The sequence below is a fragment of the Pseudoalteromonas sp. J010 genome (assembly GCF_003934235.1).
Lineage (GTDB): Bacteria > Pseudomonadota > Gammaproteobacteria > Enterobacterales > Alteromonadaceae > Pseudoalteromonas > Pseudoalteromonas peptidolytica.
This window is the reverse complement of record NZ_RDBW01000036.1, coordinates 1-52,897: the sequence shown is the minus strand read 5'-3', so window position 1 is coordinate 52,897 and position 52,897 is coordinate 1. Positions and strand designations below refer to the sequence as shown.

At 42.1% G+C, this 52,897-nt stretch carries 54 protein-coding genes and 1 pseudogene; 20 read left to right on the top strand and 35 right to left on the bottom strand.

What is annotated here, in order from left to right; translation table 11 throughout:
• Both EAG18_RS18300 and EAG18_RS18295 read left to right on the top strand, forming a co-directional pair.
• On the top strand, positions 1 to 1,368 hold a 1,368-nt coding region (locus EAG18_RS18300; protein ID WP_148098525.1), incomplete at its 5' end, for a site-specific integrase.
• Entirely contained in the window at positions 1,369 to 1,959 is a 591-nt protein-coding gene (locus EAG18_RS18295; RefSeq protein WP_125253806.1) for a hypothetical protein, read from the top strand. It begins immediately after the preceding gene.
• Between the two features lie 190 nt (positions 1,960 to 2,149).
• Here the strand turns inward: EAG18_RS18295 and EAG18_RS18290 are convergent, their stop codons facing one another.
• From EAG18_RS18290 to EAG18_RS18280, 3 genes are all read right to left on the bottom strand, one after another.
• On the bottom strand, positions 2,150 to 2,707 hold the full coding sequence (locus tag EAG18_RS18290) for a hypothetical protein (RefSeq protein WP_125253805.1): 558 nt from the start codon (positions 2,705 to 2,707) through the stop codon (positions 2,150 to 2,152).
• Between the two features lie 279 nt (positions 2,708 to 2,986).
• Positions 2,987 to 3,259, bottom strand: coding sequence for a hypothetical protein (locus EAG18_RS18285; RefSeq protein WP_125253804.1), 273 nt, complete (start codon positions 3,257 to 3,259; stop codon positions 2,987 to 2,989).
• Between the two features lie 466 nt (positions 3,260 to 3,725).
• On the bottom strand, positions 3,726 to 4,049 hold the full coding sequence (locus EAG18_RS18280) for a helix-turn-helix domain-containing protein (RefSeq protein WP_125253803.1): 324 nt from the start codon (positions 4,047 to 4,049) through the stop codon (positions 3,726 to 3,728).
• Between the two features lie 96 nt (positions 4,050 to 4,145).
• On the opposite strand from EAG18_RS18280, the gene EAG18_RS18275 reads away from it, so the two are divergent.
• A complete protein-coding gene (locus EAG18_RS18275; protein WP_185745622.1) occupies positions 4,146 to 4,403 on the top strand; it encodes a transposase in 258 nt (85 codons plus the stop codon).
• A 169-nt stretch (positions 4,404 to 4,572) separates the two neighbouring features.
• Here the strand turns inward: EAG18_RS18275 and EAG18_RS18270 are convergent, their stop codons facing one another.
• From EAG18_RS18270 to EAG18_RS18235, 8 genes and pseudogenes are all read right to left on the bottom strand, one after another.
• Positions 4,573 to 5,091 carry a hypothetical protein gene (locus tag EAG18_RS18270; protein WP_125253801.1) on the bottom strand — a complete coding sequence of 173 codons (519 nt, stop codon included), beginning with the start codon at positions 5,089 to 5,091 and terminating at the stop codon, positions 4,573 to 4,575.
• 110 nt (positions 5,092 to 5,201) lie between these two features.
• The gene (locus EAG18_RS18265; protein ID WP_125253800.1) at positions 5,202 to 5,756 is read right to left on the bottom strand and encodes a hypothetical protein; all 555 of its coding nucleotides are present in this window, start codon (positions 5,754 to 5,756) and stop codon (positions 5,202 to 5,204) included.
• Between the two features lie 131 nt (positions 5,757 to 5,887).
• Positions 5,888 to 6,352, bottom strand: coding sequence for a hypothetical protein (locus EAG18_RS18260; RefSeq protein ID WP_125253799.1), 465 nt, complete (start codon positions 6,350 to 6,352; stop codon positions 5,888 to 5,890).
• Positions 6,353 to 7,282: 930 nt separating this feature from the next.
• Positions 7,283 to 7,741: a hypothetical protein gene (locus tag EAG18_RS18255; RefSeq protein WP_125253798.1), complete on the bottom strand. Its 459-nt coding sequence runs from the start codon at positions 7,739 to 7,741 to the stop codon at positions 7,283 to 7,285.
• A gap of 70 nt (positions 7,742 to 7,811) precedes the next feature.
• A complete protein-coding gene (locus tag EAG18_RS18250; protein ID WP_125253797.1) occupies positions 7,812 to 9,248 on the bottom strand; it encodes an SEFIR domain-containing protein in 1,437 nt (478 codons plus the stop codon).
• Positions 9,249 to 9,747: 499 nt separating this feature from the next.
• Positions 9,748 to 10,197, bottom strand: coding sequence for a hypothetical protein (locus tag EAG18_RS18245; RefSeq protein ID WP_125253796.1), 450 nt, complete (start codon positions 10,195 to 10,197; stop codon positions 9,748 to 9,750).
• Between the two features lie 422 nt (positions 10,198 to 10,619).
• On the bottom strand, positions 10,620 to 11,102 hold the full coding sequence (locus EAG18_RS18240) for a YajQ family cyclic di-GMP-binding protein (protein WP_125253795.1): 483 nt from the start codon (positions 11,100 to 11,102) through the stop codon (positions 10,620 to 10,622).
• A gap of 307 nt (positions 11,103 to 11,409) precedes the next feature.
• A pseudogene (locus EAG18_RS18235) lies at positions 11,410 to 11,790 on the bottom strand (DUF520 family protein); the annotation flags it as partial.
• 146 nt (positions 11,791 to 11,936) lie between these two features.
• Between EAG18_RS18235 and EAG18_RS18230 the strand changes: the two are divergent.
• Both EAG18_RS18230 and EAG18_RS18225 read left to right on the top strand, forming a co-directional pair.
• On the top strand, positions 11,937 to 12,287 hold the full coding sequence (locus tag EAG18_RS18230; RefSeq protein WP_185745621.1) for a VanZ family protein: 351 nt from the start codon (positions 11,937 to 11,939) through the stop codon (positions 12,285 to 12,287).
• Positions 12,280 to 13,182, top strand: a complete 903-nt coding sequence (locus tag EAG18_RS18225; protein WP_125253793.1) for a 2-dehydropantoate 2-reductase — start codon at positions 12,280 to 12,282, stop codon at positions 13,180 to 13,182. The genes EAG18_RS18230 and EAG18_RS18225 overlap by 8 nt, the downstream gene beginning before the upstream one ends.
• A 139-nt stretch (positions 13,183 to 13,321) precedes the next feature.
• On the opposite strand, the gene thiI is transcribed toward EAG18_RS18225, so the two are convergent.
• Entirely contained in the window at positions 13,322 to 14,779 is a 1,458-nt protein-coding gene (thiI, locus tag EAG18_RS18220) for a tRNA uracil 4-sulfurtransferase ThiI (protein ID WP_125253792.1), read from the bottom strand.
• Positions 14,780 to 14,984: 205 nt separating this feature from the next.
• Positions 14,985 to 15,641, bottom strand: coding sequence for a TetR/AcrR family transcriptional regulator (locus EAG18_RS18215; RefSeq protein ID WP_125253791.1), 657 nt, complete (start codon positions 15,639 to 15,641; stop codon positions 14,985 to 14,987).
• Positions 15,642 to 15,815: 174 nt separating this feature from the next.
• Between EAG18_RS18215 and coaD the strand changes: the two genes are divergently transcribed.
• Both coaD and EAG18_RS18205 read left to right on the top strand, forming a co-directional pair.
• Positions 15,816 to 16,298, top strand: coding sequence for a pantetheine-phosphate adenylyltransferase (gene coaD, locus EAG18_RS18210; protein ID WP_125253790.1), 483 nt, complete (start codon positions 15,816 to 15,818; stop codon positions 16,296 to 16,298).
• Positions 16,295 to 17,653: a capsule assembly Wzi family protein gene (locus EAG18_RS18205; protein ID WP_125253789.1), complete on the top strand. Its 1,359-nt coding sequence runs from the start codon at positions 16,295 to 16,297 to the stop codon at positions 17,651 to 17,653. The genes coaD and EAG18_RS18205 overlap by 4 nt, the downstream gene beginning before the upstream one ends.
• A 17-nt stretch (positions 17,654 to 17,670) precedes the next feature.
• Here the strand turns inward: EAG18_RS18205 and EAG18_RS18200 are convergent, their stop codons facing one another.
• The 7 genes from EAG18_RS18200 to argC form a co-directional block, all read right to left on the bottom strand.
• Positions 17,671 to 18,207, bottom strand: a complete 537-nt coding sequence (locus EAG18_RS18200) for a hypothetical protein (RefSeq protein WP_125253788.1) — start codon at positions 18,205 to 18,207, stop codon at positions 17,671 to 17,673.
• Positions 18,208 to 18,244: 37 nt separating this feature from the next.
• Positions 18,245 to 18,403 carry a hypothetical protein gene (locus tag EAG18_RS22220; protein WP_167508256.1) on the bottom strand — a complete coding sequence of 53 codons (159 nt, stop codon included), beginning with the start codon at positions 18,401 to 18,403 and terminating at the stop codon, positions 18,245 to 18,247.
• Between the two features lie 176 nt (positions 18,404 to 18,579).
• Positions 18,580 to 20,445: an argininosuccinate lyase gene (argH, locus tag EAG18_RS18195; protein ID WP_125253787.1), complete on the bottom strand. Its 1,866-nt coding sequence runs from the start codon at positions 20,443 to 20,445 to the stop codon at positions 18,580 to 18,582.
• 14 nt (positions 20,446 to 20,459) lie between these two features.
• Positions 20,460 to 21,671 carry an argininosuccinate synthase gene (locus tag EAG18_RS18190; RefSeq protein WP_125253786.1) on the bottom strand — a complete coding sequence of 404 codons (1,212 nt, stop codon included), beginning with the start codon at positions 21,669 to 21,671 and terminating at the stop codon, positions 20,460 to 20,462.
• A 10-nt stretch (positions 21,672 to 21,681) separates the two neighbouring features.
• A complete protein-coding gene (locus EAG18_RS18185; protein ID WP_125253785.1) occupies positions 21,682 to 22,602 on the bottom strand; it encodes an ornithine carbamoyltransferase in 921 nt (306 codons plus the stop codon).
• A gap of 10 nt (positions 22,603 to 22,612) precedes the next feature.
• Positions 22,613 to 23,392 carry an acetylglutamate kinase gene (gene argB / locus EAG18_RS18180; RefSeq protein ID WP_125253784.1) on the bottom strand — a complete coding sequence of 260 codons (780 nt, stop codon included), beginning with the start codon at positions 23,390 to 23,392 and terminating at the stop codon, positions 22,613 to 22,615.
• Positions 23,389 to 24,399, bottom strand: a complete 1,011-nt coding sequence (gene argC, locus EAG18_RS18175; RefSeq protein WP_185745623.1) for an N-acetyl-gamma-glutamyl-phosphate reductase — start codon at positions 24,397 to 24,399, stop codon at positions 23,389 to 23,391. The genes argB and argC overlap by 4 nt, the downstream gene beginning before the upstream one ends.
• A gap of 175 nt (positions 24,400 to 24,574) precedes the next feature.
• Between argC and argE the strand changes: the two genes are divergently transcribed.
• Positions 24,575 to 25,723, top strand: a complete 1,149-nt coding sequence (argE, locus tag EAG18_RS18170; RefSeq protein WP_125253782.1) for an acetylornithine deacetylase — start codon at positions 24,575 to 24,577, stop codon at positions 25,721 to 25,723.
• Positions 25,724 to 25,946: 223 nt separating this feature from the next.
• On the opposite strand, the gene EAG18_RS18165 is transcribed toward argE, so the two are convergent.
• Together EAG18_RS18165 and EAG18_RS18160 are read right to left on the bottom strand one after the other, a co-directional pair.
• Positions 25,947 to 26,132 carry a hypothetical protein gene (locus EAG18_RS18165; protein WP_125253781.1) on the bottom strand — a complete coding sequence of 62 codons (186 nt, stop codon included), beginning with the start codon at positions 26,130 to 26,132 and terminating at the stop codon, positions 25,947 to 25,949.
• Between the two features lie 329 nt (positions 26,133 to 26,461).
• The gene (locus tag EAG18_RS18160; protein ID WP_125253780.1) at positions 26,462 to 28,885 is read right to left on the bottom strand and encodes a zinc-dependent metalloprotease; all 2,424 of its coding nucleotides are present in this window, start codon (positions 28,883 to 28,885) and stop codon (positions 26,462 to 26,464) included.
• A 317-nt stretch (positions 28,886 to 29,202) separates the two neighbouring features.
• Here EAG18_RS18160 and EAG18_RS18155 point away from each other — a divergent pair, with 317 nt between their 5' ends.
• On the top strand, positions 29,203 to 30,171 hold the full coding sequence (locus EAG18_RS18155; RefSeq protein WP_125253779.1) for a class 1 fructose-bisphosphatase: 969 nt from the start codon (positions 29,203 to 29,205) through the stop codon (positions 30,169 to 30,171).
• Positions 30,172 to 30,446: 275 nt separating this feature from the next.
• Here the strand turns inward: EAG18_RS18155 and EAG18_RS18150 are convergent, their stop codons facing one another.
• From EAG18_RS18150 to EAG18_RS18120, 7 genes are all read right to left on the bottom strand, one after another.
• Positions 30,447 to 31,301 carry a sulfurtransferase gene (locus tag EAG18_RS18150; RefSeq protein ID WP_125253778.1) on the bottom strand — a complete coding sequence of 285 codons (855 nt, stop codon included), beginning with the start codon at positions 31,299 to 31,301 and terminating at the stop codon, positions 30,447 to 30,449.
• Between the two features lie 2 nt (positions 31,302 to 31,303).
• Positions 31,304 to 31,705 carry an adenylyltransferase/cytidyltransferase family protein gene (locus EAG18_RS18145; protein ID WP_125253777.1) on the bottom strand — a complete coding sequence of 134 codons (402 nt, stop codon included), beginning with the start codon at positions 31,703 to 31,705 and terminating at the stop codon, positions 31,304 to 31,306.
• Between the two features lie 263 nt (positions 31,706 to 31,968).
• On the bottom strand, positions 31,969 to 32,388 hold the full coding sequence (locus tag EAG18_RS18140) for a group 1 truncated hemoglobin (protein WP_125253776.1): 420 nt from the start codon (positions 32,386 to 32,388) through the stop codon (positions 31,969 to 31,971).
• Positions 32,389 to 33,216, bottom strand: coding sequence for a DUF3034 family protein (locus EAG18_RS18135; RefSeq protein ID WP_125253775.1), 828 nt, complete (start codon positions 33,214 to 33,216; stop codon positions 32,389 to 32,391).
• Positions 33,203 to 35,539: an EAL domain-containing protein gene (locus EAG18_RS18130; RefSeq protein ID WP_125253774.1), complete on the bottom strand. Its 2,337-nt coding sequence runs from the start codon at positions 35,537 to 35,539 to the stop codon at positions 33,203 to 33,205. Before EAG18_RS18130 ends, EAG18_RS18135 begins: the two co-directional genes overlap by 14 nt.
• Complete coding sequence (locus tag EAG18_RS18125; protein ID WP_125253773.1) at positions 35,536 to 36,165, bottom strand: methylamine utilization protein; 630 nt, start codon at positions 36,163 to 36,165, stop codon at positions 35,536 to 35,538. The genes EAG18_RS18130 and EAG18_RS18125 overlap by 4 nt, the downstream gene beginning before the upstream one ends.
• A gap of 123 nt (positions 36,166 to 36,288) precedes the next feature.
• Positions 36,289 to 37,389, bottom strand: coding sequence for a phosphoribosylaminoimidazolesuccinocarboxamide synthase (locus tag EAG18_RS18120; RefSeq protein ID WP_125253772.1), 1,101 nt, complete (start codon positions 37,387 to 37,389; stop codon positions 36,289 to 36,291).
• 188 nt (positions 37,390 to 37,577) lie between these two features.
• Between EAG18_RS18120 and EAG18_RS18115 the strand changes: the two genes are divergently transcribed.
• From EAG18_RS18115 to EAG18_RS18105, 3 genes are read left to right on the top strand one after another with little or no spacing between them, the layout of a single operon-like run.
• Positions 37,578 to 38,273, top strand: a complete 696-nt coding sequence (locus EAG18_RS18115) for an ABC transporter ATP-binding protein (RefSeq protein ID WP_125253771.1) — start codon at positions 37,578 to 37,580, stop codon at positions 38,271 to 38,273.
• Positions 38,263 to 39,618 carry an ABC transporter permease gene (locus EAG18_RS18110; RefSeq protein WP_125253770.1) on the top strand — a complete coding sequence of 452 codons (1,356 nt, stop codon included), beginning with the start codon at positions 38,263 to 38,265 and terminating at the stop codon, positions 39,616 to 39,618. The genes EAG18_RS18115 and EAG18_RS18110 overlap by 11 nt, the downstream gene beginning before the upstream one ends.
• 10 nt (positions 39,619 to 39,628) lie before the next feature.
• A complete protein-coding gene (locus tag EAG18_RS18105; protein ID WP_125253769.1) occupies positions 39,629 to 40,135 on the top strand; it encodes a DUF3299 domain-containing protein in 507 nt (168 codons plus the stop codon).
• 85 nt (positions 40,136 to 40,220) lie between these two features.
• Here EAG18_RS18105 and EAG18_RS18100 read toward each other — a convergent pair whose 3' ends face one another.
• Positions 40,221 to 40,454, bottom strand: coding sequence for a hypothetical protein (locus EAG18_RS18100; RefSeq protein ID WP_125253768.1), 234 nt, complete (start codon positions 40,452 to 40,454; stop codon positions 40,221 to 40,223).
• A 240-nt stretch (positions 40,455 to 40,694) separates the two neighbouring features.
• On the opposite strand from EAG18_RS18100, the gene EAG18_RS18095 reads away from it, so the two are divergent.
• The 5 genes from EAG18_RS18095 (at position 40,695) to EAG18_RS18080 (ending at position 42,755) form a co-directional block, all read left to right on the top strand.
• Positions 40,695 to 40,991: a helix-turn-helix transcriptional regulator gene (locus EAG18_RS18095; RefSeq protein ID WP_241651613.1), complete on the top strand. Its 297-nt coding sequence runs from the start codon at positions 40,695 to 40,697 to the stop codon at positions 40,989 to 40,991.
• A gap of 46 nt (positions 40,992 to 41,037) precedes the next feature.
• Positions 41,038 to 41,292 (top strand): hypothetical protein, encoded by a 255-nt coding sequence (locus EAG18_RS18090; RefSeq protein WP_125253766.1) that lies wholly within the window; start codon positions 41,038 to 41,040, stop codon positions 41,290 to 41,292.
• Between the two features lie 355 nt (positions 41,293 to 41,647).
• Positions 41,648 to 41,773 (top strand): hypothetical protein, encoded by a 126-nt coding sequence (locus tag EAG18_RS22450; RefSeq protein ID WP_275557336.1) that lies wholly within the window; start codon positions 41,648 to 41,650, stop codon positions 41,771 to 41,773.
• 404 nt (positions 41,774 to 42,177) lie between these two features.
• Positions 42,178 to 42,486: a hypothetical protein gene (locus EAG18_RS22445; RefSeq protein WP_275557335.1), complete on the top strand. Its 309-nt coding sequence runs from the start codon at positions 42,178 to 42,180 to the stop codon at positions 42,484 to 42,486.
• Positions 42,487 to 42,530: 44 nt separating this feature from the next.
• The gene (locus tag EAG18_RS18080; protein ID WP_125253764.1) at positions 42,531 to 42,755 is read left to right on the top strand and encodes a hypothetical protein; all 225 of its coding nucleotides are present in this window, start codon (positions 42,531 to 42,533) and stop codon (positions 42,753 to 42,755) included.
• A 155-nt stretch (positions 42,756 to 42,910) separates the two neighbouring features.
• Here the strand turns inward: EAG18_RS18080 and EAG18_RS18075 are convergent, their stop codons facing one another.
• The 5 genes from EAG18_RS18075 to asnA form a co-directional block, all read right to left on the bottom strand.
• Positions 42,911 to 43,303 (bottom strand): RidA family protein, encoded by a 393-nt coding sequence (locus EAG18_RS18075; protein WP_125253763.1) that lies wholly within the window; start codon positions 43,301 to 43,303, stop codon positions 42,911 to 42,913.
• Positions 43,304 to 43,313: 10 nt separating this feature from the next.
• Positions 43,314 to 45,416 carry a bifunctional GTP diphosphokinase/guanosine-3',5'-bis pyrophosphate 3'-pyrophosphohydrolase gene (gene spoT, locus EAG18_RS18070; RefSeq protein ID WP_125253762.1) on the bottom strand — a complete coding sequence of 701 codons (2,103 nt, stop codon included), beginning with the start codon at positions 45,414 to 45,416 and terminating at the stop codon, positions 43,314 to 43,316.
• Positions 45,417 to 45,630: 214 nt separating this feature from the next.
• Positions 45,631 to 45,906: a DNA-directed RNA polymerase subunit omega gene (rpoZ, locus tag EAG18_RS18065; RefSeq protein WP_125253761.1), complete on the bottom strand. Its 276-nt coding sequence runs from the start codon at positions 45,904 to 45,906 to the stop codon at positions 45,631 to 45,633.
• A 333-nt stretch (positions 45,907 to 46,239) separates the two neighbouring features.
• Complete coding sequence (gene gmk, locus EAG18_RS18060) at positions 46,240 to 46,863, bottom strand: guanylate kinase (RefSeq protein ID WP_125253760.1); 624 nt, start codon at positions 46,861 to 46,863, stop codon at positions 46,240 to 46,242.
• 1,193 nt (positions 46,864 to 48,056) lie between these two features.
• A complete protein-coding gene (asnA, locus tag EAG18_RS18055; protein ID WP_010374293.1) occupies positions 48,057 to 49,052 on the bottom strand; it encodes an aspartate--ammonia ligase in 996 nt (331 codons plus the stop codon).
• Between the two features lie 161 nt (positions 49,053 to 49,213).
• On the opposite strand from asnA, the gene asnC reads away from it, so the two are divergent.
• Genes asnC through recG form a run of 3 tightly spaced genes read left to right on the top strand, consistent with a single transcriptional unit; the run spans position 49,214 to position 52,538 of the window.
• Positions 49,214 to 49,672: a transcriptional regulator AsnC gene (asnC, locus tag EAG18_RS18050; RefSeq protein WP_125253759.1), complete on the top strand. Its 459-nt coding sequence runs from the start codon at positions 49,214 to 49,216 to the stop codon at positions 49,670 to 49,672.
• Positions 49,673 to 49,723: 51 nt separating this feature from the next.
• Positions 49,724 to 50,422, top strand: a complete 699-nt coding sequence (trmH, locus tag EAG18_RS18045) for a tRNA (guanosine(18)-2'-O)-methyltransferase TrmH (RefSeq protein ID WP_125253758.1) — start codon at positions 49,724 to 49,726, stop codon at positions 50,420 to 50,422.
• Between the two features lie 28 nt (positions 50,423 to 50,450).
• On the top strand, positions 50,451 to 52,538 hold the full coding sequence (gene recG / locus EAG18_RS18040) for an ATP-dependent DNA helicase RecG (protein WP_125253757.1): 2,088 nt from the start codon (positions 50,451 to 50,453) through the stop codon (positions 52,536 to 52,538).
• Positions 52,539 to 52,897 lie beyond the last annotated feature (359 nt).

The following is a 52,897-nucleotide window of genomic DNA, read 5'->3' as shown; positions in this document are numbered from 1 at the left end:
CAATTTAAACAAACAAAGTCACGAGATCTTTATAAATTTCACTTCACTCCCCCAGATAAGCCTGTTTCTAAGTTAAGGGAATACTATTACGCTTGCAAAAAGTCTGGGAAAAACTGTAAAGCTGAAGATTTTTATTATGAAAATAAATTACATCAAAGCATTACCGCTGTGCAGAGGTCTTTAGACGCAAATGTGGAAAAGTGGGATTTATATTGGGATCTGGGCAACGACTTTATAAGCATTGCGGAGCAATATTTAACAAATGAAGAGACAACAAAAGACGTGATAGAACACGTTAGGTCAAATTTAAGATATGCCGCATTAACGGTAATGCTCTGCTTAACAGGCTCTCGCTCTTGGAGTGAAATATGCAACATGAGAAATAAGGATGTAGTTGCAGACGCAGATGATCCCAAGAGTATTTTTTATACGACGCCGATAAAAAAGACTAACCATGGCATAGAAGAGGCTCGAGTGACGCACAACTTACTTAAAGAAGCGGCTGATAACCTCAAATTATGCAGGTTAAATTTGGATGATAATATCTATTTGTTTAGCAATGATTTTTTAGGAGTAAAAGCTAAAGGGAACCTAAATGATTTATCAAGGCTTACTAGTCATAGAATGTCTCAAGCTTTAAAAAAATACTATCTTTGTTTTACTGAAGCACATCCTGAGATGGGCAAGGAACACAAAGAGATAAAAGCGCACCAATTCCGCCATACGTGGGCTGAGTTTGCGTTAAGAATGTTTGAAGGCAATGTAGTTGAAGAGATTCGCCGTCACTTTATGCATAGCTATGGTTCATACATGACCGATCATTATACGTTTAATAAATTAACCAAGGAAGTTGCAGATGACTTGGTTAAGAAATATCTCAAGGAAGTTTTACACAGAATAGTTGATGAGGAACTCCAAGCGACTGTTAATAGAAAATTTGTTAAAGACTTACAGGGAATTGCAGTTGATATTTTATCCAAGAGCGTTGAATATCAAGTCGTTACGTCTGATCGCATCGATGACTTCCTAGATGATTTGGCTGATGAATATGTTCATGTAAAAGCCCATGAATATGGGTATTGCCTTTCTCGAGCCTCATTGATAAAGCACGCTAATTGTTTTGACAAAGAAACAGGGGCACCAGACTATGACGGGGCCAGCTATTCAACTTGCGTAGGCTGTGTAAACTTTTGTGCATCTAAGATCAATAATGAAGCTGCTCTTATACGTCAGTCAATTGCTCATCAGGAGTTTGTGAATAATAGAATAAGCATCTTAAATGTAGATGAGAGCGACCCGCTAGTGAAGGAGTCATTAAAAGCTGTGAAGGAAGGAAAAGATATGTTGAAGAAATGGAAGGCAGCGTAAATGAGCATTGATGATATAACAAATTTTGAGATTGATAATTGGCTTGAAGCGAGCGACGATACAATTAAAGCTCCTGAATGGTTAAAGCCTGGTGCGGAGAGTGCATTTTATAGGGCTTTTGAGGCTTTAGTTGAAGTGTGCAAAGCAAATATTATGGAAGCTCACTCACCTGCCGAATTAACAATTAGCAAGTACCAAGTCAGTAATACTGATGTCTGCAACAGCTTAAATAAACAACGGAGCGCATTGCGCCCTAAAAGGTATCCAAAACTGGTGAGTCATATGTATGACACCAACGCTATGCTCAGAGCCCTCCGGAAGAGGGAAATAGATAAACACTTGCAGACACAAGGTAGTAAGAGTAAGCCTGAACTTGTTATCGAAAACCAACAATTAAAAAATGAAGTAAACAAGCTAAGAGGCTTACTGCACAGAGAGTTCGTGGAAATGATTATAAAGGAAAGCGACAGCTTAAGAATTCAGGACAAAGTAAAAAAGATATCTGACCTAGAAGCACGAAATGAAGAGTTAGAGCGCCAAGTGGCAAGAATGTCTCTGCAGTTAAGAAAAAGCTTTGGGATGATTGAATAGTGACTGCCCCTAAAAATTTAACGGTCATGAAAATACTGTATTTAGAAAAACGTCATGATCCATATTAACAGAGGTTAAATCAGATAAATGACAGGGGGGTCGTTGGAAGAGCATTTGGTCGAAATTAAATTGTTCGACCAATCATAACCTTATTGGGGTTCTTCCACAGGACCCCTTATTGATTGATCTCTTAGGTTAAATTTGGATACATGCTGTTAGATAGTAACTCTGAATCACTAATCGGGTACTTACTTATAACTTCTTCGTAAGAGAAAGGCATACCGCTAAAGTGCTCCTCTATTGCTCGAGATGCCATTAGACCAGTGTAAAGTGCTGCCTTTGCCATTTCTAAAGTAGTAAGCGCAGATTCACTATGAACTGTAGCATTTCTTCGCTGTGCAAGTATCAGAGCTGCGGTAAAAGGTTGAACTTTTTTGGGGAATGCTTTACCCAAAATTAACTTTGGCCATTTATTAAATGCTTCGTTGAAATTAAGTTTCAATAGCACAGTTTCCATTACATCATTCCATTTCCCAGTGTCTTTTAAATTTTGCTTTATACATTTAAACAACATAATTTCAACAAGCTGATGAGACGAAACAAGCACCATTTGCGATAATGGTCCATCAACAACTTCAGCTTGATACTGTTTCTCGGGTAATTTGTCTTCAACTATCCAGCGAGCAGCGATGTATGTTTCTGACCATACATCAAGGTTTTGCCAACCAATTTTAGAGGATGTATCCATATTTTCCCTAGTAATCTAACAATTTAATTTTTACATTTTAAAAGCTAAGCAGCCGCTTCTAGCTCTTTGCCAGAGTTCGGTTGAGCATCATGTCCAGAAGGTTAACGCCACACTACAGTACCAGCTGCGCTACTACGAATTTAACCATCCCCTTTTATAGCTTAACCTGAATTCAAAGTGCTAAGCGCCACTTGAAATGCTTCGTTATGTATAAGCTCGATACTCAGTGAAATAGAAAAGAGCTAAGGATAGCGGATTCCTAGTCATGAAAAGGACTTATTACTTAATTAGATCCCAGTCATTATTGTTGCAATAAGGGCAGTCAAACCTCTCTGAAACCCATTTCGTAATCTCATCAGAAAAGGCTAGCATAGCAACACCACCACTTACGATTGCTACACATATAACAAAAGCGAATCCAGTTCCAGCGAAAAGGTATACAACCCAAGCATAACCTCCAAAACCTACCATGCCGCCACCTAATAATTTGAAAAAGAATTCTTTATTAGCTTCTTCTTCGTAACCACAACATTTACATTTTATCCTTGGCACTAACAACCCCTAAAAACAATCACAACATATTAGTTACAATACATGTAAACTGTAGAAAGTAATTGACTTCAATCAATATTAACGAAAAACCACATAAAGATTTGATAGTCAATAGACCATTCATAGGTAATAAAACGTAGATAGCTCATACCTATGAACATCCAGCGACAACTGAGCAAGATAAAAATGTATTGGCGCAGCTACAGGCAGTAAAAGCAGCTAATGGTGACAACCACCTTGAAAAACGCCGATATGGGAAAAGCTAATAACCTAAATCTCAAAAAGTTTGGGTTTTAAGATTTGGGTGGCTATTCCTAGCTCTTAACAACCAGTGACGTATTAAATTCAGTGGATTACACTAATCGCCAGATGAGTACATCAAGGCACAACTTGTTCCGGTCTTGATTCGTCGGGGACAATGTCAGAAAGTAGTAAAAGTGAAAATGGGCTAATTTAGCTGAACTTACTAATCAGGTAAGGTCTTCTGTTTGCGATTCAGCTCACTTAGTAACTTGATTTTTTCGTCTTCAGGTAGCAGTTCGAATAACAAAACAAATTTGGCCATTTCATCGCTTTCGCAAAAAAAATAGTTTAGTGGAACGCCCAACTCTTCAGCTATTCGCTTTAATGTTTGCAGATCAGGTGTATGCCTACCTTTTTCGTAATGGTTCATTCGCCCACTCGCAGAGTCGGGTTCCAGACCAATTCTAACTCCCAATGCTCTTTGAGATATATTTGATCTTGTCCTAGCTTCTTTAAGCCGAATTGGGAGGGGGTTAATAAAATCCAAAAGTAAATCATAATAAAAAGCTGGTGCTTAGATTCTCTAAGCTTTAATCTACCATGTATACTTAGGAATCCTAAGCTTAAATCGAGGAATAAGAAAGTGAGTAAACCTTACTCAAATGAAATTAAGTTATTAGCTACAAAAAGAGTACTTTCTGGTGGAGAGCGAGTCGCTGAAGTAGCTAAAGACTTGAAAATTGGACAAAGTACATTATATTCATGGCTCAATGCCGCTAAAAAAGATCGCAGCTTAAAGGGTAGCTTAATTATTAAAACACTGGAACGGCGGCTCGAGGAGGTGTCAGAAGAACGTAATATCCTTATTAAGGCTGCATCAATTTTTGCCAAAGAGTTGTAAACAAATGAAATTCAACTGTAGCTATAAGTAATGTTTAGTAGCCCATATCTGATCCTATTGTCTCGGTGAGTAGATTTGGACTTCTCCTGTCAGACAGATACGAGGGAGGAGCATTTTATGAGTGTTCTAACTGCCGAATTCTATGAGTAAGCTCTTTGTTAGCCAACTTTTATGCAAATTCTATAAACATTTCAGTCTTTAAAGAATCGGGATGCCTTGGTATATGATACTTATCAAATATTTCTTCCCAGTTTGAAAATGAATAAAATAAAAACATCATCAACAATTCACTTTCACCATTGGATTTTTCGATGATAAAAGAGTCTCGGCTATGTGTTGTCGAGCTATATTGACCATCAGGGGTAATAGTAACCAACTCATCTTTAATATCATTTACCTTTGATACGGTACTTGTTTTGTCCAGCCTCAGACCAAAGTGTTTGGAAGAATTAGCTATGTCTCGACACCACTCTAATCGTTCATAGGTATTACAAACTTCATGAAATTCTTTTTTAGAAATAGAAAGATGTTTAATACACCAATCTCTTAATGAATGCGCTGTTATACAGTAATTGAAAAGGTGATCAGCAGTATCTACTTTGGAGTCTGAAGTCCAAGTCCTTCTTCCCTCTCTAGCAAGTTTTAAAAAAAGGTCTTTCGGTTCTTGATAAATGCTTATGACTGACATACTAACTCTTGTTGGCTAACGCGTCGTTTAACTGGCGCAAAATAGTAGGCTAAAATAAGCGACGAAGGAGCGCAAGCCCGCTGTTTTGCGTCCCTTGGTTAAAGCGTTTGCTAGGCATTATTGAGCCCAACATTTTTCCGTAAGCTACAATAAAAATCTTTTCTAAGATTGCTCAGATTTTCTCTATACCTTGAAATTTCGTGCTGCGTTGGAATATTAAGGCCTGCACTACTCCTAAACACAGACTTCCTTAAAGACGATACTTCCTCTTGGTATTCCCATATTTTTTTCGATGCTTCGGAATTGTCTCCAACCAAAATCAATAAAAGTGCGTAACAACGCTCAAGGTCACCTGTAGCGTCAACATAACTCTCGTCTTTTACTTTTAAAAATTTTTTGTAATCACTATAAGGCTGTCCATTAGATTCAATATCCTTGCTAACCCCATCTAACGCAGCCAACAATTTTGATGCTGAAGAGAAATACTGTTGCGCTGAGTTTGTTGCTTCTAATAATATGTATTTTCTACTCTCCCACTTTGTTTTCTCTACATCGTGCTGTCTATTTTTTTCACTAATAAGATAACTGACAACACCTGTAACTAGCGCTCCCAAGCCAACTTTAATGACCGTATCTAATATTTGCATACTTGTTGGTTCTGGCACGTTTCTCCCCTTGATGCCTACTGCTTTGCTAAGGGACAATTAATAGTTGGCTATACTTGCGCGAAGCGCCAAGCCAACTGTTAATTGCCCTAACGAACGAAGTGAGTGCACTTGAGCAACTTGTATGCAATTTACTCAATTGCTTTCTCTACTGAATATGCAGCCATATTCCATGAACCATATCTACTCAGCGCACGTCCAACTATTTTATTAACTTGTTCTTCACCATATTGTTTACGGTAGTACATTACGTCCTTTATACCTTCTACTTCTTTTTCTAGGCAATGGGCAAGCATACGAGTATCTACAACACCTCGTTTCGTCCAATTCTTTATACAATATGGATATGCTGTTTTGGAGTAAAAGTCTTGATCAGCGTATAAGTGTAACTCTTTAACTTTTTCGTATCCTTCCATTTGACCCTCCATGCAGTGATTATACATACGTCGATCTAATTCGTTCCGCTTAGTCCACTTTTTAACACAAATCTGATGTGAGTCATTTCTATAATCATCTTTTGATTTCAATTTAGGTGTTTCAGCTAAAACTACTCCTGAAAAGCTAAAAACACTAATGAGTAAGAAAAACTTCGTCATTTTTAATATCCTTCTAGTTTGAACTGATGCAGTAGATAGATTGCATATAGCATTTTAGTATTTATGTGACACACAGTTGGTGTTGTTTATACTGTATGAATTTGCTTTTTGAAGGCTCTCACTTTCCTAGCTAGTGTTATGTGCTTTCCCTGCATTGCTCAGCACTTATTATGTCTTCATTACATCTCAATTAATCTTTATAAGCAATTATATTTTTTACGTGTACAAAGGCCGCTAGCCTGAGCTATCTAGCTGCTTACTCGTTAGCTCTACTTTTGTCGTTGTTACATCTAACTTGAATACGCCAATTAGCCGCAAGATATCTACCTTATAATGCTGACAAGGCCAAGGCGGTATCAGTGTCACGTTTTCTGTCTTTGGCCTTTTCGCTCTGCATGTGCATGATGTCTCCGCCCTTATCAGCGCTAAATTTCGCTTGCGACATGCATTGGCTAAAAAACCGTAATGCCGAATACGCAGAATCCTTTAGACAATGTATCTATACTAATGTTTTACGGCAAGGCGCAATCGGTGTTGTTAGCCCTTTGAGCAAGATTTTCTAGCTTGCTTTGGGGCAAAGGTGAGTTATATTAATAACCCGCCATGGGCAAAAAAATTTAGCGCCGAAAATACATAGTTAATTGACGTGTTAACTGATTCTTGGCAACGACTAGGCTCGAAGACCTGCTTACTTGGCTGTTTTAGTTTGCTTCGCGCTATTTGAAATTGCCCATTTTTTGGAATGTTTTGCCTAAAAACTTTGCCCAAGCTAGATTTTCTGGGCAATTGTAAATTTCTTCAAAAGTGCCGTTAGGCAATATTGTGATAATGATAGTGTGTTCCGGCTCGCTACGAAAGGAAACAATTTTTGACTGTGTAGCCTTTATTTAAACTTGCTTGCTATCATGCGTTTTTGCATCGAAACCCTTGTTATATGCTCTCCACACGATGTGCTACTAATTGATACAAGTCAGCGTAAATATCGATTGATGGTTCGCCTTCATCATAGGCAAAGTCTGCTTTAGCTTCTTGAGCATAGCGGTACAACCAACCCGATGAATGTTTATCCTGAATAGAAATGCGAGAGTCAGATATTTGAGGAAACTGATGACCAGTGATGTCTACGTACTTTCTATTAACTTCAACCCAAGCGTGTGAATTTACACCCGGGAATATCTCACTCTGTGTATTCGCACGAATAACTTTAACACCAGAAAATCCTTGCTCTGTTAGGTATGTACCCAATAAATCAGATACGACTCCACAGCTGCCACTTGGAAAGCTATTCAAACAAGCCCATCCATTACAGTCGAGCAACTTATACGACTCAAACTCAATTAAGTACGCCAGAGCGTTTCTAAACTTATGTGTATGGTAAATAAAAGACATATTGTTTCCTTGACTTACACACATAACGTATTGCTCACCGGAAAATTGAGGCGCCGCGTGTAGCAACTTGTTATGCCTTTGTTGCTAGTTGTTCATAGCCCAGTAATACCGATGGACTAAATGAATCAAACTGCCATCTTGGCAACTTATTTCGGTCGGTTTTATAAGCCTCCATCAACTCATTCAAGTCTGATGGTTTATCTATTCCAAGAATACATTTTGATTTTTCAAAATATGACTTTGATGAAGACCTAGCGAACACCTCGAGCGCGCTGTGAAATCGACCAAGATAAACTAAGGTATCTGGAAACCAGCGGGGATAATAATCAGATTGTTGTATTTCGGTTCTCATGAACAATATAAAGTCAGCTTGCATAAGATGTTTAAATTCAATCCCAGAATGTTTGCTACGTTGCTTTAGCAGATAAGCATGGAGTGATAATTGATTTAATTTTAACCGAGTATTCCTATGCTCTAGTGAGCGTAAAAATGGTCGAAAAGCATGGTAACCCACCATCACATCTTTACCGTAATCGGACTGGCCTGACACGTAATATTCTTGATTTAATAGAAGGTTCACTTCTGAGAATTTTTCATGCTTTATAAGAATGGCTACTAAGTAGAGAAATAGTTCGTGTGCAATAAACTTGAAGTTGTCAAAGTCCCATTCACTCCAACTACTCATGTTTTCAGGCCTATTCATATAAGGTATTAATGCCTCGAAAAAACGATGTAACTTTGAAATATTTTCTTCGGTTGGTGCATATTGCGCTAACGCTACAAACAGAGAAATAGCTTCATTACGATACGGGATAAATTTCTCAAGGCTATCTATTACTTGCTCATCAAACTCACCAACTTTATCTGTAATTCTAAATTTCTCTAGATTGCTCGCAAATGTCGTCAAATATTCATCTAGAGCCCCCGATAAAAATGGCTTATTTTCTTTAATTGCGGATATCGCTCTTTTGTGGGTTGCAGTAGTTCCTAATGAAATACCTTCTGATTCTTCTAAAAATGAAGGTCGCTTTCCTATTTCTGGCCTTTTATAAAGAGGCTTATCGTATACCCACCTCAGCAACTTTTCGAAGTTATCTACGTAATTATCTGGTTCACTCAGATCGATATATATTCTAGATTTATAGTATGTTGGCAAAAATGCTTTACCTTGATCATCTTTTTCAGGAATGATTGCAACAAACTTTCCTTGCTCCTGATTTTCATATACCTCACGTGAGATAATCTGCGTTTCAGTTCCGACACCTCCCGATCGACCATCTGCTTTTGATGCATAAACTTCATCGCACACAATTGCTACTTTTGATATTTCAGGGTCAGTGACCATCTTTTCCATGAAAGCCACAGAATCATGGCCTTCCTTAAGATCCCACTTATCTAGAATGACATGAATGCCAGATTCGGTTAACTCGTTTGCGAGCTCAATGACCCACTGCTCATGTGTTGGGCTAGACCAACTATAAGATATAAATAATTTTGGGGTTTCCATCAGAGTCTAATTCCTTGGTAGGCATAACAGCCTATTCTTTCCGATTTTGGTAGCTTATCACATACCAAAACGGCTCATATTACATAACTTTATAATTCCACCAACAACTGCCAATGTAAACAAGTATACAACACAGTATTAAATTAAAGTTTATCACTTTACTCCAAAACGACGAGTAATACTGTTATGGGACGAAATCAGGCACTTTGCATAAAAACAGTGTAACTTTGATCTCTAGAGGTCTGCTTCTCGCTCAAAACAGACCTTTAGAGCATTTAAACTAACTCACAATGGGGCAAACCCGTGCTRACTAAATCATTGTTAGCACGACGATGGAAAAAACGAGCAGGGAGTGTCTGTATTAGGTGAATTTCGCATAAAAATTMTATAGGCTAATGCCGCGTTAAATTGTGTAATAAGCGTGGGTGGAGTTTTGGAGTAAAGTGGTGCAGCCCCCCAAAACGGAGCGGAGCTTATTGCGTCAGCTTTGAAGGCTTTGTTATGTTTGGGCTCTCAATTCACTTAAGAAGTTTGTTTGAATAAGCCAAAATATAAAGCATGTAACTAAACCTAAAATGACAACACCTGTTGGCCTACTCCAAAAGTTGACCTTTTGAGGAGGTGCAATATTCTCAAGCTCTTCTATTTCATTAGATAAATCTGATAGATTATTGGCTTTCTCAGCACCTTTCTCTGTAAATTTAAATTTCAGATTATTACTTTCTAAGTATCCATCTTTTTTTAAATGCTCAACCACTTGTGCTAACAATGAACCAGTATCAACCGCAACGGTATCCACAAAGAGCATTGGTAGGTTTCTTACAAACGAAAGGTCTGTCATTAAAAACTCATACTCTAAGATATGTGTATTCTTACTCTGATTTTTATATTTTGACAGCATCTCTAATAAAAAGTGGTTTTTCATTTTTTCTGTGATTGTGCCTTTCATATCTATCCAACTAGGTAAACATAACATTTTAGTATTTATTCGACACGCAGTTGTGTTGCATAATCGCCTGTAGGACTGAGCAGCTACCCACTCGATGTGTCAGAGTTGGTGTTGTTGATGCTATGGGAGTTTGCTTTTTAGAGACATTAGCCAAATCAATTGGTTTGAACAGCTAATCTATTAATGAAGCTTTCCCTGCATTGCTCAGCGCTTGTTATGTATTCATTACACCTAAATTAGCCTTAATAAGCAATTATATTTTTTACGCGTACAAAGGCCGCTAGCCTGAGCAATTAAGCAAGGTTAAAGTTAATACTCTTTTAAGTATAGTGTCCAAATAATGTGAAATTTAGGCGTCAGAATCTGTCGCAGAACTATCAACGCCCAAAGATGTTTAGTAACTAAAAGTGGATTAGCTTTCACTAGTCCTTAAAGTTTTTAAATTGAAACGGTTGCCCAAGATCACTCTCACGAATCAATTGCATTACAGACTGTAAGTCATCACGCTTTTTACCCGTCACCCTTAATTCTTCGCCTTGTATTGCTATTTGAACTTTAATTTTTGTGTCTTTTACCATCTTAACGATCTTTTTAGCCACATCTTTTTCGATACCCTCTTTAATCGTGACTTTTTGATAGCAGAGCTTTCCCGAAAACTCAGGAGAAGATATATCCATAGCATTAGGGTCTATTTTTCTATTAACTAATTGCTTACGTAAGATATCAACCATTTGTTTAACTTGGAAATCACTCTCTGCTTTTACCGTAACAGCTGGTGATTTCCACTCAAAACTTGCATCCACACCTCGAAAGTCAAAACGTGTACTAAGCTCTCTGTTAGCGTTTTCTGTTGCATTGCGCATTTCATCTAAGTTAACTTCTGAGACTACATCAAATGAGGGCATATCGTTATCCTTTAAATTCAATATTAGCGTCGTATTATAACGTATTTAATGCCTTCTTCGAGGCGCAATTAAGGATAGTCTATATTCTATTAAGACTGAATCGAAATCATGCTATAAAAGACGAGGGGTACTTACTATTAATTCGTCAACACTGTGAATTTTTTATTTGTTTCTATGTGACAAATAAAGATTTATGTTATGGTTGTCTACGATAAAAAATGTAGACATGGCTGAGTTTAAGGTAAGAAGTTTCAAAAATACCAGTAAAGATAAGTCATAACACTCACTGACTAATTATATCAACTTATGTCAACATCATTTTTTGGGCAGATATTACGTTAACTTTTGAGTCTTTGATCAACTTGACAAGCTTTTTCGCCATGTCTTTATCGATCCCTTGTTTAAGGGCAACTTTACGTGACACATATTTGCCCGAACGCTCAATGTCTTTTAACTCAAAACTTGCTACATCTAAACCACGTTTGGCTGCTTTGCCAACAAGCATATCAAACAACTGCATTACTTGTTGTTCTGCTTCAGCTTTTAGGTTGATCACCTCTCCTGTTAACTCAATAGAGGCATCAACACCACGAAAGTCAAATCGAGTATCAAGTTCACGAACCGCGTTATCTACGGTATTTTTTGCTTCTGTCATTTCTATTTCAGATACAATATCAAATGAAGGCATGCTTCTCTCCTAAAGTCGTTTTGGCTGGATTATAACAGTTTATACTCTGTTTGAGTTATTTTAAGTTTTTACCCTATGTATGTTCACCCAATGGCCAGTTTTCAATGTTATACTGCCGACTTAGTCATGTAGAAGTGGAATGAATTGTGACACGGCGCGTTTATAAAACCTTGTTAATTATTTCTTTAATCATATGTACTGTGCTATTTGCTAAGGAAGTGAGCTTGTCTCCAAGGCTATTTCCACATGTCGATAAAGTAGCGCATTTTGGTGTCTTTTTTATACTCGCTTTTATCTCGCACCACGCATTTAAATTTAAGGTTTGGTTTCACTTACTCCTGCTTTCTTTATACGGTGCGGGAATAGAGTGGATGCAAGACTCACTGCCCTACCGTCAAGCATCAACAGCAGATTTTATTGCTGATGTTGCCGGTGCGGTCAGCTACTTTGTGTTATTTTATTTTTGGGCGCGCTGGCGTAAAAAGCAACATGGCTAGTATCCACATTGTTGGTGATGGTGCGATAGGCTTGCTACTGGCTCAACATCTGAGTCAGTCTCATCACGTAACCTTGATCACACGAACAAAACGTGCTGTAACCTACCACTACCAGCAACAAAGTGACACTCAAGTAATAGCATGCCAACATACACTATCAACTGAGATCCCAGCAAAAAGCATAGACACCCTGATTATTCCTGTTAAGGCTTACCAAGTCGTTGACGCTATCAATGAGCTCTACCCAAAGCTATCTGCACATGGCAGCTTGATCTTAAGCCACAATGGCATGATTGATTGCTCAAAAGAACTAGCCAAATTAGGTAGCAATCAGTCAGCTTACTTTTTAAGTACCTCTATTGCAGGATACAAGGTTAAAGATACGGTATACCATACAGGCCAAGGAGCGACTTGGTTTGGCCCTCTAAATTTGTCAGCTCAATGTCATTATCAAAAGCTATTTTCACAGCTGTTTGGCACATTCAAAAATGCTCAAACCACTTCTGACATCATGCCAATCCTTTGGCGAAAGCTCGCTGTAAATATTGCTATTAACCCATTAAGCGCACTTGAACAAATCAAAAATGGTCAGCTCAGGCAGCCCAAATATGCGGCCCGAATACTCAATTTAATGAATGAAGTACAGTTTATAGCTGCAAAGGCTGGGGTTAACTTAGCACTGAACGAGTTACTGACGCTTGCCTACACCGTGATGATGCAAACAGCAGAAAATCGCTCTTCGATGAATCAGGATATCGCGAATAATAGACGCAGTGAAATTGATGCCATGTGTGGATATATCTGCAAGTTAGCTGCGAAGCAACATATTACCGTTCCTTATAATCAGCAACTGCTCGACGAAGTAAAGAAATGTGAGTTGAATACCTCAGTGTAAAAACCTATCCACGCTCTGCTGGCAACTTAACGTTTATGTCGTTCACCAACAATAATTACGCTATTCATCTATTGGGTGAGAAGCATGCTCACCCAACACGATAATACCAGTTAAGCTAACCGGTATAAGGTTCTTTATTTTAAGGACGATACACCTTTACATTGGTGTAGCCATTTTCATGCAAAATAAGCGCTTGTAGTTGGCTCATTACGCCTTTGGCGCAATATAAATAGTATTCTTTATCTTGTGGTAAATCGCCAAATTTGGTGGCTAACCTAAAGAAAGGTAAATGAATGACCTCAGCGCCTTCGAGTTCTAGCGGGTTTGCATCTTCTTCATCTGGAGAGCGAATATCCAGCACTACCGCGTTGTCGGGTAATTCGCTTACCGACTCAGCCTCTTTGACCTCTTCTTTTGCTTCAACTTCAATGTCACGAATATCTTTCACCGTGGCATTTGAAACCACGGTGTTTAACACATCAAAATCAAACTTTTCTTCTTCCGCTAAAATTTTATCAAGCTGTGCTTTGACCGTCGGTTTTTTAGAGATCACACCGCAGTATTCCGGCATCGCTTCAGCCATTTCATTGGTACCAATAGCACGCGCGATACGAATGATTTCTTCTTTATCATGCTGGATGAGCGGTCGTAGGATAAGCATTTCGGTAACACGGTCAATGACATTGAGGTTAGCCAGTGTTTGACTTGATACCTGGCCGATACTCTCACCGGTCACAATTGCAGGGATCCCCAAACGTTCTGCAACCACGGTACCAGCGCGCATCATCATGCGCTTCAGAACCACGCCCATCTGCCCACTTTCGACGTTTTCAAGAATTTCAGCAACAACAGGTTCAAAGTCAACCGTGATAAACTTCACTTTATGCGTTGAGCTAAACTGTTTCCATAAATAATGGCTCACTTGCTTAACCCCAATCTCATGCGCCGCACCGCCCAAGTTGAAGAATAAGAAATGAGTACGCGCCCCTTTTCTCATCATTTGATAGGTCGCAACACCTGAGTCAAAACCACCGGAAATCAAAGAAAGCACATCTTCTTGCGTTGGCAATGGGAAACCACCCAAACCAAAATGCTGATGGCGGACGATATAAGCTTTATCGTCTTTAATTTCAATTTTTACCGTCACATCTGGTTTTTTCAACCTAACACTTGCGCCCTCAATGTTTTGGTTTAACCCCCCCCCGACATAACGCTCGACATCGCTTGATGTAAATTCATGCTGACCTTGGCGTTTTACGCGAACGCAGAAAGTTTTACCTACAATTAGTGGTGCAACTAGTGCAAGCGTTTGCTGATAGATATCATCAAGCGTTTCAAACTGGGTCTCTTGCACCTCAATAAATTGCACGATCCCAGGTGTGCGCTTGAGATTATCAATTAACGCCAAGCGCGTTTTTTCATCATCGAGCTGACTGGTCACTGAGATGTTGTCCCAGTTATTTTTAACTTTTACGTTTTCGTCAACACGCACCAACAGCATTTTGATGTTTTTCTCTAATACTTTGGTGAAGCGCTTACGGACAGATTTGCTCTTAATAGCAATTTCAGGGTGTAATTTGACGATAAATTTAAGCATAAAAGTCACTCTACTACAGGTCGATTATCGGTTGCGATGCTGCTTCGATTTGACCAAAGAGGACGATATCGTGGCGCACACCGGCCGAGGGACGGTTCGGGCGCGCGAGTATATCAAATTCAGAAGCGATTAGGAAATAATCAACGTATTTACTATCAATCTTCACGTGCAATAGCGAAACCTAGCTCTGTCACTTTAATAATAATTAAGCAATACTTGGTAAGCTTGCCTCAGCCAATGCCTGATAATGTTGTTGTAATTGCGTTATTTTGGGCATACTCATTTGCGTAGCATAAGGTTTAAATAACATGAGCACCTTGACGATGCCATTGTATATATCTTGCTGTTCTAACACGCCCGTCATTCGCCTTGCTTTCACATAAGGCGTCCAAAAGCTCACGGTCATTTTTAGCATATGGGCGAGCTCTTTTGCATCAGCGTCATTAATCGTGATAACCCCCGACTCTCTCAGCCCAATCACCACCGCTTTTACTTGCTCTAGTAGGCGAGCTTGAAACGCAATATAGTTTTTCTTTAGCTCGTCATCTTTGGCTAAAATATCTGTCAAATTGTCATAGAAGAAATGATAGCGCCACATTAAGTCAAACAATGAGTCTAGGTAGAGCGTTAGTTGCTCAAGCGGCTCGCTATGTTGCTCTAAAGGCTTAAAGTGTGTATTTAAATGCTCGCTATACAGTGCGAATATCTGCCTGATAATGTCTTCTTTATTTTTAAAATGATAATACAAATTGCCTGGGCTAATACCTAAACTAGAAGCAATATGGTTAGTCGTAATCGCGCGCTCTCCATGCAAGTTAAATAAAGCAATGCTGGTACGGATTATTTTTTCCTTGGTATTCATTACAATTCTCTATGATTGTTGAAACTTACTGAGCCCTATCATTTTCGTGTTGAGCGCCCTTGATAAAAGTAGCACTAATTTTACCCTGAGATAAGCACCATGCCGACAGAGCTGACCAGTGTTTTTTGAAAAAAACCTTGCTACCATACAAAAAAATTCAACACAGTTATGCTCATGAAAGTCACAGCACTCTACCCAGGTACATTTGATCCATTAACCAATGGACATGAAGATTTGATTAAACGAGCCGCAAAGATGTTTGATACTGTCATCTTAGCCATTGCCCACAATCCAAATAAAAAGCCATGCTTCTCTTTGGAACAACGTGTTGCTTTAGCTCAAGAAATTTTAAAATCGCACGAAAATGTAAAAGTCATTGGATTTTCTGGTTTATTGGTAGATTTAGCTAAAGAACAACAAGCCAACGTTTTGATCCGTGGCATTAGAGCGGTATCTGACTTCGACTATGAATTTCAATTGGCAAATATGAACCGTCGATTGCACCCTGATTTAGAAAGCGTGTTTTTAACGCCATCTGAAAAGAATTCATTTATCTCATCAACTTTGGTAAAAGAAGTTGCCCTTCACAAAGGTAATGTCAGTGAGTTTGTTCACCCACTGGTCGCCAACGCGTTAGAGGAAAAATTACACGGATGAAAAAAAGCCTATTATCCCTTGCTGTATTGATGGGTACCTGTGCTCATGCCTCACCATGGATAGAAGTATCCCAGAGTGAGCTTAAGCATAGTATAGACCTGCTCGTTGCGCAGGGAGTGATCAATCGCCCAGTGAATCAATACCCGCTGCTGTGGAGCGGAATTGTCAATGATCTTGCAAGTGTTGATGATCGTAACTTATCGCAAACTGCAAGCTTCGCGTTAGCACACCTGCGCCATGCACTAAAGCAAGCAAAAAGAGAACGCTATAGCAGTGTAACTGCTCACTTCAATGGTGCTGACGTACGCTCGACCGGCTTTGGACAACGTCATGATGCTCGTTCTGGGGTACGCAGCTTTGGGATCATCACCGGCAAGTCTGTCAGTGCCAAGGTAGCGGTTAACTACACAGATGAAAGCCAAGATGGTAAATATGTGAATCATCATGGTAGCCATATGGCAGTGCTATTTGGTAATTGGTCACTCAGTGCTGAGCGCTTAAGTTACTGGTGGGGGCCAAGCAATGAAAATGCTCTGATGCTTTCTAATAATGCAGCACCGATGAAAGCAATCCGCTTAAGTCGAGCAAATAATAACTATAGTGGCCCAAGTTTTCTGTCTTTTGTAGGGCCTTGGCAAGTAACCGCTATCATGGCAAAACAACGCCCAACCATCAGCAACAAAAAAGAAGGTGATTTCTGGGGATTTCGAGCCGCTGCTTTTCCTATTCAAGGATTGGAGCTGGGCTTTAGTACCACCTACAGTGATTTTGTGTATCAACAACAAAACCTTGAAAGTGAAAAGCAATCACAACGACTCACCAGTGTTGATATAAAGTATTCAACTCGCTTAGGCGACAGACCATTTGCATTTTATGGTGAATTTGCGGGAGGAAACGACAGTGGCGCTTTGCCAGATGAGCCAATGTTTACCTTAGGAGTAGAGAGCTACTGGGGCAACACAACTCACCGCCTAAAAGGCTTTGTTGAGTATTCAGATACCAATATTGAGTGCAAAGATGCCCTCACTCTGTCACTTTGCCCAAGAGATAACAGCCTCGACTTAGCGAATTACCAAGAGCGAGGCTTATGGCTTGGCGCCAGCACAGGACTAGGCGCAAAAAGTATCACGGTTGCGCTAGACTATTTTAGTACCAATGGCGTAGGTGCCTATGCAAAATTAAAGCGCATTGATTATGAAACTCAAGACCTCGAACGAAACCAGTTGGAGCTTGGGTATCAACAAGGTGTATTTGGTACACTTGCTAAAGTTGGTGTAACTGCTTGGCAAGATAAATCTTTAGCAGAAGATGATAGTCATGCTGCTTTGAAATTAAGCGTCGAGTATCAATTTTAATGAGCGGCTAATGCCGCTCATTTACTTTCATTCGCGTAATCAGGCATACCAAGTCGGTTTATTCTGGCCATTAGCTTTTTCAGCCCAAGCCAATCTTTATCAATAATCAAAGTAATGACAATCGCGCAATCACAAACCAACACAGCAACGGAATACACACTCCAAAACCACCACTGCTCGCGGGTCTCAAATACCCCTAAATCTATATATAACCCCAAATAAAGTAGCGAGTTAATCGCTAGAAACAAAAATACATAGTGCAGCGCAGTACACCATGGTACTTTCAGCTTATAATTTATCCCGATTAATAGAATAATGGTAAGCAGGTCATAAAAAAACCACAGTAGATAGAGAGTGTGATCAGCTTGGGTTAAATCAAGGAAAACGTTACTACCCAAGTAAGACAGCGCAACGATGCCACTGGTAACAATTAAAGAAAGGTTATCTTTTATCTTCAGTAAAAAAAACAGTAAGTTTAACAGGAAGCCGGTCACAAGACCGACCACCACTATCGAGTCAAAGAAGATACCAATTTTTGTAAGATCAAAATACATAGATTATTTTGATCAGGACTCGACTTCTTTCTATACATTAGCAGAATCTTGGATCCTTAATAAGGATACCGCCACCGCCGCGAGCACCTGATACTTTACCTAAAACAGACTCAGTTAAAATTACCTTATCAGAAAGTAACTTTACTTGACTAGTTGTTTTTGCTTGGTTTTTTCTAGCTAAGATGGCTTTTTTCATGATTTCCCTCAAAAATACAAAATATCAATTCAACTCCTAAACAGAGTCGTCAACAAAATTATCAGGAAATATCAAGCACACAACATGCCAACATTCACACAAAATTAACATAAAACAAGTCAACTTATAAAAAACGCGCCAAATAATGCGCGCCCTTACCCAATACCTGATGACTATTAAGCCACAAATTTACATGGAATACTTAAGCTAGATGATTGTTTTATAATGAAATCCATAGCAATTTCATCACAATTATCTTTTCGCAAGCACAGCTCGCAGTCCTTCATAACTTTTTCAGGCAAACTGTCTTTAGTACAGTTATTAAAACCTTGCTTTGTGAAAAAACCTGGCACTCTAGTGAGTACGATTATCCGATTAAGCGCCAACTTTTTGGCTTTCTCTAATAAGTGCTCAACCAACCTTTGACCTTGCCCCTTCACATTGCAATTGGGATTCACCCCCAAAGAGCGGATCTCAGCAAGCCCAGTGTCATAGATATATAACGATGCACATCCTGTCACTTTGCCGTCAACTTCAGTCACTGCAAACTCATTAATACTATGGATCATGTCACTCTTGGCTCGAGGTAGGTTTTCTCCCACCTTTGCCCAGTACTGTATAAGCTCCGCTATCGCTTCGACATCATCTAAATTGGCATCACGAACTTGAATTTTTCGCTTTTTTTTTGCCGCTTTAATCGCTTTTGTCACTTGCGGCAAAGAAGTGCCGCCTAATGCTTGGCGGGCGGCAATACATGCGTCAATTTCAAGTACAGGATATACATCTTTTTCGATCACTGAACATACCTGCTGAAACTCTTCGATACTCAAGTTCTCAAGATTTTGTCCTTTGCTAATTGCTAACTGCACTAACTCCCCAACAATATGATGACCTTCTCTAAAGGGGATCCCTTTAGCAACAAGATAGTCAGCCAGCTCAGTTGCGTTAGCATGTCCTCCTTTGGCTGCTGCAAGCGTTTTGTCACCATTGACTTTAATGCCTTTTACACACGCTTCAGCCATATGAATACAGGCAAGCCAAGTCGGCATGGCATCAAATAAACCTTCTTTGTCTTCCTGCATATCTTTATTGTATGCAAGTGGTAGTGCTTTTAATGTCATCATCATGGCACTGAATGCACCAAAAACTCGCCCTGTTTTGCCACGGATTAACTCCAATGCGTCAGGGTTCTTTTTTTGAGGCATAAGAGATGAGCCTGAAGTTACACTGTCCGCCAGCTCTATAAACCCTGACTCACCAGAATTGTAAAAAATCAAATCTTCAGAAAAACGGGATAAATGTATCATTGAGATAGAAGCACAGCTTAGCAACTCAACGACAAAGTCCCGGTCAGATACCGCATCTAAACTATTGCGAGCAGCTTCTCTAAACCCAAGGTTGACCGCCAGTGCTTGACGGTCAATGGGATACGCAGTGCCAGCTAGTGCGCCTGAGCCTAAAGGGCACACGTTCAAGCGATCTAAAGCATCATGCAGCCGTGACTCATCTCGCTCAATCATTTCTACATACGCCATACACCAATGACTAAATAAAACTGGCTGTGCACGCTGCAAATGAGTATAACCTGGCAAAATGGTACCTAACTCTTGCTCAGCGAGCGTGACTAGTGCCTGTTTAAGCCCGCTCAACGCATTTAGTAGCTGCTGCGCCGTTTTTCGACTCCACAATCTAAAATCAGTCGCTACCTGATCATTACGGCTTCGCCCTGTGTGCAGCTTTTTACCTAAATCGCCAACTTTGTCGATTAGTTTAGCTTCAACATACGAATGAATATCTTCATATCCAGCCTTTGCAACGCTATGAGGATCAGCAAGCACCTCATCCAACAGTAGCTTAAGTGCTGAAACAATCTGCTGGTGCTCACCTTCACTTAATATGTCAACCTGCTTCAGTGCTCCAGCCCAAGCGATAGAACCAACAATATCTTGTTCTGCCAACTGATAGTCAAAAGGCAAAGAATCATTAAACTGCTTAAATGCTTCATCAGGACCTGATGAAAAACGGCCGCCCCATAATGCCATTTTATGCTCCTAATTTATTGCTGTTTTAGTTTGTTTAATGCCGAAATACGGCTAGACAGAGAGAAAAGACGAATAAAGCCTTCAGCATGTGATTGGTCATACACGTCATCCTCACCAAAGGTCGCGAAGTCCTCGCTGTACAAGCTATTTATTGACTGCTTTTGAACAGCCTGCACATGGCCTTTATAAAGCTTAAGTACCACTTCCCCTGTTGCTTGCTGTGCGAATGATTCAGCTGCTGCCAAAATAGAGTCTTTGAGAGGCGTAAACCAACGACCGTCATAAACGAGATGTGCAAACTCCTCACTCAAGCTGGCTTTCCATTTGCGGCATGATTTATCTAGAATTAGCTCATCTATGGCTTGTAAAGCAGCCATCATCACTGTGCCTCCCGGTGTTTCATAGCAACCACGAGATTTCATACCAACTAACCGGTTTTCAACAATATCAACCCGACCGACACCATGCGGCGCTGCAATCTCATTGAGTTTCACTAAGCATTGATATGGAGAGTAACGCTCACCGTTAACCGCTGTGATCTCCCCTTTTTCGACTAATAAAGACACATATTCAGGCTTATCTGGTGCCGCTTCAGGGGAGTTTGTCATGGTCCACACTTGTGAACTTGGTTCATTCCATGGATCTTCTAATTCTCCCCCTTCATGGGAAATGTGCCACGCATTGGCATCACGGCTATAAATTTTAGTGGCAGAGGCAGCACAAGGAATATTTCGCTCGGCCAAGTAATCGAGTAACGACTCTCGACTTGATAATGACCATTCACGCCATGGCGCAATCACTTTAAGATCAGGGGCAAGGGCAGAAAAACAAGACTCAAACCGCACTTGATCATTTCCCTTACCGGTGCAGCCATGAGATAAAGCATCAGCGCCAACTTTGCGTGCGATCTCCACTTGTGCTTTAGCGATAATAGGACGAGCCATTGAGGTACCAAGCAAATAAGTACCTTCGTAGGTTGCGCCTGTTTTCAGCGTTGGATAAATATAGTCGCTAACCATTTCTTCTTTTAGGTCGACGACATAACAAGCAGAAGCACCTGACGCGATTGCCTTTTGCTCCACTCCGGCAAGCTCTTCTTCGCCTTGACCGACATCCGCAACAAATGCAACCACTTCACACCCATAGTTTTCTTTTAACCAAGGGACAATCGCTGATGTATCTAAACCACCTGAATAAGCCAGTACAACCTTATTAATCTTGCTCATGTTTTTCACCTCAAACGTAATCTTTGTTAAACAGCGATACCAACAGTGCGTTTTGCGCATGCATGCGGTTTTCAGCTTGTTGAATAATTTTTGACTTTGGCCCATCCATTACTTCAGATGTAATTTCAAACTCACGGTGGGCTGGCTGACAGTGCAGCACAGTTTGTGCACCGCAAGCCTCTAGCAATTGCTGATTGATTTGGTAGGGCATAAATGTGTCTTTCACTTGTTCAAGTGGTGTCTGATTTCCCATTGATACCCAAGTGTCAGCGTAGAGTACATTTGCCCCAGCAGCCGCTTCCACTCGGTCACTGACTAATACAGATGCCCCATTTACCGCAGCAATCTGCTCCGCTTGTTTAACAATTTGGGCATCAGGAGAGTGGCCTTTTGGACATACAGCAACAAAGTCACTACCTAGTGTCGCTGCGAGCAGCATCAACGAGTGAGTAACGTTATTCCCCTCACCAAGGTAAGCAATTTTGATTTGGCTGACATCCTGATAGGTTTCAAACAAGGTAAGAAAGTCAGCTAAAGCTTGGCATGGGTGGTAAAGATCGCACAAGCTATTGACTACAGGAACAGATGAAAACTCCGCCAATGTTTCAAGTGTACTGTGATGATTGACTCGAGCAACTAATCCATCAGCCCATGTTGCGATGTTTAAGGCAAAATCTTTTACAGACTCACGCGCTCCCATGGCGCCATTTTGCTGGTCAAGATAAACGGCATGGCCTCCTAATTTGTGAATACCAATATCAAACGAGAGTCGAGTTCTTAAACTCGGTTTTTCAAATAAGGTAACGATAGATTTCCCAGCAAGGACTTGGTTATATTCTTGTGGATGATCCTTTATATTTTTTGCAAGTTTCAGCAACGCGATTACTTTGGCTTGATCTAATTCCAAACCGGTTAAAAAGTGTTTTGTCATGGTTTTGATCCTACGGAAGTATTTGTGTACCCACATGCTCACCATTGAGCAGTGCAATTAAGTTTTCTGGCTTTTTCCAGCTAGAGATGTACACCCCTCGTCGTAAGTGTTGGGCAGCGTGAAGACTGGTCTTAACTTTGACCTCCATCCCGCCCACAATGACCTTTTGTGCGATTAACGTAGTAATTTGTTCTGCGTTGAGCTGATTTAGTGGTTGTTTATTTTCATCCAGTACCGCAGCGACATCCGTCATCAAAATAAGTTCAGCCCCCAGTTTATTGGCAATTGCAGCGGCTGCTTCATCAGCATTGACATTATACAAATGACCATCAACACCAATACCCACTGAACTCACCACTGGTAACTTGTCGAACTCCAATATAGCTTCAAGCATCCCTCCAGCGGTCGCTTCACATGTACCGACACGGCCTAATGCTTTTAGTTTTTGAGTGGTCGTAAACCCAGCATCGTACAAGCATAACCCGACAGGATTAAGCTGCGCCGTTATGGCATCTGCCATCAGTTGCTTGTTTGCACAACCTGCTAGCGCACCAACAATATAAGGCATTTGCTCTTGTGGGCTTATGCGCAGACCTTGATGTTTTGCCGTAGCAAACCCGGCATCTGCTAACCATTTGTCAACTAATGCCCCACCACCATGAACAATTACAAACTGTTTATGTGGTGCACTTTGTTGAATTTGTTTAATGGCTAAAAATAGTGCTTGCGCTGCACCTGATTGATTCAGCACCGCACCACCGAGTTTAATCACCCAAGTTTGTTTGCTCATGCTGACATTCCTAAACCTTGATAATGATCCAACCCCGCCGCCAAGTTCATGCACTGTAACGCTTGCCCTGCCGCGCCTTTAAGCAAGTTGTCAATTGCCACCACCACGATCAGCTGATTGCCTTTTTGTTGCCAACCAATATCAACAAAAGGCTGATTTTCAACAGCTTTAATTGATGGAAGTTGACTTGCCTTTAGTCTAATAAGTGGTTCATCAGCCAGCACCTGGTAAGCAGCATCGACTTGATTTGCAGTGACATTTTCCTTCAGAGTGACGTAGATTGTTTCTAAGATACCACGCTTAAAATTTCCTAAATGCGGCGTAAACAACACTGGATGACTTAGATATTTCTCAATTTCGGGGGTATGTCTGTGCGTAAACAAACCGTATGGTGCGAGTGATACCTCACAAAAATGGCTTGTAACATTCGCCTTTCTACCAGCACCTGTTACACCAGAAACAGCGTTGATGATCACAGGCTGCGCTGATATCAAGTCAGCCTGTTGTAATGGCTTGAGTGCATTGAGCGCAGCGGTTGGGTAACAACCAGCAACGGCCACCAACTTCGCCGCTTTAATCGCATCGCCATACCATTCAGCTAAGCCATATTGCGCTTGTGTTAGCCAGTCTTGATATGGATGAGAAAAACCGTAGTAGGTTTCATAATCCTCATTGTCAGATAAGCGGTAACCACCAGACAGATCAAATACTCGCTTTCCCATTTGTAAAAACACCGGAGCAAGCTCCACGCTTACCTTATGGTCAGTGCACAAACAAACGTAATCTGTAGATTGTTCAATGAGTGAAAATGCTTGCTGATTTAGTGGTTCAAGCTCAATATCTAACAAGCCGGTATGTTCTGGATATAACTCGCTGATGAGTTTGTGTTTATCTGTGCTTTGTTCAGACACAAAGCAGTGCGTAAGGGAAAATTCAGGGTGTCTGGCAACCAGCTTAGCAAGCTCAGCACCACTGTAGCCGCTCGCTCCGATTATAGATACATTCAACATAGTACTCTCAAGATTAAAAAGTTTAATTGGAATTGTTTTTTCTAAGTGTTGAAGTCAAATCGTCGCATTGCTGCCCCTAAATATATTTATGCTAAAAAAGTGAATTGATATTCACTTTAAACACCTTTATATTTTTATGCAAGAACTTTGAATAAGTATTTTAGGAATTTTTATGAAACTTCCCGCTTTTTTGGACATGTACCAACAGCTGATCGCAGCGCCATCTATCAGTGCATTAGAAGAAAGTCTAAACATGAGCAACCGGAATGTGATCCAGCTACTCGCACAGTGGTGCGAAACGTTAGGGTTTACAGTTGAAGTGACGGAACTTGAACAGGCAAAAGGTAAGTACAACCTGATTGCAAGACGAGGTAGTGGTGATGGCGGCTTAATGTTAGCGGGACATACCGATACCGTTCCATTTGATGAAAGTCGATGGCAATTTGACCCATTTAAATTGAGCATGGAAGACAATAAACTTTATGGCCTTGGCAGTATTGATATGAAAGGTTTTTTTGCCTTTATATTAAACGCTATTGGTGAATTAGATGAGTGTGACCAATGTGCACCAATCATGATTTTAGCTACCGCTGATGAAGAAACAACCATGGCTGGTGCACAGGCTATCGCTAAGCATCCCAACCTAAGACCTGCACGCTGTGTGATTGGTGAACCTACCGATATGGTGCCCGTCTTTACTCATAAGGGGCATATGACCAGCGCCATTCGTATTGTTGGTCGTTCAGGGCATAGTTCAGACCCTGAACGGGGCCTAAATGCCATTGAGATCATGCACCAAGTGATTGCAAATTTATTAAAGTTAAGAGAAGAATTAAAGAATAAATATTCAATAAAACATTTCGCAATTCCCTATCCAACTCTAAACCTTGGGCACATCCATGGTGGCGATAATGCAAACCGTATTTGTGGCTGCTGCGAATTACATATTGATATACGCCCTTTACCTGGGTTGAGTATTAAAGAGCTACAAGCCATGTTGATAGATGCAGTTGCGCCCATTAACGCTCGCTATCCAAACTGTGTTTCGGTTATGGACATGCACGACCCTATTCCTGCGTTTACTGGCTCGACAGACTCTGCGCTGGTCAAGATGGCTGAGCGCATATCAGGGCAGCAAGCGATTGCGGTTAACTACTGTACTGAAGCACCATTTTTGCAGCAACTTGGCTGCGAAACCATTGTGATGGGGCCAGGCTCTATTAACCAAGCACACCAACCAAATGAATTTCTAGCAATGGAAAAAATTCAGCCCAGCCAAGCGATACTGACACGTTTGATTAAAGAGAGTTGCTTTTTATAGAAGTCATAAAGAGAGGATATATAACCATCTTAAGATTTGGATAAATATTGGGTTTATATCCTTTATCTTTATTGAGTGGTCTATTTTGAGGCGAGAAAGTATTGCCGATAGCMGCGCTCTGCTATCGCTAACAGTAGATACTAAAAAACCTCGCCATATTTTGACGAGGTTTTTCTATATCAGTAGCAACCTGAGTTCAGGTTTACCTGATTACTGAATAGGCTTACATTTCAGTTTTACAAATCACAATAGACATAGTGTATGTAGTCGGTCTGTCGCAACGTAAACCATCGCTGTTACATAGGTTTGTTGCTACACCACCGGCAATAGCTGGAGTTGCGTTTACAGGTAGCGCTTTGTTATCACGAGATAGGTTTTTGATGCTTTTTTTATTTAGGTTTAGTTTCATTTTCAATTTTCCTGTTGAAATAATCCAATATCTCAGAATACAGCCAATGTTATCACTTAACGAAATAATAAAACTGGCCTAATTATGTCTGCTAAATTGAGTTTGTACCCATACAAGCTTAAATAGCAGTCATTTGAAATTACCAAAAAAGGTACTATTGTCAATAAATAATTTCTTTTTTGTTGATAATTCAGCTTTCAATAACACTAAAAAGTGCACAGTTCTATATTCAAGCAGTAAGGCTTGAACTCAAACAAACAACGACTAAAGAGCATGTTATTAATCCAAGTTCAAGCAAAGTGAAAACCACCTATGGCTAAGGTTGTATGTTAGATTGGTGAGCCTGGTGGCATATCAAGTGTTTTAAAGTGCCCGCTCCATTCACCTGAACGTAGATACTGGTTTATTTGCTCAGCCAGCATATGCCTAAACGCCTTATCAAATGATACGTCGTTAAACACCGATGAGTGGCTAAACGCGTTCGCTATTTTTGCTAAATAAAACTTTAGTTGCGCTTGCACTTCAGGAGCGACCTTATCACTTTGACTCAGTGTCACCAGTTTCACCGCGCTTAGATATTGCACCCTTTGCTTTAGTTTTTGTCTCATACCTGCACTCTCTGATTGCTCAAATACGCGTGTATACATTGAATCTAGTAGCGCCTGTGTGCCAAAAGATTCAGGGTCGCGCGCATGTTGTTGTGCGAGGCGGTTTAAACGTTGAGGATGTAACAATAAATCTAGACTATGCTGTGCAGCAACCTCTGGAAGCGCCATGGCATCTAGGGTTAGCCCTGTACGACCTTTGATACTCTCGCGAGTTTTATATTCTCCATAAGCTTTGGGTGGGATCAAAGCTAAAATCGACTCCGCGATAGCCAAGGTATCAGGTGAAAGCGTGTCCAATAGTGCGTTTGTTGCACTTTGTTGCCGTGCCTTGTCAACGACTTGCGCTCCTTTTATTACCTCTTCACCACGTACTTCATAGTCATAGTCCACCCCTGCGATAAGTTTAACCGCAGCTTCAACTTGATAGCGATGGAATAAATAAAGCGGCACGAGTCTTTCTTCTAACTGTGACAGCGCAACTCCTTTTTTAATGCTGTTAATTCCAAAAGTATCCAAGGCTTGTTGACGTACCTCTAGTACTCGCCGTAGCTCAGCAGCAGGATCTGCGCCATTATCCCAAAGGTGAGCTGTGGGGTGTGCACCGCCTTGAGCCCTGGCATCTGAGTCCGAAATAAACTCCAGCTCCAGCGCTTTATTTTCAGCTAGGATGGCAGCAAGTTCAGTTGCCTCATCGACACCGCGAAAATCACTGTAACCATATTTAATAACCTGCGTGTCCCATGCGCCCATTCCTTTGGCATAGCCTTGGGTCACATCTAACTTGCCATTTTCAAAACTTACCAGTGGATGAGGGTAATCCATCACAGATGCTCGGTCTTTTACCGATGCAGAGAAATTGTGCGCAATCCCCAAAGTGTGGCCTATTTCGTGAGCACTGAGTTGACGGATACGCTCCAGTGCCATCGCATGTAACCGCTCGGTGATCTCATTTCCTTCAACAAATGGCGCAGAAAGAGCCTCTGCAATAAGGATATCTTGGCGCACACGCAACGAGCCTAGCGTAACATGCCCTTTTAAAATTTCACCGGTACGTGGGTCGATCACCGATGCGCCGTATGACCAACCTCGCGTCGCACGATGCACCCACTGGATCACGTTGTAGCGAATATCCATGGGATCAGCATGCTCAGGTAAGATTTTGACCTGAAAAGCATTTTTATAGCCCGCAGCTTCAAATGCTTGATCCCACCACTTTGCACCATCAAGTAATGCGGTTCTCACCGGCTCAGGTACGCCTGGGTCTAGGTAATATACGATTGGTTTTACCGCTTCTGATACTGGCGCAGTTGAATCTTTTTTCTCTAAACGATGGCGCGGAATGTAGCGCACTAGCATCGACTCTCCAAGTGGTGCAGAGTAATCTTTATGCTCAATACTCCAGTAACCCGATTGCGGATGAAATGCCCGCGGCCGATAATTGTCATCGGGAAGCTCAATCAAAGAGTGGTGTTGATGTACGGTGAGCGCATGAGGATCTGCACTGACTTGACGAACATATTCTCCAGGCTTATTACCTGTAAAAGTCAGCACAGCCTCCAGTTCCGTATTTTTTATAAATGCCTTTGAGCGTGGCATAAATACTGCGCTGCGGCTGCTGTCTAGAGTAAAAGTGCCTTGGTTTCGCCTAGTAAGCGTACGAGAAACTCCATGCACATCACTAAGTAAATAAGGGGTATAGTCTATCAGTACACTGTCGTTATCCTCAGCGACGACTTTAAACCCATGCAGTATGCTTGAGGCAAAGGCCTCTTTAACACTTTGTTTTTCCGCTTCATTATTGGCACTAGCACGATAATACGTATTTATCGCACGAAGCATGACTTTATCACCAAAGCGTTCAAACTGAACAAGGTGGGTGCCACCTAACTGACCTCTATCTAAACCAATATCATTAGAACCAATGCCGTAAGGTAAGCTATGCTGTAGTAAGAAGGGTGCATTAAACTTGTCGATGTCTAAATATAACTTGCCGCTTGAAGCGTCACTGTAAAAGGCGTAAAAACCGGGGTGATGATTAAAACTGGCAGTAAATTCATCTATAGGCTTAATTGCTGCGTGTGCATGAGTTATCATACACAACAACAAAGCCGACACAGTGTGAGTGAAGTACTTTATTTTGCTCATGGCTGCTCTTTGTTATTTATGGTTTTGAGGCTTAACCCCAGTTGTATCTGAAATCGTATACAATTTACAGCCTTTCAAGACGAATTACAGCGCAGTTTATACCAATTGTCTTAATTAAGTGGTCTATTTTGAGGCGAGAAAATCTTGTCGATAACCAGGAAAAAATTTTGCTATTTAGTTGTTCTAAATAAGAAATTTTTAACGCTGTTAGCGTCAGATTTACTCCTTCAATTTGAGCAGGTATTAAGTCAAATTGGTATTATAGCACCTCTCACATTATTTATTGCTATAAACACAAAGTAATCAGGACTTAAAAAATGCGTAGACTCCCTCCGGTGTTAGTAGAAGATGGTTGTTCTCGTGAGTTGGTATCTCTTATCCGTACCATTCTCGCGGCATGTAAAGAAATATCGTTCCGAGTTGGTCAAGGTGCACTCTCAGGCGTACTTGGCTCTACCCTTGATGAAAATATCCAAGGTGAAACTCAAAAGAAACTCGATGTATTGTCAAATCAACTCTTAAAAGATATTTTGCTTGAGTCTGGATATGTAAAAGCCATTGCTTCTGAAGAGGAAGACTTCACGGTGGCAGGTGATCCTAACGCTAAGTATATTGTTGCCTTTGACCCGCTCGATGGCTCTTCAAATACTGACATTAATTCACTAGTTGGTACAATTTTCTCAATTATGGAAGCGCCAGAGGGTTCTGATCCAAGCGATCCTGCAATTTTCATGCAGCCTGGCCATAAACAAGTCGCAGCGGGTTACGTATTGTACGGCCCATCGACTATGCTAGCGCTTTCCACAGGTAAAGGTACACGCCTATTCACGCTAGATAAGACCCACGGAAGCTTCTTGTTAACGCAAGATTTCGCTGAGATACCAGAGGACACAAAAGAGTTTGCCATTAACGCTTCCAATCAACGCCATTGGACACCTCCTATGCAAAACTACATCGAGGATTTGCTTGCAGGAGAAACCGGACCTCGCGGTAAAAACTTCAATATGCGCTGGATAGCAGCAATGGTAGGAGATGTTCACCGTGTATTATGTCGTGGTGGCCTATTCACCTACCCAGAAGATCGTAAAGATCCTAACAAACCGTTTAAACTTCGCTTGCTTTACGAAGCAAACCCTATGGCGATGCTTATCGAGCAAGCTGGTGGTATTGCACATACTGGCCGTGAGCGTATTTTGGATATTCAACCTGAAGAAATACACCAGCGCGTTGGTGTTATTTTAGGATCGAAGAACGAAGTTGAAGCTTGCCTTGCTTATCACAAGTAATTGAGAACGAAAAAGGGGCCATGTAGTGGTGCCCTTTTTCAACCAACGACCCCACCCTACATGAGGTGACATTTTTCCAGCTCAAAAGTGTAACATCCCTCTCATCAGACGTGATATCCAGTTTAGGTTAATACCAATTAGCTTAATTAAGGGGTCTATTTTGAGGCGGGAAGATCTTGTTGATAACTAGGCAAAAATTTTGCTATTTAGTTGTTCTAAATGAGAAATTTTTAACGCTGTTAGCGTCAGATTTACTCCTTCAAATTGAGCAAGTATTAAGTCAAATTGGTATGACTGGTACTTTCGCCTGTTTCAACTGGGACATCGGGATCAGCGCCCCATTCACTCCACGAGCCGTCATATACCGTCAACTGTTGGTAACCTAGCTCGTCAGCCACCAGCGCTAAAATACAAGCTGTAACACCTGAACCACAAGAGAATATCAGAGGCTTAGTCTTATTTTTTGATAAGTCGCCATATAACACTTCAAGCTCAGTGAGTGGTTTAAAGCAGCCATCGGCGTTTAATAAACGCGTGTATGGTAGGTTTTTACTTTTAGGCACATGACCACCGCGCATATCTGCACGGGGCTCCGGCTCATCTCCAGAAAATCGCTTCGCGCCTCTGGCGTCAATCATTAGGCTTTGTTGTGATGGTATATTGGCAATCACAGCATCTTTATCAATAAATGCACTATCATCGAAGTTTGCGACAAAGTCTCCAGCTATCGCTGGCATCAGGTAGGACTGGCAGGTTGGATACTGCTTTTCACACCAAGCAGGAAGTCCGCCATCTAGTACAAAAACTTGCTCATGTCCCATTTTTTTGAGCATATACCATGCTCTTGCCGCACTAAACATGCCTTTATCATCGTACACCACCAGCACATCATCATGGTTAATGCCAAGCTGGCGCATTTCTGCCTGAAACTGAGCGGCACTACAGCACATATTCGGCGTTTTAGCTTGTTCGGCACACAGTGCACCACTAATATCAAACCGTAGCGCACCTTGGATCTTTGCGGGTGGTTGGTATGGCCCCTGCTGACCGGGTTTAACGATGCCCGCATCAAGTACCTTTACGCGCGCTAAATTAGCAAAAAGCCAAGTTACATCCACCGCATGCTTCATGATTAGTTGTCCCTAGGCTGACGTACCACTTCAATAATCTCGGTTGTTGATATAGAAGGGGTACGCTCTAGATACACTACATCACAAATATCCTTATAAATATCAAACCTCCCCTTCCAGTCATCGCCCATTACCAGTACATCAGCATCAAAGTCTCGTAGATACTGCGCTTTTAACTCCAAAGACTCCTCAACAAACACTTCATCAACAAACCGTAAAGAGCTGATTATTTTTAAGCGTTCAGCAATAGAGTAAACTGGGTTTCTACCTTTTTTAGAGAAATTCAACTCATCTGATGAAATCCCGACAATAAGGTAATCACCAAGCGCACGTGCACGTTCTAGAATGTTTACATGGCCAACGTGGAAAATATCAAAGGTGCCGAATGTGATGACTTTTTTCAAACTAACTCTCTTCTACAAGTTATACCAATTATCTTAGTTAAGTGAATTGGTATTATGCGTATCAAACATCATACCGATAAATGAGTATAGGCTATGACTACACTTTGGATTAATACCATTAAGAGTACAGAAATCCCCTAAAAAATTCAGCTTTTTTGCTCAATAACATGAGGTTTGAATCAAGAACGAGGTGATATATTGTTATTAAGCCACGCCTGAGTTTAACTTTGTCTAATCAACGTGCTACTGAGTCATAACTGGCTTCAGAGGTAAATAATATCACCACGCAGCGGTGTCAAGCGTGCCAAAATTTGATTTTGCACCCTTTGTGGTATGCCAACTTCATTCATAGCATTGATTAACAAGTCAACCACACGATTAAAGTCCGCTTCGCTAATACGCATGCCAGTATGGATCTGCACCATATTGTCACCTTCATAACGACAGGGGCCATCTAAGGTATCGCAAAGGTGATTAATAAAGCCTTGCCGGAAATGTCTCACGTTAGTGTCTGTGAAATATGGCAAAATCAGCTCATCATTGCCAATCTGCTGAATAAAGGCGTCGACTAGCTTCTCAGTACCAGCGCTGCCCCCTATTTGCTCATATAATGAAGACGATGAAGTCGAAGTACTACATGCTGTTAATAGTATCACTAGCACTATTAATGCTGGCCACTGCATTTAAAAATATCCCGTAAATGATAGATACCACCCAGTTTGAGCTGGTTGTCCTGCAATCTTACCAAGATCTAGCCAAGCCGCAGTTACATTAACAGACTTATTGGGAAACCAAGCAACGAACAAGTCTTTCCAATCTGACTCTCCAAGGCCAAGGTTATTTGACTTCTGACGATATTCTGCGCCGATCGCCCAATGCCTTGATAAAAATATAGCGCTGCTGGCTTCAAGCTGCCATGGGGAGCTGTTACTTACCCCGCCATAACCTAAAATACCGAGTTGGTTCGCCCGGGAGTGCCTCAAAGTGACATTCCAAAACCAGTTATAACCTGCAATAGCGCCCAAGTGCAGTTTACTTGCGGCGATATAATAATCCGTCCCCACATCATCTTTAGCACCGAGCAAGTCTGCAACCAAAGCATCATCTAAAGATTTGTGCGCAGCACCAATACTCAATTGCGGGTATTTACTATAAATAATGTCGCCATATAAGCGTACCTTCGCACCTACAATATCTTGTTCAATATCTAGGTTGAGGGCGTCAACATCGAAATTTTGCCGAGCAAAACTCAACTCTACTCGGTTGAATAAATTGGCTTGTACTCCACAGACATCGAGCTGATAATCTTTCAAACTAGCTCGACTGCAAAAACCACTAACTGACCACTCATCTTGCGAAGCATAACCAGCAAGTTGTGCCCAAGGCACAATACCACCACCTGCACTCCCCTCAATTTGTGACACCCCAGGAGTAGCAAGCAGCTTACCCACTGCGCCATAGGCTGGTGTCCCAAATAACAAGGTGATAATGGCAAGCTCACCCCACCTCATGATACCTTCCTAACCATAAGTCAAAGTCGTCAGCTTTAAGCGGTTTACTTAAATAATAGCCCTGTGCGTAGTCGCACTGCATATCTGCTAATAGCTCGAGTGATGCTTTGTCTTCTACTCCCTCTGCCACCACACTAAAACCAAGTTGATGCCCAAGCGTAATGGTTGAGTTTACAATAAATTGGTCCTTTTCAGACTGTGCCAATTTTAAAATGAATACCTTATCGAGTTTCAATTCATCTATTGGCAACATTTTAAGTCGCCCAAGCGACGTTTGGCCAACACCGTAATCATCAAGTGAAACCTGTACACCTAAACGCTTAAGCGCTTGCAAAACCGAAATGCCTTTTTCTTCGTTTTCTATCATGTCACGCTCTGTAAGCTCAATAGTGATAAGCTCAGGCTGCACCTTATGACGCTGTAGCAATGATTGTAAATGTGGTAGAAAATCTTTATCGATAATGTCTTGAGCCGATACATTGATGGCTGCTTTTATATGCTCTCCTTGTCTGCTCCAATTAGAGACCTGCGCTATTACGGTATTGAGTACCCACTGAGTCAAATCTACAATTAGCCCCGACTGCTCGGCCAAATCAATAAACAGTTCAGGAGATACCCATTCACCATTGTTGCGCTGCCACCGGATCAGTGCTTCAACTTTATCAATGCGATTGCTTTTCATATTGAGTTTTGGCTGATATGTCATAAACAATTGACCATCATCACTGTTGATTGCTTGTCTCAACTCGTCAATGATTTGCAACCGTTCTAGGTGAGCTTCATCCTCACCTGACTGATAATAGTAAACTTCATGACCATCATGTGCTGCTGTATCTACCGCAATCAAGGCACGACGCACTACATCTTCTGGGGTATGTGCTTGTTTGGGATAATGCACTACGCCAATACTAAAGCGAAGAGAAATATCCAGTCCTTGTACCATATAGGGCTGACTCAAGTCTTGATTTAACCGCTGTGCACACTGCACAATACCTAATACAGCTTGCTGTGGGTCTTCACACGCTTGCGCTTGATGGGCAACTAAAAACTCATCGCCTCCTAAACGCACATTCAACCCTGTGTCAGAAGCGTTTATCTCTGCAATGCGCTGCGCTACGGCTTTGATACAATCGTCTCCAACACGAGGCCCTAACTTGTCATTAATATGACGTAGCCCTTTTATGTCTATGGCGATAAAATAATATTCAGTACCACCTGCAAGTACTTTATGTAACTTATCCAATGCGGCATTGCGATTATAAAAGCCGGTTAGGTAGTCATGACTTGCTTGGAATCGAATTTGCTCTTCGCGCTCTTGAATATCTTCACCCATCTCATTAAAGGCATCGACCAACTGGCATATCTCTTGTGTTGGGCGAGATTCTTCTAATTTGGCTGAGTAGTCGCCTTTAGCAAATCGCTTAGCAAGCTCAGTTAGCTTACTAAGTGGTGTAGTGAGATTTTTTGCAACAATGCCGCTGGTAATAAAACCGAGTAAAATAGTAGCTGTGGAAAGCAATATAATGGTAAACACCATTTTATCGAACTCTTGATATTGCGTCGTTAAGTCTGCACTTAACACTAAACTAATGGGATTACTATCCAATGATGGTAAATTCACTTCGGCGCTTTTATAAACCGCATACTCGCCAAGCCATCGAGTTGTCTTTTGCGACTCAAGAAAAGCAAAGAGATCACTTCCGAGGGACAAACCAGCAACAGAGCTGGCTTTGAGCTTATCAGTCGCACCAACAAAACTACTCTCCATACCTGTGAGTTCTTTTAATTCCTCAGCAACAGATTTACCAACTTCAAACCCTATTACTGAATATGCGATCGTTCTTGGCGCACGAACAGGTAAAATGATGACTTGATAAAGCTGCTCACTCAACACTACGAAAGCGGAATGATCTTGATGATTTTTCAGTACTTGCATCCAAGTGCGAATATCGCTTGGTACCTCTATACCTTGAGCATTTGCAGAGATAAGATCACCATTAACATCAAGCAAAAGCATCAGATCAGCGTCTATTCTGCGGGAGTGATTGAGTAATACGCTACTTATTGTTTGTGCATCTCGTGTTGCGACAGCCTGCTTAAAACCAAAGTCAGCTGTCAGTACCGTCGCAGCAGTAACCAGCAGGCGCTCTCTTGCTTTTAAGTACTGTTGATACACATTTTGTGCGACTTGGATTTTTCGTTGTACTTGAGCTTCATTAAATTTACTTGTAGACCACCAAAAACTTGCCAAGCTTATTCCTGCGGTTAACAAAATAAGCGCAATACATAGACTGATTATTTTATGTTTAAAACTATTGTTCATTCATGCTGCCCGAAGCGCGCCCCAAACGTATTGCGTGGCGCTGGAGTGGTTATTTCAATTGTTATCGATATCTGACTATCTTTGCTTTCGATCTGAACAGTTTGTTTTTTATCGATGTCTTTAGTTTGATAAGGATGCCATACCATCACGGTATCAATATTGTCAGGTAAATTAACCAAGCCTTGTGCATCCGTTATCAATACCGGCTGTTCAGCGACATAAATATAGCCCACCATTGAATCATGGATATTACAACCTAACACTACTATTCCTGCTTTTTCAAACATAAGTGGTTGATTTGGCGTACCAGAGTAAAGTTTTAGTTCAAATGGCTTGGTTTGTGAAAATGAATAAACGTGATGACGAATATCATCGCTATTTGGGAAGTTAACCTCTTGCCCTGGCTGAATTGCTAACACAAAGGGCACAAAGGCCTTATCGAGCTGATCCATAATAGCGATGTTGTTTGCGATTGGTTGTGCTGCTGACGATTGCAATTCAACAACGGCATGCTGAAGCGACATACCGTTTTCATCAACAATCCGCAACTGCGTAGCCGCCACGACGCGACTAGTCAAAGCGCATAGCAGCAACAGCCAAAATTGAGGCAAAAGAAAGGCAAGCATCAGCAGCTCTATTAATCGTAATAATTAGGTTAAGTAAAAGAGACCTTGCCTCGAAAAGCAAGCAAATAAGAAAATCTGCCTTAATAAACTTGTTATTAAGGCAAACAAATTGGTGTGTGAAAGTTATTTGATAAGACCGTAATGCTTATCAAGAATATCAATGACTTCTTGACGTGGATCTGTTGGAATGACTAACTCACGGCCAACAATTTTACTGGCAATACCCACGTAAGTTTCGCTCACAGACATCATCACGGCTTCTGGCAATAAATAATCACGGGCAAGTGCTTCACGCTCTGGCATACGATCTTTATTTAGTAATACATCGCTGTCAGGCACATTGTTTATCAGGAGTTGGCGGAACCCTTCTTTTGAGTTTTCAACTATCTTACCATCACGGTAAGCAGGTCCATCCCAAATGCGAGATGAGTCAGGCGTACCAACTTCGTCGATATAAATTAAGCGCGCTTGGCCGTCTTTGTCTTCAACATAGCCAAACTCGAACTTGGTATCGACAAAGATCTGATCAAGCTTTTCCAGCTCGTTGCTGATCAGAGTAAAGCCTTCAGTGAGCAACTGTTCGTACTTATCCACATCAGCGGCTGATTTGAAGTTAAATGCACTAAGGTTATCTTCAATGTTTTGACGAGAAATATTCACGTCATCCACTTCCGGTACATCAGCGACTCCTTTGATGATCCCTTTCGTTGACGGTGTAATCAAAACATCATCCAGCTTCTGATTGGCTTCTAAGCCTTCAGGTAGCTGCAAGCCACAAAACGACCGAACTCCTTTGGCATAGTCACGCCACATGCTGCCAGTAATATATCGGCGCGCTATCGCCTCAACTCTTACTGTACTGGCTTTACGTACAATCCAAACATAAGGATGTGGAATATCGACAATATGGTTACCCGCAAGGCCCGCTTCATTAAATAAGGAGAACCAGTGTGCCGCAACACTATTGAGCGCAATCCCTTTACCTGGGACACCATTAAGGCCATTTTCGCCTTGCCAGATACAATCAAATGCTGAAATACGATCTGAGATCACCATGATTGCCAACTCTGTGCCAGCCGGAACATCATAGCCTTTTTCTTCAATTAAACGCGCACTGTCGGCGTCGGTTAACCAATAAACTGAACGTACTTTACCGCTGTGAACCGCACCTTTAGTGCGAATTGGAAGATCGTCATTGACGTCTAAAACTTTGTAGCTACTCATTGTTACTCCGATGACAGGATGTGCCTTGCTAAAGGGCACAAAATAATGAGGGGGTTAGGGGCGCTATAATAGTCGAGCTGAACAAAAATCACAATTTAACTTGCATCCTTGTTGTTGGGCTTAACGGGGTTTTGCTTTGCAGGCGACTGTTATACCATCACACAATTGTTTGCCAGTACAGAGACATTATGCTCACTATTACACACTTACAGTTTACTTGGCCTACAGCGAGCAAGCCGGTATTAAATATACCTATGCTTAATATCGCCCGAGGAGAACACGTGTTTTTACATGGCCCAAGTGGCAGTGGTAAATCCACGTTACTTGGCTTGATTGCAGGTACTTTAGATTGCCAACAAGGCATGATTGAGATAGCAGGCACCAAAGCCAGCACACTTAGCCGTAGTCAACGTGATAAGTTCAGAGCTGACCATATTGGCACTATTTTTCAAAGCTTCAATTTATTGCCTTACTTATCTCCTATTGAAAACGTCACCCTTGGCTGTGAGTTTTCCAAAAAGCGTAAGCAAAGTATCACATCGCAAAACAAAACCCTTGAACAAGAAGCCAAACTTTTACTCACTGAGCTTGGGATTGACGAACATACTCAACAGCGCAGTGTCGCAGAGCTGAGTATTGGCCAGCAACAGCGAGTAGCCGCAGCTCGCGCCTTTATTGGTAGACCCGAAATAATTATTGCTGATGAGCCAACCTCGGCACTCGATGCTGACAGCCGTGATGGCTTTATCAAATTGCTCTTTAATCAAGCTGCCGTTTACAGCGCATCTATTCTCTTTGTTAGCCACGATAAGAGTTTAGCTCCCTTATTTAATAGGCAGCTCAGTCTGAGTGAATTAAATCAAGGAGCTCAGTATGCTAATTAAGCTTGCATGGAAAAGTACACTAAATAGGAAGGCCAGTGTCACCCTCACTCTGGTCACCATTGCCATTAGTGTGATGTTACTGCTTGCAGTAGAGCGTGTACGCCAAGACGCAAAGTCTAGCTTTGCAAACACAATTTCTGGTACCGACTTAATTGTAGGTGCACGTACTGGTGACATTCAATTGCTCCTTTCAAGCGTATTTAGAATTGGCCATGCCAACAATGCCGTACAATGGCAAAGCTACGAATATATAAAGGCGCAACGTGGCGTCGCTTGGAGCATTCCGATAAGCTTAGGTGACAGCCACAAAGGCTTTGCTGTACTAGGCACAGATGACAATTACTTCAAACATTACCAATACGGTAAAAAACAGCACCTTACCTTTAAAGCTGGCCGCGCATTTCATAACCCTCAAGAAGTGGTGCTTGGGGCAACAGTTGCTAAGCAACTAGGATATAAGCTGGGACAAAAAATTGTTATTTCTCATGGGATGGGCAACACCAGTTTCCATCACCACGATGACAACCCGCTGGTTATTTCTGGTATTTTGGCTGCAACTGGCACACCGGTAGATAAAACGCTACATGTACCACTCAGTGCAATAGAAAAGATGCACAGCACAGGTCACAGCAAAGCAACGCGCCAGATTTCACGACCACAGCACACCGCAAACCACGACGCTGAGCATGAGCATGAGCATGAGCATGAGCATGAGCATGAGCATGGCAGTACAAACAGTAGCGCCTTACTTCACAACCTTAATTCAACACCGGGTGATTTAATTGGTTCAACCAAACAAATTACGGCATTTTTACTGGGCTTTGAGTCACCTCTTTATACCTTACAAGTGCGCAGAAATATTAATTTATATAAAGGTGAACCTCTACTCGCTATCATGCCAGGGGTAACATTAAGAGAATTATGGGCAATGCTGGATATTGTCGAGAAAATTTTGCTACTTATCACGCTCGCAGTTGTATTGATAAGCTTACTTGGTATGTTGACCTCCCTATTGGCCACCTTAAACCAAAGGCGTCGGGAGTTGGCTATTCTGCGCTCCGTTGGGGCGCGACCTTGGCATATTTTTACCCTGCTTGTCAGCGAGGCAATTTTAATTACTGTGTTAGGTTGTATTTTTGGCGTTGCACTTTTCTACGCCCTGCTCATTGCTGCACAATCGGCTCTGCAAAGCCAATTTGGAGTAGTGCTCAGTTTCAGCCCACTCTCAGCCTAWGAACTCACGTTACTTAGCGTTATTATAGGCGCAGGTACACTGATTGGCGCTATTCCCGCCGCCCGCGCTTACTTTTACTCGCTTGCCGATGGCATGCAAATTAAAACCTAAGAGGAAAAAAATGCAGTTAAACGCACGTACTCACGTTTTTTATTTTATTGCATGTATCACAGCGATGATACTCAGTGGTGCCGCAAAGGCAGCTCCACCGAAAGAACTGTTTTGGGAAGACTTAATTCCAAAAGGGCATGTACAAATTAGTAATCAAGATGCGGCAAGCCATGAAGGCGCTGAACAAAACTGGATCCAGCCCGATTTAGACGCCCCTGTCGTTAAAGAGTTGGACGGTCAACTAGTAAGCTTACCAGGCTTTGTGGTACCACTTGAAGGTGACAGCGAAGTGATCACCGAGTTTTTACTCGTACCTTACTTTGGCGCTTGTATTCATGTGCCACCGCCACCGCCCAATCAAATTGTGCATGTCAAAATTAAAAACGGTGTTCCCATCGAAARCTTGTATGATGCAATCACAGTCAGTGGCGTTATTAAAGTTTCAACATGGAAAGGCGACATCGCGCAAACCGGCTATATGATGGAAGCCAAAGGCGTCGCACCATTTGAGTTGTAGCAAAGCTATAAACAATAAAAAAGAGTGCCAACCCATACTCTAGCTTGATTGGCACTCTTACCACTGCAAACGGTGCTTTATCGCGCTATTCCGTACTCGGTGCACTGGCATATACCAGTTCAACTAGATTGTTCATTGAGCGTGATTTCTGCATATACGCTTTTTCCATGTGTGCCAATTCTTGTAATTCAAATAACGTACTTTCCACCAGTGAAAACCACTTCGCGGTGGTGTCTGATGTTTTCGGGTCATTGTGGCTTGCTTTTTTCAGTGCCACATAAAGAATATTCAGGTCGTTATATTGACGTAGATAGTCCATATCATCCTCTGTTGTTACACTATTATTAACGTCATAAAACAGTATCAAAGGCCTTGCAAAAAAATCTTGTCGAATCAATTTTTATATTAACTAAATGAAAACCAATAGATCTGCTCACAAATTAATTTCCTCTTGCAGAAACATTTTTATTGATTACAATTTACAGTTAACAAAGATTACACATAAAAATAACTTGGGTGGCATTGAGCATACTCCCCCATACAAGAAAGGACTATATTGGTGGGCAATCCCTATTTTAAATATAACGGTGACGACCTCAGAAGAATGCGTCTTGCTGCCCAAAAAACCACGCAGCAAATGGCAGATCTTGTAGGTATTAGCCGCCAAACCTACGAAAACTATGAAAATGGTGTGAGTCGAATACCATGGGATCACTTTCAAGTTTGGTGTAGGTATTGTGATATTGACCTTTCTCCCATAATCAAACAGTTTCAAGCTTTAAGGAACTTAATTAGTGACTCTCAGCTAAGACGTAAAAGCCCGACTTCTCCTACTGCAAAGAAAGTGGAAGAGTAAGTCCCCTAATTTGTAGATGAAACTGTTACTAAAAGGAAAAACACTGATGATAACAAGCAAAAGAAATATGAAAAAAACAGGGATAACAAATAAAGCAATATTCTCTAATAATAACAAGTATTTGCACCGCAGAGAAGTAAAACGAGTGAAAGGTGAGAGTCATGACAAAGCATTAAAATGCTACAGACTAGAGCTTAACACTCAGCAAGTGCAAACCCCGCAAATGCTTAACCTTCACCAGTTACGCACTATCGCTGGAGGAAGTGGTGGTCTTCTAAAGAAAGACCCTAAAATCAGATAATTACAGTTGCTTTCAATGATTGATTTTACAGGTAGGGTATTAACAGTTTAGCAACCGCAAAAGCCTATGAAGGATATGGATATTACTTCTGCCAAATTTGTGGGTAATAGTGGTCGCACAGGAAAAATTGGCGATGATCCAAAAATAGAAACAGAAATTGTAAAATCCAACTCAAGAAGTTACGACGTATGAAATTAAGTCTTACTTTAGGCCGTTTGGTATTTTACTTATAAAAATAAATCCGAAACCAAGTAGGTAGACCACATTTGGCTTTACAAGTTGTTCTCAATAGGGGCTTTCCAGAGTAAAGTATTAACAACTTTAACCACTGCAAAGCCTATAAAAGGATATAGATATGATGTCACCTAAGAAACCTAAAAAGATCGTTTTTAGAAACTTAAATATCTTTGAGATTCAACGTGTAAAGGGAGGTAGCCATGGTGGCTCACTTGAAGACCCAAGATCAAAAGGAAATGGCTAAAGCCGAAAAAGAGTAAAGGTTATATGAAAACAACTTGGTATTTTTATCTAATTGTAATTGCGTTTGCTATCTTACTTTCAATAGCGCATATCAAGACTGATATGGCTTACCACCTCCATACATTAGCAGTGGTTCTCAGCATCGCTTATTTTTCACGAAATATGCTTAACATTCTACACATAAGTATATTACTAATAAGTGTAACTGTCATTGAGCTGGCTTTATACACCTTAATAGTTACACTTTCACCTCAATATAACCTTCCTTATTACTTTACGAACGGTGTCATATTTACACTGCACTTATTTGTTGATATCTCCTTATTTTTAATATTTAAGAATAGGGTTAGGCTATCCATTCTATTCGTAGGTAAGTATCAGCCAAAAATGCGAGAGTATGTTTATATGACTCATGCAGACATTCTTTTAGTTGGTATTTTCTTGTTATTCATAGTGGTTGATGGGCTAGCTTTCTTAGAAAACTTAATTCGTAATATGGATTACATATTCGGGGTTTCAGAAGAAGTAGCGAAACCATTTTGGAATTGGAATTGGGTACATAGAAGCTATTTATACATTAAAAGCTTTTTGCTGGCTTGCATGTTAACTGTCATCCTAGCAACCGTTTACGTTGAACGTTTTCGTCCTGCACCAATTAATGAAAGTGAAGAAGACTTAACGCCTAAAAAATCCGAGCCGCAGCATAAGTCATAGTCCTCTATGCTGCTTTTATCTTAACTCAATTGAAGGAATAAACGATGGATTTAAAACTGAACAAGAAGCAACTAAAGTCATTATCAGGGACTCCGCGAATACTGGATTATTATAACACTCGCGAGATTGGCGGCGGTTGTTCTTATCACTGTAGCCGTAACTTAAACTGTGATACCGATGCTGCAACACTAGAGTGCCCGTCAAAGGCGCTAGCCTGTGTTCCAGAGCCAAATACGTTACATTGCGATTGTCCAACCAATATGTGCTAATACCAATTTGACTTAATACTCTGTATTAAATAGGGGTCGCATCCAGTAGGTACAGCCCACTCTGTCGCGCTGTGTAATGTATCCTCGCTGCACAAATAATTTGCCCCCGTCTAGTACGGGGGCAAACGAGTATACAGCTTACAGAAGCACTACGCTTAGTTCGTTGATGGCAACTCCATAATGCCGTCAATTTCTACCTGTGCACCTTTTGGTAATTCTTTTACACCAATGGCTGCACGTGCTGGATATGGCTTTCTGAAATATTGCGCCATAATCTCATTGACTGTTGCAAAATTACTTAAGTCTGTCAGGAAGATATTCACCTTAACCATATCTTGAAGCTCACCACCGGCCTCTTCACACACTGCGGTTAAATTTTTAAATACTTGGTGTGTTTGCTCTGCAAAATCGTCAGAAATAAATTCCATCGTTTCAGGGACTAATGGGATCTGACCCGATAAATAAACAGCAGTGCCCACTTTAACTGCTTGGTTGTATGTGCCAATTGCTGCTGGCGCTTTATCTGTTGAAATAATCGCTTTGTTCATGGATGTTCCTTTATTTTTTACGATACACGCGTTGCACATCTGGCATTACTCGAATTCGACGCATGATATCTGCAACATGAACTCGGTTTTTCACGGTAATACCTAAATCAATCACGTATAAATTACTTTCTTTCTCATCTGTTGCGATCTCAACAATGTTTGCTTGTGTTGTTGCGACCACATTGGTTAACTTAGCTAACGCACCTTGGTGATTGATTATCTCAACGCGAAGCGCGGCGATATACTCTTTCTCTGGGTTGTCCTCCCATTTCACCACGAAGTACTTTGAGCGCTCGTTTTGCCAACCCTTAATATTTTTACATTCTTGACGGTGCACCATTAGCCCTTTACCTTGGCTTACGTAGGCTGTAATGGCATCTCCTGGCACAGGGCGACAACATTTAGCATAAGTCACCAACATACCTTCAGTACCGATTATCGCGGCTTTCGCGCGTTTTGCAATATCTTCTACAGCATTATCATCTTGCAATAAGCGCTTTGCTATCAATACACTCATGATATTACCGCAGCCAATTTCAACCAATAATTCTAGTAAGGTGTTGAGCTTGTGTTCTTCCAGTACATTATCAATTTGTTCTTGTGGAATATCATCCAGCTTGTATTCACCAAGGGCTGAATCAAGCAAGCGACGACCTAATAAAATAGCTTCTTCTTCTTGCTGACTCTTAAGGTAGTTACGGATCCCAAGGCGTGCCTTACCCGTTACCACAAAATTAAGCCATGTTGCATTTGGATGTGCGCCTGAACTGGTTATCACTTCTACTGTTTGCCCGGTGTCCAGCGCTTTGCTTAGTGGGTACGGCTTGCGGTTTACACGCGCACCAACACAGGTATTACCGACATCAGTATGCACGGCATAAGCAAAGTCTACCGCCGTTGCCCCCATAGGCAGCTCCACAATGCGGCCATCTGGTGTAAAGACGTAAATTTCTTCAGGGAATAATTCGGTTTTAACGTTTTCAACAAACTCAAAAGAGGAACCGGCACTTTGCTGTAATTCCAGCAAGCTTTGCATCCACTGACGCGCGCGCTGCTGCGCAGTGTGGCCAGCGTTATCACCAGATTTTTTATACATCCAATGCGCTGCAACCCCTTTGTCTGCCATGTGATCCATATCATGTGTACGAATTTGGATTTCAACTGGAATACCATGAGGGCCAACTAATGATGTATGCAGTGATTGATAACCGTTGGTTTTTGGTACGGCAATATAATCCTTAAAGCGCGTTTCAATTGGTTTATATAGATTATGTGCAACACCTAGCACACGGTAGCAAGTATCAAGGTTATCAACGTTGATCCTAAACGCATAAATATCCATCACCTCGTTAAACATCAGCTCTTTATTCAGCATTTTGCGGTAAATACTATATAAGTGCTTTTCACGACCTTTAACTGAGCCTTGGATCCCAGCTTCTTCTAACCTAGATTCGATTTCAGTTTGAATATTACTGATCACTTCTTTACGATTGCCACGTGCTTTTGCGACCTCTGATCGTAGCGCACGATAACGCATTGGATATAACGCCTGAAACCCTAAGTCTTCTAACTCGTTTTTAATATCATGAATACCTAGGCGGTTTGCAATTGGGGCGTAAATCTCCAACGTTTCACGAGCAATTCGACGGCGCTTATCAGGACGCAGTGCCCCAAGCGTTCGCATATTGTGTGTTCTATCGGCAAGCTTAATCAAGATGACTCGAATATCTTGGGTCATCGCCATGATCATTTTGCGGTAGTTTTCGGCTTGGAACTCTTTTTTATCTTTGAAACTCAGTTTGTCGAGCTTTGACACCCCTTCCACCAGCTCAGCGACAGTATCGCCAAATATTTCGGCTAAGTCGTCTTGGCTAAAGTCTGTATCTTCAATAACATCGTGCATCAGCGCGGCCATGAGTGTTTCATGGTCAAGCTTCATACTCGCTAAGATCTGGGTGACTTCCACCGGGTGGGTAATATAAGGCTCACCACTGGAGCGCGTCTGTCCCTCGTGTGCCTCACGAGCCACAACATAGGCTTTTTGCACCAACTCAACGTCTTCTGGTGACAAATATTCTGAAATTTTCTTTTTGAGGCCTTCAAACAGATACATTCACACTCCAATGTTTCAGAGAATATACTCGGCGAGTATAAAGCGGGTTACAAGCTAATTACTTAAGAATATACGATGAAAAACCAGCAATGCCAATGAACAATTTATGCGACTTGTTAGGAAGTTAAGGACATGACACGGATGTATTTTGCTGGTTCTCAAAACAATAATGCCAGCAAAAGCTGGCATTATTGAAATTTAGACAGTGGTTGGATTAGCGGTTGCCACCAACGATTGCAGCAACAGCTGCAAGCTCTGCAGCTTCTTGGCTCTGCTGCTCTTCACGGTCAATAATATCTAGTGAGTCTGTGGTTACAAAACCTTGCTCAATTTCACGTAGCGCGATTACGGTTGGCTTGTCGTTTTCAGCATCAACCATAGGATCTTTACCGCCTACAGAAATTTGGCGAGCGCGACGCGCTGCTACTAAAATCAAGTCAAAGCGGTTACCAATTTTATCTACTGCATCTTCTACAGTTACGCGAGCCATCGAAGCACTCCAAATTCAGTTCATTATGCAAAAGGCTAGTTTACTGTATGTCTAGCCTTTCGCCAAGTATTGATGGTTAAAAAACCTGATCTGTGGATAATTAATGTCTTGCTAGCAGCCAGTTTTAGCGCTAACTGCGTTGAATTCACTTCCAATAGCCCGCTATTGGTACGTAAATTCGCCTTGCCTACAGGATGTAGGTACCTTAGCGAGAGCAGGACGCGGGAGCGGTGTTCCCCCTAAAACTCTCTGGCTAAACAAGGATATAAATTAGGCCGATTTTAAATACAATAAGTTAGCCATTCCTTATCCAAACCTCAGGTTCAAAAGTAATTATTTTAGCAAGTCAGCGATCAGCGCTTGATGACGTACAGCTTGTGCTTTTTGTTCTAACCGTGCTGAAATCACAATATGCTCAAGCTCACTGCGTGTTTGCTCAAAGTCATCGTTGACCAAAATATAGTCAAACTCATTGTAATGTGAACTTTCTGATTTCGCTTCTGCCATACGACCTGCAATGACTTCTTGCGAGTCTTGGCCTCGGCTATTTAAGCGACTTTCTAATTCAGCGGTTGACGGAGGGAGAATAAAGATTGTTTTTACTTCCGGCATTAATTCACGCACTTGGCGCGCACCTTGCCAATCGATATCCAAAAATACATCGACACCCGCAGCAAGTTGCTCTTCGATCGCTTGCTTCGAAGTACCATAGAAATTTTCAAATACTTGTGCCCACTCGAAAAAGTCGCCTTTGTCGATCAACTGCTTAAACTCATCTACAGAAACAAAGTGATAATGAACACCATTTTCTTCGCCCGGACGAGGCGCGCGCGTAGTATGAGACACCGAGACTTTAATGTCGTTGTGCTTTTCTAATAGCGCTTTAATTAAACTTGATTTACCCGCACCAGAAGGTGCAGAAAGGATAAACAGATTACCGCGTGTAGGTGATGTCATAGTCGTTCTCAACAATAAATACCGGCCGAGTAATGTTGCTTTACTCAAGTCTGCCGCAGTGCTAAAAGCGGACATTATACCGAGTAACGTATAAGAATACACTAACGAAAAATCACCTTAAATGACCCCAACCAAGGTGTGTATCTACAAGAGCAAAACTTTCGTGTAGGAGCGAGTTTACCTCGCGATCTCTTAACTGCTCACCGCGTAAAGCGACTCCTACTAAGGTGCTTACTTACAGGAGCGAAACTCTCGTGTAGGAGCGAGTTTACCTCGCGATCTCTTAACTGCTCGTCGCGTAAAGCAGCTCCTACTATGGTGCTTACCTACAGGAGCAAAACTTTCGTGTAGGAGCGAGTTTACCTCGCGATCTTTTCACTGCTCGCCACATAAAGTGGCTCCTACCATAGTGTTCGCCTATGGGAGCAAGTTACCCGTGTAGGAGCGAGTTTACCTCGCGATCTCTTAACTGCTCGTCGCGTAAAGTGGCTCCTACCAAGGTGCTTACCTACAGGAGCAAAACTTTCGTGTAGGAGTGAGTTTACCTTGCGATCTCTTAACTGCTCGCCGCGAAAGCAGCTCCTACTAAGGTGTATATCCAAAGAAGTAAAACTCTCGTGTAGGAGCGAGTTTACCTCACGTTCTCTTAACAGCTCGCCGCGTAAAGCGGCTCCTACCAAGGTGCTTACCTACAGGAGCAAAACTCTCGTATAGAAGCGAGTTTACCGCGCGATCTCTTAACTGCTCGCCGCGTAAAGCAGCTCCTACTAAGGTGCTTACCTACAGGAGCAAAACTCTCGTGTAGGAGCGAGTTTACCTCGCGATCTCTTAACTGCTCGCCGCGTAAAGCAGCTCCTACCAAGGTGCTTACCTACAGGAGCAAAATTCTCGTGTGGGAGAGAGATTACCGCGCGATCTCTTAACTGCTCGCCGCGTAAAGCAGCTCCTACTAAGGTGCTTACCTACAGGAGCAAAACTCTCGTGTAGGAGCGAGTTTACCTCGCGATCCCTTAACAGCTCGCCGCGTAAAGCAGCTCCTACCAAGGTGTATATCTACAGGAGCAAAACTCTCATGTAGGAGCGAGTTTACCTCGCGTTCTCTTAACTGCTCACCGCGTAAAGCGACTCCTACTAAGGTGCTTACTTACAGGAGTAAAACCCTCATGTAGGAGGGAGTTTACCTCGCGATCTTTTTACAACAAATCAGCCACGCTACTGCGCACTTCTTCAGGCCATACCCCTACTTGTACCTGACCAATGTGCTGCTTTTGTAACAGCAACATCACTAAACGCGACTGGCCAATCCCACCGCCTATAGTTTGTGGTAATTCCCCTGCAACCAGCTGTTGGTGCCAATCTAAACTCAAGCGCGCTTCGTCATCGGTTAATTTCAGCTGTCTTGCAAGCGAATCAGGACAAACACGAATACCCATTGATGAGATTTCAAAAGCGTCTTCTAATACCGGGTTCCATACCAAGATATCGCCATTCAGCCCTTGGTATTTGTCGCATGTTGGCGTTGACCAATCGTCATAATCCGGCGCACGAACATCGTGAATTTTACCATCACCAAGCTCGCCACCAATACCAATTAAAAATACCGCGCCATATTCTTGAGCAATCGCTTTTTCACGTTGCTTGGCTGTGAAATCTGGATACATAGTGCGTAATTCTTCGCTGTGCACAAACGTAATTTTCTCAGGGAGGAATGCCGCAATGCCAAACTCATCCTCAACCACTTTTTCCGTTGCTTTAATTGAGCGATAAAGGGTTTCAACTGTTTCTTTTAGTTTTGCCAGCGAGCGCTCACTGTTTTCGCAAATCACTTTTTCCCAATCCCATTGGTCAACATAAACAGAATGGATTGGCGATAGCTTGTCTTCGTCTGGGCGTAGCGCTTTCATGTGCGTATAGAGGCCTTCGCCTTTAGCAAAACCATAATCGCCTAATGTTTTACGTTTCCACTTAGCAAGTGAATGTACTACCTCAAACTGCGCGTCCGGTAGCGTTTTCACTTTTACCTGTACCGCCTGCTCGTGGCCACTTAGGTTGTCTTGAATACCATCGCCCAAACGCGCCAAAATTGGGGCTTGTACTTCAACTAAGCCCAATTGCTCGGTTAGCTGTGCTGAAAATACTTGCTTTACTCGTGCTATCTGTTTTTGTGTCTCTTGATACTTGCTCAACATGGTTAGGTCCTCATTCCCGAATTTGTCGTTTTGTTAAGTCTATATTTAAAGAAACCAACAAAAACATCAATAACCCACAACAAAAACACCTTTACATAATTATTTTCATCAAAAATATGCTATAAATTTTAAATAAACGATAATTGCCAATGGATATTTACATGGAAAATTATGAGATCGACAATCTAGATAAATCCATCCTTCACGCATTAAAGGAAAATGCGCGGACACCCTACGCGGAATTAGCAAAGAGATTTGCCGTTAGCGCCGGTACCATCCATGTTCGGGTCGAAAAAATGAAGCAAGCGGGGATCATTGAAGGGACTCAAGTTAGCATTAATGCTAAACGGCTTGGTTATGATGTCTGCTGTTTTATCGGAATAAACCTAAAACATGCCGGGGACTATCCGGGGGCCATTGCACGTCTTAAAGAATTCGAAGAGGTTGTTGAAGCCTATTACACCACAGGTAACTACAGTATTTTTATCAAAGTGATGGCGCGCTCCATCGACCACCTACAAGATGTACTTATCAATAAAGTGCAAACTATTGAGTCTATCCAGTCAACCGAAACGCTGATCTCACTGCAAAACCCGATTCAGCGCACCGTTATGCCTTAGCCCCTTTTTTGTTATAATCGCGGGAATTTGTTGATTTAGAGTAGTAAGTAGATGGCTGAGAATAGATACCATCGTGTCAAAAGCGTATTAGATAGACGCCAAACCGACCTCACTGTGTGTTTAGATGAAGTTCATAAGCACCACAACCTGTCAGCGATTGTGCGTACCGCAGATGCGGTTGGTTGTCACCATGTACATGCGGTATGGCCACAAGATCAAAGACGGTTAACTAATAATACCTCTGGTGGCAGCAAAAATTGGGTAGAAACCCATATGCATGAGCATATCGACCAGGCTGTTGCGACGATCCGTGAACAAAACCCGGGTGTACAATTATTAGCAACCAACCTTAGTGATAGCGCCGTTGATTTTCGTGAAATTGATTACACCAAACCCACCGCCATTATTGTCGGTCAAGAGCGTCTTGGGATCTCAGACCGCGCACTTGAGCATGCAGATCAGCATATCGTGATCCCAATGCAAGGTATGGTGCAATCCCTGAATGTATCCGTTGCCGCAGCACTTATTTTATACGAGGCGCAGCGCCAAAGAGATGTAGCTGGACTGTACAAACGTACAGATATGATGGATCCTGTGGTAAAACATAAGTTACTATTTGAAGGATGTCATCCAATTATTGCCACTCGCTGTAGAGAAAAAGGGTTACCTTACCCTGCGCTTGATGAGCACGGTGAAATTGTTGCTGACGACACCTTTTGGGACATTCTTAAGTTTAAGCAGAAAAAATAGATAACGCGGATCGCGCTAGAGGAATAGCATGTCGACACCAAATTTGGCCACTTACCCCGTCACTGAGCTAAAAGGCGTAGGCCCAAAAGCAGCCGAACGCTTGGCCAAACTAGGCATTCAGTCGGTGCAAGACATGCTATTTCACCTTCCACTACGCTACGAAGACCGTGCGCGCACCTATCCTATCTGCGAGTTACAAGCGCATAGTCATGTCAGCATTGAAGCCGAGATTGAACGCAGCGAAATCACGCAAGGCAAACGCCGCATGCTGGTATGTTATGTTAATGATGGAACGGGGCGGATCGCGCTGCGTTTTTTCAATTTTAACGCGGCGCAAAAAAACGCCATGCAAGCAGGCAAAATAATCCGCTGTTTTGGTGAGGTTCGCCGTGGCCGCCATGGTTTTGAAATGGCTCACCCAGAATACAGCATCAAAGAAACCCGCTCTGCACCTTGCGACCCAAGCCTTGCGACACTCACACCTGTTTATCCGACGACCGAAGGGCTGAAGCAATTGAGCATTCGGGCGATTGCCGATCAAGCCGTTGAGTTATTGCGCAAATATGATGTACCAGACTATTTACCAGCTCAGTATCGGCCATCGCAGCAAAGCTTAAAAGAGGCGCTGCTATTACTGCACCGCCCGCCACAGGAAGTCGATTTAACCCAATTAGAACTCGGGCAACACCCCGCTCAAGCACGCTTAGCATTTGAAGAGTTATTAGCACAAAACCTCAGTTTGCTTAAGCTTAGGCAAAAAGGTCAAGCGGTGAAAGCAGTTGCACTACCGCCTACCAATCCACTTGAAGCACAGTTTTTATCGGCCTTACCATTTGCCCCGACCAATGCCCAAAGTCGAGTAGTAGCTGAGATCAAAAGCGACTTACAACATCCCTACCCCATGATGCGATTGGTGCAAGGGGATGTCGGATCAGGAAAAACCCTTGTGGCAGCACTCAGCGCGTTAACAGCCATCGCACAGGGTTACCAAGTAGCACTGATGGCACCCACTGAGATCCTCTCCGAGCAACACGGCATCAACTTCCTTAATTGGTTTGAACCTATTGGCATTGAAACCGTATGGCTGGGTGGTAAAACCAAAGGCAAAGAACGCACTCATGCGCTGGAGCGAATTGCTTCAGGGCAAGCACAGATGGTGGTCGGCACCCATGCGTTATTCCAAGAGCAAGTACAGTTTTCTAACCTTGCGCTTATCATCATCGACGAACAACATCGCTTTGGCGTGCACCAGCGCTTAGCGCTGAGAGAAAAGGGAAAGTTTGGCGATTGCTATCCACATCAGTTGGTGATGACTGCCACCCCAATCCCGAGAACCTTGGCAATGACGGCCTATGCCGACCTTGAAACCTCAGTTATCGATGAGCTACCACCGGGCAGAACACCAATCACGACCGTCGCCGTGCCAGATACCAGACGCAATGAAGTGATCAAAAAAGTGCAAAAAGCCTGCGTTGACGACAAACGTCAAGTGTACTGGGTATGTACGCTGATAGATGAGTCGGAGGCGCTTCAATGCCAAGCCGCAGAAGACACCGCCAAAGCACTTGCCGAAGCCTTGCCAGAGCTTAATATCGCGTTGGTGCATGGCCGCATGAAAGCCCAAGAAAAGCAGACCATTATGGACGAATTTAAACAGGGTCATACTCATGTGCTGGTTGCCACTACCGTAATTGAAGTAGGTGTGGATGTACCCAACGCTAGCCTTATTATCATTGAAAACCCTGAACGCTTGGGTCTGGCACAACTGCATCAGTTGCGCGGCCGTGTTGGTCGCGGACAAATCGCATCACATTGTTTACTGCTTTACCATGCGCCACTGTCGGTCACTGCGCAAAAGCGTTTAGGGGTGCTTAGAGAAAGTAACGACGGATTTGTCATCGCTGAGCGCGACCTTGAGATCCGCGGTCCGGGTGAAGTGCTAGGCACAAAACAAACTGGATTGGCAGAGCTAAAAATTGCCGATCTTAGCCGTGATAAACATTTATTACCGCAAGTTAGAAGCCTGGCTTTTACCGTGCTTAAAAACCACAGCGATATTGTTGATCCTGTTATCTGGCGCTGGATGGGCGATAAGAGTGAGCTGGCCATGGCGTAAGCTTTAAGCTTTAGATGGTATAAAGATCGCGAGGTAAACTCGCTCCTACACGAGAGTTTTGCTCCTGTAGGTGAGCACTTTGGTAGGAGACGCTTTACGCGGCGAGCAGTTAAAAGCGTGCGAGATAAACTCGCTCCTACACGGGTAATTTGCTCCCATAGGCGAACACTATGGTAGGAGCCACTTTATGTGGCGAGCAGTTGAGAGATCGCGAGGTAAACTCGCTCCTACACGGGTAATTTGCTCCCATAGGTGAACACTTTGGTAGGAGCCACTTTATGTGGCGAGCAGTGAAAAGATCGCGAGGTAAACTCGCTCCTACACGGGTAATTTGCTCCCATAGGCGAACACTATGGTAG

Coding starts and splice junctions, on each gene's coding strand:
- EAG18_RS18295 (WP_125253806.1), top strand. CDS start 1,369: ATGAGCATTGATGATATAACAAATTTTGAGATTGATAATTGGCTTGAA.
- EAG18_RS18290 (WP_125253805.1), bottom strand. CDS start 2,707: ATGGATACATCCTCTAAAATTGGTTGGCAAAACCTTGATGTATGGTCA.
- EAG18_RS18270 (WP_125253801.1), bottom strand. CDS start 5,091: ATGTCAGTCATAAGCATTTATCAAGAACCGAAAGACCTTTTTTTAAAA.
- EAG18_RS18260 (WP_125253799.1), bottom strand. CDS start 6,352: ATGACGAAGTTTTTCTTACTCATTAGTGTTTTTAGCTTTTCAGGAGTA.
- EAG18_RS18255 (WP_125253798.1), bottom strand. CDS start 7,741: ATGTCTTTTATTTACCATACACATAAGTTTAGAAACGCTCTGGCGTAC.
- EAG18_RS18250 (WP_125253797.1), bottom strand. CDS start 9,248: ATGGAAACCCCAAAATTATTTATATCTTATAGTTGGTCTAGCCCAACA.
- EAG18_RS18245 (WP_125253796.1), bottom strand. CDS start 10,197: ATGAAAGGCACAATCACAGAAAAAATGAAAAACCACTTTTTATTAGAG.
- EAG18_RS18240 (WP_125253795.1), bottom strand. CDS start 11,102: ATGCCCTCATTTGATGTAGTCTCAGAAGTTAACTTAGATGAAATGCGC.
- EAG18_RS18225 (WP_125253793.1), top strand. CDS start 12,280: ATGGCTAGTATCCACATTGTTGGTGATGGTGCGATAGGCTTGCTACTG.
- thiI (WP_125253792.1), bottom strand. CDS start 14,779: ATGCTTAAATTTATCGTCAAATTACACCCTGAAATTGCTATTAAGAGC.
- EAG18_RS18215 (WP_125253791.1), bottom strand. CDS start 15,641: ATGAATACCAAGGAAAAAATAATCCGTACCAGCATTGCTTTATTTAAC.
- coaD (WP_125253790.1), top strand. CDS start 15,816: ATGAAAGTCACAGCACTCTACCCAGGTACATTTGATCCATTAACCAAT.
- EAG18_RS18205 (WP_125253789.1), top strand. CDS start 16,295: ATGAAAAAAAGCCTATTATCCCTTGCTGTATTGATGGGTACCTGTGCT.
- EAG18_RS18200 (WP_125253788.1), bottom strand. CDS start 18,207: ATGTATTTTGATCTTACAAAAATTGGTATCTTCTTTGACTCGATAGTG.
- EAG18_RS22220 (WP_167508256.1), bottom strand. CDS start 18,403: ATGAAAAAAGCCATCTTAGCTAGAAAAAACCAAGCAAAAACAACTAGT.
- argH (WP_125253787.1), bottom strand. CDS start 20,445: ATGGCATTATGGGGCGGCCGTTTTTCATCAGGTCCTGATGAAGCATTT.
- EAG18_RS18190 (WP_125253786.1), bottom strand. CDS start 21,671: ATGAGCAAGATTAATAAGGTTGTACTGGCTTATTCAGGTGGTTTAGAT.
- EAG18_RS18185 (WP_125253785.1), bottom strand. CDS start 22,602: ATGACAAAACACTTTTTAACCGGTTTGGAATTAGATCAAGCCAAAGTA.
- argB (WP_125253784.1), bottom strand. CDS start 23,392: ATGAGCAAACAAACTTGGGTGATTAAACTCGGTGGTGCGGTGCTGAAT.
- argE (WP_125253782.1), top strand. CDS start 24,575: ATGAAACTTCCCGCTTTTTTGGACATGTACCAACAGCTGATCGCAGCG.
- EAG18_RS18165 (WP_125253781.1), bottom strand. CDS start 26,132: ATGAAACTAAACCTAAATAAAAAAAGCATCAAAAACCTATCTCGTGAT.
- EAG18_RS18160 (WP_125253780.1), bottom strand. CDS start 28,885: ATGAGCAAAATAAAGTACTTCACTCACACTGTGTCGGCTTTGTTGTTG.
- EAG18_RS18155 (WP_125253779.1), top strand. CDS start 29,203: ATGCGTAGACTCCCTCCGGTGTTAGTAGAAGATGGTTGTTCTCGTGAG.
- EAG18_RS18150 (WP_125253778.1), bottom strand. CDS start 31,301: ATGAAGCATGCGGTGGATGTAACTTGGCTTTTTGCTAATTTAGCGCGC.
- EAG18_RS18140 (WP_125253776.1), bottom strand. CDS start 32,388: ATGCAGTGGCCAGCATTAATAGTGCTAGTGATACTATTAACAGCATGT.
- EAG18_RS18135 (WP_125253775.1), bottom strand. CDS start 33,216: ATGAGGTGGGGTGAGCTTGCCATTATCACCTTGTTATTTGGGACACCA.
- EAG18_RS18130 (WP_125253774.1), bottom strand. CDS start 35,539: ATGAACAATAGTTTTAAACATAAAATAATCAGTCTATGTATTGCGCTT.
- EAG18_RS18125 (WP_125253773.1), bottom strand. CDS start 36,165: ATGCTTGCCTTTCTTTTGCCTCAATTTTGGCTGTTGCTGCTATGCGCT.
- EAG18_RS18120 (WP_125253772.1), bottom strand. CDS start 37,389: ATGAGTAGCTACAAAGTTTTAGACGTCAATGACGATCTTCCAATTCGC.
- EAG18_RS18115 (WP_125253771.1), top strand. CDS start 37,578: ATGCTCACTATTACACACTTACAGTTTACTTGGCCTACAGCGAGCAAG.
- EAG18_RS18100 (WP_125253768.1), bottom strand. CDS start 40,454: ATGGACTATCTACGTCAATATAACGACCTGAATATTCTTTATGTGGCA.
- EAG18_RS18090 (WP_125253766.1), top strand. CDS start 41,038: ATGATAACAAGCAAAAGAAATATGAAAAAAACAGGGATAACAAATAAA.
- EAG18_RS22450 (WP_275557336.1), top strand. CDS start 41,648: ATGATGTCACCTAAGAAACCTAAAAAGATCGTTTTTAGAAACTTAAAT.
- EAG18_RS22445 (WP_275557335.1), top strand. CDS start 42,178: ATGACTCATGCAGACATTCTTTTAGTTGGTATTTTCTTGTTATTCATA.
- EAG18_RS18080 (WP_125253764.1), top strand. CDS start 42,531: ATGGATTTAAAACTGAACAAGAAGCAACTAAAGTCATTATCAGGGACT.
- EAG18_RS18075 (WP_125253763.1), bottom strand. CDS start 43,303: ATGAACAAAGCGATTATTTCAACAGATAAAGCGCCAGCAGCAATTGGC.
- spoT (WP_125253762.1), bottom strand. CDS start 45,416: ATGTATCTGTTTGAAGGCCTCAAAAAGAAAATTTCAGAATATTTGTCA.
- rpoZ (WP_125253761.1), bottom strand. CDS start 45,906: ATGGCTCGCGTAACTGTAGAAGATGCAGTAGATAAAATTGGTAACCGC.
- gmk (WP_125253760.1), bottom strand. CDS start 46,863: ATGACATCACCTACACGCGGTAATCTGTTTATCCTTTCTGCACCTTCT.
- asnA (WP_010374293.1), bottom strand. CDS start 49,052: ATGTTGAGCAAGTATCAAGAGACACAAAAACAGATAGCACGAGTAAAG.
- asnC (WP_125253759.1), top strand. CDS start 49,214: ATGGAAAATTATGAGATCGACAATCTAGATAAATCCATCCTTCACGCA.
- trmH (WP_125253758.1), top strand. CDS start 49,724: ATGGCTGAGAATAGATACCATCGTGTCAAAAGCGTATTAGATAGACGC.
- recG (WP_125253757.1), top strand. CDS start 50,451: ATGTCGACACCAAATTTGGCCACTTACCCCGTCACTGAGCTAAAAGGC.